The sequence below is a fragment of the Rhizobium metallidurans genome (genome assembly GCF_014196505.1).
GTDB lineage: Bacteria > Pseudomonadota > Alphaproteobacteria > Rhizobiales > Rhizobiaceae > Rhizobium > Rhizobium metallidurans.
Map to the genome: position 1 here is coordinate 1 of NZ_JACIDW010000022.1, position 56,067 is coordinate 56,067.

The 56,067-nt window shown below is 60.2% G+C and carries 46 protein-coding genes and 2 pseudogenes; 37 read left to right on the forward strand and 11 right to left on the reverse strand.

Annotated elements, in window-relative coordinates:
- Positions 1-187: 187 nt before the first annotated feature.
- From GGQ67_RS21765 to GGQ67_RS21790, 6 genes are read right to left on the reverse strand one after another with little or no spacing between them, the layout of a single operon-like run.
- Positions 188-625, reverse strand: coding sequence for an Imm63 family immunity protein (locus GGQ67_RS21765; protein ID WP_246400262.1), 438 nt, complete (start codon positions 623-625; stop codon positions 188-190).
- Positions 606-785 carry a TNT domain-containing protein gene (locus tag GGQ67_RS25665; RefSeq protein WP_183902224.1) on the reverse strand — a complete coding sequence of 60 codons (180 nt, stop codon included), beginning with the start codon at positions 783-785 and terminating at the stop codon, positions 606-608. The genes GGQ67_RS21765 and GGQ67_RS25665 overlap by 20 nt, the downstream gene beginning before the upstream one ends.
- Positions 737-1,051: a hemagglutinin repeat-containing protein gene (locus tag GGQ67_RS25670; RefSeq protein ID WP_183902225.1), complete on the reverse strand. Its 315-nt coding sequence runs from the start codon at positions 1,049-1,051 to the stop codon at positions 737-739. Before GGQ67_RS25670 ends, GGQ67_RS25665 begins: the two co-directional genes overlap by 49 nt.
- Positions 1,048-1,449 (reverse strand): hemagglutinin repeat-containing protein, encoded by a 402-nt coding sequence (locus GGQ67_RS25675; protein WP_425503823.1) that lies wholly within the window; start codon positions 1,447-1,449, stop codon positions 1,048-1,050. Before GGQ67_RS25675 ends, GGQ67_RS25670 begins: the two co-directional genes overlap by 4 nt.
- A gap of 35 nt (positions 1,450-1,484) precedes the next feature.
- The gene (locus GGQ67_RS21785) at positions 1,485-2,267 is read right to left on the reverse strand and encodes a hypothetical protein (protein ID WP_183902227.1); all 783 of its coding nucleotides are present in this window, start codon (positions 2,265-2,267) and stop codon (positions 1,485-1,487) included.
- Between the two features lie 11 nt (positions 2,268-2,278).
- The gene (locus tag GGQ67_RS21790; protein WP_183902228.1) at positions 2,279-10,081 is read right to left on the reverse strand and encodes a two-partner secretion domain-containing protein; all 7,803 of its coding nucleotides are present in this window, start codon (positions 10,079-10,081) and stop codon (positions 2,279-2,281) included.
- Positions 10,082-10,487: 406 nt separating this feature from the next.
- Here GGQ67_RS21790 and GGQ67_RS21795 point away from each other — a divergent pair, with 406 nt between their 5' ends.
- From GGQ67_RS21795 to GGQ67_RS21820, 6 genes are all read left to right on the forward strand, one after another.
- Positions 10,488-12,224 carry a ShlB/FhaC/HecB family hemolysin secretion/activation protein gene (locus GGQ67_RS21795; protein WP_183902229.1) on the forward strand — a complete coding sequence of 579 codons (1,737 nt, stop codon included), beginning with the start codon at positions 10,488-10,490 and terminating at the stop codon, positions 12,222-12,224.
- 387 nt (positions 12,225-12,611) lie between these two features.
- Positions 12,612-13,988: a sensor histidine kinase gene (locus GGQ67_RS21800; protein ID WP_183902230.1), complete on the forward strand. Its 1,377-nt coding sequence runs from the start codon at positions 12,612-12,614 to the stop codon at positions 13,986-13,988.
- The gene (locus GGQ67_RS21805) at positions 13,985-14,680 is read left to right on the forward strand and encodes a response regulator (RefSeq protein WP_183902231.1); all 696 of its coding nucleotides are present in this window, start codon (positions 13,985-13,987) and stop codon (positions 14,678-14,680) included. The genes GGQ67_RS21800 and GGQ67_RS21805 overlap by 4 nt, the downstream gene beginning before the upstream one ends.
- Positions 14,681-14,851: 171 nt before the next feature.
- Positions 14,852-15,874, forward strand: a complete 1,023-nt coding sequence (locus tag GGQ67_RS21810; RefSeq protein WP_183902232.1) for an extracellular solute-binding protein — start codon at positions 14,852-14,854, stop codon at positions 15,872-15,874.
- A gap of 46 nt (positions 15,875-15,920) precedes the next feature.
- Positions 15,921-17,615 (forward strand): ABC transporter permease, encoded by a 1,695-nt coding sequence (locus GGQ67_RS21815; protein ID WP_183902233.1) that lies wholly within the window; start codon positions 15,921-15,923, stop codon positions 17,613-17,615.
- 9 nt (positions 17,616-17,624) lie between these two features.
- Entirely contained in the window at positions 17,625-18,668 is a 1,044-nt protein-coding gene (locus GGQ67_RS21820) for an ABC transporter ATP-binding protein (RefSeq protein WP_183902234.1), read from the forward strand.
- Positions 18,669-19,264: 596 nt separating this feature from the next.
- Here the strand turns inward: GGQ67_RS21820 and GGQ67_RS21825 are convergent.
- On the reverse strand, positions 19,265-19,999 hold the full coding sequence (locus GGQ67_RS21825) for a FadR/GntR family transcriptional regulator (protein ID WP_246400263.1): 735 nt from the start codon (positions 19,997-19,999) through the stop codon (positions 19,265-19,267).
- Positions 20,000-20,287: 288 nt separating this feature from the next.
- Here GGQ67_RS21825 and GGQ67_RS21830 point away from each other — a divergent pair, with 288 nt between their 5' ends.
- From GGQ67_RS21830 to GGQ67_RS21860, 7 genes are all read left to right on the forward strand, one after another.
- Positions 20,288-21,268 carry a substrate-binding domain-containing protein gene (locus tag GGQ67_RS21830; RefSeq protein WP_183902236.1) on the forward strand — a complete coding sequence of 327 codons (981 nt, stop codon included), beginning with the start codon at positions 20,288-20,290 and terminating at the stop codon, positions 21,266-21,268.
- A 74-nt stretch (positions 21,269-21,342) separates the two neighbouring features.
- Positions 21,343-22,869: a sugar ABC transporter ATP-binding protein gene (locus GGQ67_RS21835; RefSeq protein ID WP_183902237.1), complete on the forward strand. Its 1,527-nt coding sequence runs from the start codon at positions 21,343-21,345 to the stop codon at positions 22,867-22,869.
- Positions 22,870-22,880: 11 nt separating this feature from the next.
- Positions 22,881-23,882, forward strand: coding sequence for an ABC transporter permease (locus tag GGQ67_RS21840; RefSeq protein WP_183902238.1), 1,002 nt, complete (start codon positions 22,881-22,883; stop codon positions 23,880-23,882).
- A gap of 4 nt (positions 23,883-23,886) precedes the next feature.
- On the forward strand, positions 23,887-24,777 hold the full coding sequence (locus tag GGQ67_RS21845; protein ID WP_183902239.1) for an aldose 1-epimerase: 891 nt from the start codon (positions 23,887-23,889) through the stop codon (positions 24,775-24,777).
- Positions 24,778-24,801: 24 nt separating this feature from the next.
- Positions 24,802-26,427, forward strand: a complete 1,626-nt coding sequence (locus GGQ67_RS21850) for a GMC family oxidoreductase (protein ID WP_183902240.1) — start codon at positions 24,802-24,804, stop codon at positions 26,425-26,427.
- A 13-nt stretch (positions 26,428-26,440) separates the two neighbouring features.
- A complete protein-coding gene (gene dgoD / locus GGQ67_RS21855; RefSeq protein WP_183902241.1) occupies positions 26,441-27,589 on the forward strand; it encodes a galactonate dehydratase in 1,149 nt (382 codons plus the stop codon).
- Between the two features lie 10 nt (positions 27,590-27,599).
- Positions 27,600-28,379, forward strand: coding sequence for an SDR family oxidoreductase (locus tag GGQ67_RS21860; protein ID WP_183902242.1), 780 nt, complete (start codon positions 27,600-27,602; stop codon positions 28,377-28,379).
- A gap of 480 nt (positions 28,380-28,859) precedes the next feature.
- On the opposite strand, the gene GGQ67_RS21865 is transcribed toward GGQ67_RS21860, so the two are convergent.
- Entirely contained in the window at positions 28,860-29,183 is a 324-nt protein-coding gene (locus GGQ67_RS21865) for a hypothetical protein (RefSeq protein ID WP_183902243.1), read from the reverse strand.
- Between the two features lie 153 nt (positions 29,184-29,336).
- Positions 29,337-31,484 carry a M48 family metallopeptidase gene (locus GGQ67_RS21870; protein ID WP_246400264.1) on the reverse strand — a complete coding sequence of 716 codons (2,148 nt, stop codon included), beginning with the start codon at positions 31,482-31,484 and terminating at the stop codon, positions 29,337-29,339.
- A gap of 412 nt (positions 31,485-31,896) precedes the next feature.
- Here GGQ67_RS21870 and GGQ67_RS21875 point away from each other — a divergent pair.
- From GGQ67_RS21875 to GGQ67_RS21910, 8 genes and pseudogenes are all read left to right on the forward strand, one after another.
- Positions 31,897-32,337 (forward strand): annotated as a pseudogene (locus tag GGQ67_RS21875) (DUF1419 domain-containing protein); the annotation flags it as partial.
- A gap of 1 nt (position 32,338) precedes the next feature.
- A pseudogene (locus tag GGQ67_RS21880) lies at positions 32,339-32,476 on the forward strand (ABC transporter permease); the annotation flags it as partial.
- A gap of 4 nt (positions 32,477-32,480) precedes the next feature.
- Positions 32,481-34,286, forward strand: coding sequence for an ABC transporter ATP-binding protein (locus GGQ67_RS21885; RefSeq protein WP_183902245.1), 1,806 nt, complete (start codon positions 32,481-32,483; stop codon positions 34,284-34,286).
- 775 nt (positions 34,287-35,061) lie between these two features.
- A complete protein-coding gene (locus GGQ67_RS21890) occupies positions 35,062-36,663 on the forward strand; it encodes an FAD-binding protein (RefSeq protein ID WP_183902246.1) in 1,602 nt (533 codons plus the stop codon).
- Positions 36,664-36,703: 40 nt separating this feature from the next.
- The gene (locus GGQ67_RS21895) at positions 36,704-37,237 is read left to right on the forward strand and encodes a cupin domain-containing protein (RefSeq protein WP_183902247.1); all 534 of its coding nucleotides are present in this window, start codon (positions 36,704-36,706) and stop codon (positions 37,235-37,237) included.
- Positions 37,238-37,242: 5 nt separating this feature from the next.
- On the forward strand, positions 37,243-38,034 hold the full coding sequence (locus GGQ67_RS21900; RefSeq protein WP_183902248.1) for an aspartate dehydrogenase domain-containing protein: 792 nt from the start codon (positions 37,243-37,245) through the stop codon (positions 38,032-38,034).
- Positions 38,034-38,831, forward strand: coding sequence for an alpha/beta fold hydrolase (locus GGQ67_RS21905; protein WP_183902249.1), 798 nt, complete (start codon positions 38,034-38,036; stop codon positions 38,829-38,831). Before GGQ67_RS21900 ends, GGQ67_RS21905 begins: the two co-directional genes overlap by 1 nt.
- A complete protein-coding gene (locus GGQ67_RS21910) occupies positions 38,828-40,567 on the forward strand; it encodes a cobalamin-dependent protein (RefSeq protein ID WP_183902250.1) in 1,740 nt (579 codons plus the stop codon). The genes GGQ67_RS21905 and GGQ67_RS21910 overlap by 4 nt, the downstream gene beginning before the upstream one ends.
- A 19-nt stretch (positions 40,568-40,586) precedes the next feature.
- On the opposite strand, the gene GGQ67_RS21915 is transcribed toward GGQ67_RS21910, so the two are convergent.
- The gene (locus GGQ67_RS21915) at positions 40,587-41,327 is read right to left on the reverse strand and encodes an SDR family oxidoreductase (protein WP_183902251.1); all 741 of its coding nucleotides are present in this window, start codon (positions 41,325-41,327) and stop codon (positions 40,587-40,589) included.
- Between the two features lie 102 nt (positions 41,328-41,429).
- Here GGQ67_RS21915 and GGQ67_RS21920 point away from each other — a divergent pair, with 102 nt between their 5' ends.
- From GGQ67_RS21920 to GGQ67_RS21950, 7 genes are read left to right on the forward strand one after another with little or no spacing between them, the layout of a single operon-like run.
- On the forward strand, positions 41,430-42,401 hold the full coding sequence (locus GGQ67_RS21920) for a thiamine pyrophosphate-dependent enzyme (protein WP_183902252.1): 972 nt from the start codon (positions 41,430-41,432) through the stop codon (positions 42,399-42,401).
- Between the two features lies 1 nt (position 42,402).
- Positions 42,403-43,377, forward strand: coding sequence for an alpha-ketoacid dehydrogenase subunit beta (locus GGQ67_RS21925; protein ID WP_183902253.1), 975 nt, complete (start codon positions 42,403-42,405; stop codon positions 43,375-43,377).
- A 10-nt stretch (positions 43,378-43,387) separates the two neighbouring features.
- On the forward strand, positions 43,388-44,677 hold the full coding sequence (locus GGQ67_RS21930) for an alpha/beta fold hydrolase (RefSeq protein WP_183902254.1): 1,290 nt from the start codon (positions 43,388-43,390) through the stop codon (positions 44,675-44,677).
- Positions 44,678-44,737: 60 nt separating this feature from the next.
- Entirely contained in the window at positions 44,738-45,061 is a 324-nt protein-coding gene (locus GGQ67_RS21935; protein WP_183902255.1) for an NIPSNAP family protein, read from the forward strand.
- Between the two features lies 1 nt (position 45,062).
- Positions 45,063-45,917, forward strand: coding sequence for a hypothetical protein (locus tag GGQ67_RS21940; RefSeq protein WP_183902256.1), 855 nt, complete (start codon positions 45,063-45,065; stop codon positions 45,915-45,917).
- A complete protein-coding gene (locus GGQ67_RS21945) occupies positions 45,875-46,855 on the forward strand; it encodes a 3-hydroxyacyl-CoA dehydrogenase NAD-binding domain-containing protein (protein ID WP_343056539.1) in 981 nt (326 codons plus the stop codon). Before GGQ67_RS21940 ends, GGQ67_RS21945 begins: the two co-directional genes overlap by 43 nt.
- A gap of 15 nt (positions 46,856-46,870) precedes the next feature.
- Positions 46,871-47,629 (forward strand): SDR family oxidoreductase, encoded by a 759-nt coding sequence (locus tag GGQ67_RS21950; protein ID WP_183902258.1) that lies wholly within the window; start codon positions 46,871-46,873, stop codon positions 47,627-47,629.
- Between the two features lie 10 nt (positions 47,630-47,639).
- On the opposite strand, the gene GGQ67_RS21955 is transcribed toward GGQ67_RS21950, so the two are convergent.
- Entirely contained in the window at positions 47,640-48,392 is a 753-nt protein-coding gene (locus GGQ67_RS21955) for an NAD(P)-binding domain-containing protein (protein WP_281393631.1), read from the reverse strand.
- A gap of 108 nt (positions 48,393-48,500) precedes the next feature.
- On the opposite strand from GGQ67_RS21955, the gene GGQ67_RS21960 reads away from it, so the two are divergent.
- The 9 genes from GGQ67_RS21960 to tnpB form a co-directional block, all read left to right on the forward strand.
- On the forward strand, positions 48,501-49,277 hold the full coding sequence (locus tag GGQ67_RS21960; protein WP_183902260.1) for a GntR family transcriptional regulator: 777 nt from the start codon (positions 48,501-48,503) through the stop codon (positions 49,275-49,277).
- A 136-nt stretch (positions 49,278-49,413) separates the two neighbouring features.
- Positions 49,414-50,523 carry a branched-chain amino acid ABC transporter substrate-binding protein gene (locus GGQ67_RS21965; RefSeq protein ID WP_183902261.1) on the forward strand — a complete coding sequence of 370 codons (1,110 nt, stop codon included), beginning with the start codon at positions 49,414-49,416 and terminating at the stop codon, positions 50,521-50,523.
- 125 nt (positions 50,524-50,648) lie between these two features.
- On the forward strand, positions 50,649-51,599 hold the full coding sequence (locus tag GGQ67_RS21970) for a branched-chain amino acid ABC transporter permease (RefSeq protein ID WP_183902262.1): 951 nt from the start codon (positions 50,649-50,651) through the stop codon (positions 51,597-51,599).
- Positions 51,600-51,658: 59 nt separating this feature from the next.
- Positions 51,659-52,594: an ABC transporter permease subunit gene (locus GGQ67_RS21975; protein WP_343056540.1), complete on the forward strand. Its 936-nt coding sequence runs from the start codon at positions 51,659-51,661 to the stop codon at positions 52,592-52,594.
- Positions 52,477-53,421, forward strand: coding sequence for an ABC transporter ATP-binding protein (locus tag GGQ67_RS21980; protein WP_246400266.1), 945 nt, complete (start codon positions 52,477-52,479; stop codon positions 53,419-53,421). The genes GGQ67_RS21975 and GGQ67_RS21980 overlap by 118 nt, the downstream gene beginning before the upstream one ends.
- Positions 53,345-54,094: an ABC transporter ATP-binding protein gene (locus GGQ67_RS21985; protein WP_183902264.1), complete on the forward strand. Its 750-nt coding sequence runs from the start codon at positions 53,345-53,347 to the stop codon at positions 54,092-54,094. Before GGQ67_RS21980 ends, GGQ67_RS21985 begins: the two co-directional genes overlap by 77 nt.
- Positions 54,087-55,391: an NAD(P)/FAD-dependent oxidoreductase gene (locus tag GGQ67_RS21990; RefSeq protein ID WP_183902265.1), complete on the forward strand. Its 1,305-nt coding sequence runs from the start codon at positions 54,087-54,089 to the stop codon at positions 55,389-55,391. Before GGQ67_RS21985 ends, GGQ67_RS21990 begins: the two co-directional genes overlap by 8 nt.
- A gap of 118 nt (positions 55,392-55,509) precedes the next feature.
- On the forward strand, positions 55,510-55,956 hold the full coding sequence (gene tnpA, locus GGQ67_RS21995; RefSeq protein ID WP_183902266.1) for an IS66-like element accessory protein TnpA: 447 nt from the start codon (positions 55,510-55,512) through the stop codon (positions 55,954-55,956).
- A partial coding sequence (gene tnpB / locus GGQ67_RS25680) for an IS66 family insertion sequence element accessory protein TnpB (RefSeq protein ID WP_183902267.1) occupies positions 55,937-56,067 on the forward strand: 131 nt, incomplete at its 3' end. The genes tnpA and tnpB, both read left to right, overlap by 20 nt.

The following is a 56,067-nucleotide window of genomic DNA, read 5'->3' on the forward strand; positions in this document are numbered from 1 at the left end:
CCGAAGCTGAAGAACGCTACTACGCCATGCTGGACGAACCAGCCATGGCCGCATAACTCAAACCAAATGGCCTCCGGCAAACCCGGTGCGGTTCAGGCCGCTGTCGCCCGTCGAGTTCGAGAAGCGGCGAAAAATCTAACCCGAGGGTGTCTATGAAACTCGGGGCTATTCAATCTCCGTACAATGATCAAGACTGTTGATCATTGTACGGAGCTTCGCGCAATATCCTCGCGATTTCCGCTTCACGACGTATCCGCCAATCATCAGAAACGCGTCCTAAGAGCTTGAGCTGCTCCTCAAACAAACCCCGTCGAGAATCCATTGCTACTTTTCTATGGGCTGCGGAGTATTTGGAAGCTAGATCGTGAGTGATCCATGAAAATATATGATAGAGCGCATCGTCGGCCGAGGCGCACTTTTTTCTCGACGATTCAACTCCGCGCTCTCTGATGACATAAAATATTTCGCCGCTGCACTTTAAGTCAATGTAAGGTGTTCCCATTCCATCGTCTTGAAATTGCAAAATGGCCTCTACATCCAACAAACCGATTCTCTCGGCAGTATATAGAAAATTATTTTCGATTTCGTTTTTCACGGTCAAAGGTTTACCTATTGTATATTTCAATAAAGTTTTCGTCTATCAGCTCTTGAACGCTCAGTTTTGTCTTGAACTGCATCCCTCCGTCTGGCTGATTAAACCATGAAGCACTTGGCCCCGACAGCACAGGAAGTGGTTTTAGGACGATAAGGAATGTGTAAGGTCCGTACGCCGACGAGGCTGGCAATGCGCGTTGTTCAAACGGGGTGCCGAGTGGTGCAAAAACGTACCAATGGTACTACCATATCGGTCAATCAATGTCCCCTTTTCAAGGGCAGAATTTTTCGGAACTCCGGAGAAGCCGCTGCCAACGACGTGTGTGTTGATCTGCGTGACCCCGTCTGTCTGCTCTGTACCCTTGCCATAGCTAGCGTTGCCAGTGAGGCCGCCGCTAGCAAGATCTACACCGATGGCGGCACTCGTCGATTGACTGCTCGCTGATGAACTGTTCATGGTGCTCCTGCACTTCTAAGATCGATGTTGCCACCGGCCGACAAAAGAACGTCACCGCCTTGCGCAAATTCTGGCGAGCCCGCCGCCATCTGTACGCCACGACCGGTTATGTCACCCGATTGCGCAGCCACGGCAACCGAACGACCAGCCTCGATGCTGGTGACAACTGGAATACCGGTGGAGGCGCTCCGTTCGGTCTTCGAGGCGTTGAAGCCAACTATCAAGGAGGCCGAGCCGAGGCCCGACTTCTTAATGCCGGCCCAGTCGGTTGCGCCTTGTATTTGTTCAGGGCGACGATCTTGAGGCCGGCGATAGCATTGTAGGTCTGGTAAGCGGCAAGAGCCGTGGGTGCCAGCGCGTAGTTGCCGCTGGCACCCCGCGCGGTGGTCGCAGGGCACAAATCGGAACGAGAAGGCTTGCTTCAATCCAGCCGCTACAAAAAGTCCGGACGCGGGACGTTCGGCATGTTGTCATAGGCCTTGAGAACAACGTCAAGCGGGCTCAGTTGCGCCGGCTGTTGCTCATAGACGATCTTCAGCCAGGTGGCAGCCCGTGTATACTGACCGCCTCCCAGCCATGTCGCTTCAAGATTGGCCTGCAGCATCCGGCGGCCGGCCTCGAACAATTCCGCATCATCGAACGTTCCTCGGGCATAGTGCAGGCAGAGCGCGTAGCCGTATTCCCGAGGCTTGAGCACTTTCTTCAGCGACAGCGGCTTATCCCCCAGCCAATGCTCGTACATATCGATCCCAGCCTCGAACCCGTCGGCATGCTCTCCGCTTTGGTAGGTAAATGCCAGATAGTCGTCGAGACCATGTTGGATGATTTCATGTCGCGGCCAAGGACGGCCGGGAAACCGCCATCTGGCTTCTTCGCGGATGCGGGCACCGTACCAGTTGCCCTCATCGCCCAAGCCATCCTCCAGCCAGGTCCCCATGGCTCTCGCCCAATGAAGCGTCGTCAGATGAGCATTGGGATCGGGCCCGAACTTCTCTCCACCCACTTCCAGCACCTGATCAAGCCATCTGTTCGCATGGTGAAGCGCCGGCTCCATTTCCTTGTCGTGGCGCACCAACCACATGTTTACGATGCGTCCAATTTGACTTGCGGCAACATTTCCCATGGGACGACCAGGTTCCCATTCGGTGTCGTGGACAAACTTCAACAAAAATTCAGCCGCAACCTCACGATCTCTTACGGGATCAAACTTTGACACTTTTGTCTCCTTCAGCAGGGATTGAAGTCGCAGAATTTCAGTGGAACCAAATTTTTGACGCTGGCCGTGCCGACGGTATTGGCGACAAATTGGCCATCGGTTAGATTTTTCATCGCCGTCTGCCTCACTTGACTCGACAAGTTTGAACTCGAAATCGTGCGTTCAGCTTGTGCAAGCGCTTTACTTAAAGCAGTCGAACCCGGCTTAAATGTCGGCGACGACTTGTTCGGTCTGAAAGCGTTTCTGAACTTGCTGTCCCACAGGAAAACTTCTCCAGTATTGACGTCTACGGAGATGACATCCGCACCATGTGTTCCAATGGCATCGCCATAGCGGATAACCTGCTGTCCGGGCAAGTCGGCTATCTGATTGGCCAAATCAATTTCGGCATTGAAGCCATTGACATGCGAGTTGGCAATGTTCGGATTTGGCGAGGAAATCGTCTTGGGAACATAGTCGTAGCCTGCAGCTGGATCCGGTAGTTTCGGATTGAGCGACTTGCCGTTGACGGTACGCAACGGGGGAATCTTGTCCAGCGCCTGCAATACGGCCTGGCGCTCGGCCACGGATGCGATTGCGCCGAGATTGGCCGCCGTGAAGCGAACGGCAACCTCACCGCCAACGATGCCGACAGAAAGCACAACGGCGCCGATATCCATATAGCGTTGGTAGCGTTCGGCCTCTTCCTTCGAGTACCCAGCTTTCTCGAGTGAATATACAAGAGCGGTTCTTGCCTCTTCGCCGGTGAAGGATTGCTGCGCGCTGGCGACCAGCTGGTTGGCGCTGACAGCGGCGCCGATGAGGCCAAGCACACAGGCGGCTCCGGCCGTGCCGGCACAGGCGGCTGCGCCACCAACGATACCTGCGCTATCCAACAGAGCCTTGATACCGCCTTGGATCTGACTGATTTGTGTGAGCGCCTGCTTAATGGCGACATCGGTCGGAAGCCCATTCTTGTCGGCTTCAGCCAGCTGCCGTGCTAAAATAACGTCAAGGCTGATCGCGCCCCTTGTCGCACTGAATTGCTCAAGCGTGTCGGCGTCGAACGTAAGGTCTATTGGGTTGCCTCCGGGACCTATATCAAGAAACACATCGATTCCCGCCCGATCCAGCCGGGTGGCGAATTTCAGGAGATCCTGTTTCATCTGCTGGCAGGCGCTGGATGCGGGTGCTGCCGTACACGTGGCGATCAACACGGCGTCGTTGCGCTCCGACAGCTGTTTAAAGTCGTTGACCTTCGCCCACAAAGCAGCGCAATCGGACTGGCACTTTTCGGCTTCCGCCAAGGCATCGGCAGCCTTGAACAAATCTTCATCGGCGAGATAGTTGTATTGATAGCTCGCCGCACCATAGGCGGCACCTTCGCCACCACCAATGGCGCCACCAATTGCCGCCATGATCGTGGCCCCGAACACGGCGCCGAGCTTCGCTCTGTCCTCCTCGCTGCCCAGTTTGGCGTCATTCATCATGCCAGCGACGAGTTCCTTGACAGCCTTGGCGAACAGTGTCGATGCGGCCCCGCCGAGAGCCCCTTTGACGGCGCCCCCGACGCCGTTGACGCCGCCGAGAAGTCCACCACCAAGTGCATGCAGGGCGGCGCGCCCCGGACCACCTTCAGCCCAGAACGCCTTTTCCTCTTCGGGGGCATTCAGCCACAGCTTGTTGGCGATATCCGCCACCAGCCCGGCCATGGTTACCTGGGCCGCCTGCAGATCGGCCTGGGTCTTGTATTGATTCCTGAGGAGGCTCTCGAGATCAGGCAAGCCGGGCAGCGAGGTATTGGTATTGGCGGTATCGCGGCGGATCGTGCCGATATCCTGTGCCTGTTGGGCTGGATCGGTGATGGTGATGCCGATATTGCCGCCAATAGCCGCATAGGCTTTGCCGGTTTCGTTTTCGCCGGCCTTGACCGGCGGTGCGATGGACAAGCCGCCCGTGCCGAACGACCCACCATAGGTGTCGGCCTTCCAACTCGAGTTGGTGTCGATATCAGTGGCTTCGAGCGTGCCGGTGGAGAGGTGATTTCTGTCGGCAGACGCATCGCTGGAGATCACCCCGCCGACGAGGCTGGTCTTTCCATCGATGTTGATGTCGAGACCGCCAACGCCGGCACGGATGCCCGATTGTTCGGAGACAACGGCCGCATCGCCTTTAGCATTCTGCGTCACACTGGATACGCTCGCGGCGGCGCCAACCGATGCGGAGACGTTGAGTTGCTCGGCCTTGGCCTTGACCGTATCCACCGGGCTTTCGATCGTCAGCGAATTAGCAGCTACGGTGACGGAATTGCCCGAGACGGTGCCGCCGCGGATTGCAATGCCGTCAGCACCTATCGCCACGTCGCCGGTGCCGCTGACAAGGCTGTTGTATTGGGTCACCGCGCTGCTGCCAGCGCCGCCTTTGCCGTAGGAGCCATCGACGAAGGTGCCTATTGTTTTGCAGCGGGTCTTGACGCTGCAATCGAAGCCGATACCGACGCCTGCGCTATAGGACGAGTTCCTGCTGTCAGTTGCGGACGTGCCGGTTGCTGCGTTCAGGTTGATTGCGCCGTTCGCGGCGCTCAGAATGATATCGCCGACCAACGGATCGGCTGACAGTACCGGTATGCCAAGCTCATCGTAGCCGGCTGCGATCTTGGCGCCGTCGCTGGTGATCGAGCCCCTATCGGCCTCCATCGATATCGAACGGCCAGCACGGATATCTGTCACGACAGGTGCGTATGCCGTCGAGGACGAGCTGCTTTGCTGGCGGTTGACGCCGAGGCTTACAGTGAGCGCAAAGCCGATATCGCCGGATTTCCGATATTCGTCATAGACGCTTTCGAGATTGCGCAGACCCTGATAGATGCCAAGCCCGACTATCGTGGTGTTGGTCACAGGATTCACGCCACCGCTTTCCGTCAGGCGCCCGGCTGAATTGATGATGCTTTGCGCAGCGCTGCCCACCTGGCTGCTGACCGCCATCGTCACGCCGGCAAAGGTTTTTTCATGCGCTTCCTGATAGTTGGTAGCGTCGTCGACGGCCAGAAGGTTGATGTCGCCGCCGGCAAAGAGGTTGACATCGCGCTCGGCGGAGGCTTGAGCCGCCTGCAGATTGATGTTGTTGCCTGCCGAGATGTTGACATCGCGGCCGGCGGTGAGGATCGAAGTGGCGTTTGTGTCGGATCCTTGTGCCTTCTTGTCGGTGGTGTTTTGTACCCCGATGCCAACCGAGAAGCCGCCATTGCCTGCAGAGAAGGCGATGCCGAAGCCCGAACGCTTATCCTGTTCGGAGGCTGACGCGCTTTCCATACCCGGCGTGATGTTAACGTCCCGGTTTGCCGACAGATTGATGTCCTGCCCAGCCGTGATGCTGGAGCCGATCACATTGAGATCCGTGTCGCGCGCCTTAATCGTCGCGCTCGTCCCGGCGGAGAGCGCAGAGGCGACGTTGAATTCCGAGGACTGAATCGTGTCTTTCTGCGATTTGCCCCAGAGCGAGATGAAGCCACCTCCGGAGCCGGCGAAGAGGCCGGACTTCGTGCTGCTGCTCTCGACCTGACGCTGTTCGGTTGCGCCGATGATGGAGACGTTGTCGCCCTCAACGGTGATCGCCTCGCCGGCGGTTACTGTCGAGCCGGCGATGGCGGCGCTACCGGCCGCGTTCAGCTTGACGTTGCCCGATGCGGAGAGCTCGGAAGCGACGGTTGTTTCGTCGTAGCTGCGAAGCTGCGAGCTCTTCTTGGACAGGAAGCCCTTGCTTGAGGACGACTGCTCGAACGCCGCGCTGTCACGGCCGGATGCGATCAGCAGATCACCGCCCGTCGTGACATCGATATCGGCCTTTTTGTCGCCGTCGCCGGCCGTCAACTTCGAGGCGGAGACGATGGTATCGCCGCCGGATGCGATCGTCACACCCGCGCCGCCGCTGACCGAGGACCCGACCGACGTCTGTGTCTCGGCATGGCTCGTCGTCTGCTTTCCACCGCCGAACAGGCCACCCTTTTTCTTGTAGCTGTAGTCGGTAGTCGTGGTCTCCACGGCTTCGGCGATCGTCACATCGCCGGCCGCCTTGAGACCGAGCGTTCCGTCAGCGGCAAGCGCGCTGCCAATGACATTGAGATTGCCGCCAGCCGCGGCTGCGATCGAGCCGCCTGCCGAAATTTGAGAGCCAGTCACCGTCGTTTCGACCCTGGTGGTCGAGCTCAACCGGTCGCGCATGGTCGAGGTTGTCGTCTTCTCGGTCACGGAGACATTGATATCGCCATTCGAGGTCAGAGCGAGATTGCCACCGGCCGCCACTTTCGAGCCGGCGATAAGGATACCGTCAGTGCCCTTGATCGACATGTTGCCGCCCGACGTGACCGAGCTGCTGACGAGCGAGACCCTGCCTGCATCGAGGTTCGTCGTGCCACCTGACCTGATGTCGCCACCCGTGGCGGCAATCGACGAGCCGGAGATGGCAACGTCACCGCTTGCCGCAATCATCCCGGATGTCGCAAGCGTACCGACATCGATGGTGACGTCCTTGCCAGCGATCACCGCGCCGGAGGATGCCAGTTGCTCCTTGTCACCGGAGGCGAGATACAGGACGGGTGCCAGCACGCGCTCGCCGTTCACGACCTGCCATTCGTAGACGACGATGGATTGGGTGAGGCCGGCGATCTCGTCCGCTGTCAGTGACTCGCCAAGCGCGAGTTGACGCGTTCCAAGATAGTCCGCGCCATTGTCGAGCAGACGCTTTATCTGGGCAGTCGGATCCTCGCCGGTGAAGCCTGCGCCTGTCGCCTGTCTGAGTTGCTGCTCGACATACCGGTTCTCGAAATAGGCGTCGCCGAGAAATTGGATCTCCCGATCCGGCTGGTAGCCGATCCTGCCGAGGAAATAGCTTGAGCCGTAGAATTTCGAGACATCCAGAAAGGCCGCGCGGGTCTCGAACAGGAACGTCTGGCCAGGAACGGTGCCCCCGAACCCACCGGATTGAGGAGAGGCAACAGAGCCAAGCGTGAATAGGGCGCCGCCGGCTGTCACGCCCGCCAACAGTGTCGTCGGGTTGTTCGACGGCGTTGATGCGCCGACGGCGACACGGTCGGCGATCGTCCCGGCAAGCGCGCTGTTGTTGACGGCGGCAAAGCCGTTGATGCTGAGCGCTCCACCAGACAGGATCGTCGCGGGCACACCGCCGATCGCTTCGACGCTCTCGACCGTCGTGCCGGCATAGAGATCCTTCGACGCGTCGCGTGTGCCGAAGGGGTTATCCACCAATGTGCGAACGAATTCACGCACATTGGTGCTATCTCCGCCACGAGAATATTCCACCCATCGCGCGTAAACGAAGTCCGGATAGTATCGACAACCGGCCGGGTTGGTGCACGACAGTGACGTCGTGCGCTGCAACTGAATACCAGAATTAGTCAGCGTGCCGGTGCCAGAAAGCGTTATCTGCTTGCCGGCTTCGATCGTGCTATAGGAATTGGTGAGATCAACGGTATCTATTGCCAGTATGTTGCCGGCCTTGATCAGTGCCGCTTGGCTTCCATACGAGGCAACCTGGTCCACAAGGAAATTGCGATAGACGCGGTTCTCTACCCCTTGCACGACATAGAATTTGCCATTGTATTCGACAGCATTGTCGTTCGGCGAACAAGGCGTGCAGATCTCCCCCTCTAGGCCATCATAAGCGGTGATCGGCGTGTTGGAGACCAACTGGGTTATGACGGTAGGGGCGACGGTCTTCTCGTTGCGCAGGTTCGCCGTGGTGATCGTCATGTTCCGGTTCGAATTGATCAGCCCGGATCGGTTGACGGTGGCGGCATTGCGCGCGCCGTCAGCGCTGCCGGCGATCACCAGATCGCGACCGGCGACGATCGCCCCCTGATCGTTCGCAAGTACGCCGCCGACGAAGAGCGCCGCATCATTGCCGGCATAGACCAGCCCGCTTGCGGCATTGGTCAGATTGCCAACGTTGATGATGAGATCGTTGCCGGCGGCGACCTGGCCGGCATTGGTCAATTGAGGCAACGAGAGCGTCAGGTCGTGAGCGGCAAGAAGATTGGTGGCGGCGGTGGTGCTGAGGCTGCCAGCGGCAATTGCGATATCGCCAGCACCGTTTGCTGCGTTGAGCGCATTGCTGGAGGACACGGCGTTGAGACCTGTTCCCCTGAGATCAACGTTCCCGGATGAAACCAGATCAATGCCACCGAATGTCATTTGACTGCCGGAGAGGTTGGCGCTCTCGGTGTTGATACGAAGCGTGCCCGACGTGGCAAGTCCGCTACGATTGCCGGATAGATCCACTTGGCGTTCATTGATCGCGATATCGCCGCCAGCCGCGGTACGCCTTTCCAGGTCAATGGCACCGGATATGGAGGTCAACGAAACAGTCCCGTTCGCCTCCAGGATCCCGTAGCGGATATCGCCGCGAGCGACTGCCCGCAGATTTCCGCCGGCGAGCACGCCGCCCGAGATCCCGAGCTCGAGACCGGAAAGCAACGCCACGTCCCCTTGCGACAAAAGTGAACCGGCCGCGATCGAGCCGGCGGCGGCCGTAAGCGAAAGAGACGCATCGGACTGCACCGTGCCGGCTACCGTCACTGTTCCAGCCAGCGACGCCAGCGACACTGGACCCGCCGCTGTCGCTGCGCTCAGTGACAGGTTGCCGTCGGCCGCAACGCTTAGCGCGCCATTGCCGGCCAGCGATCCGCTAACATCGACCAGCCCCGAGCCGCCATTGATCAGTATGTCGCCCACGGCGCCGACAGACGCGAGAGCGACATCCTTTCCTGCCTTGACCGACACGGCTTTTTTCGAGGTTAGCCGACCCGCCGAGACATTTCGCTTGGAGGTGAGGCTGACGCCTTGGTTGCCGGATGCATTACCGATCGAGATCTTGCCGTCTGAAGATAACGACAGCTCTCCGACGTTGGCCGCCATATCGGCGCGCATGCGAACGCCTGCGCCCTTTTCCGTCACGACCATCTTGATGCGGTCGGCTTGCATGGCGCCCAAGGCAGAGCCGTCGATTGCGTATTCCGGTGTTCCAGATGTGGCGCCGAGGTCGCCCGCCTCGCCGGTGCGGTAGTTGAATTTGCTCTGACCGGCTGTCAGACGCAGCTCCTTGCCATAGATCGGCCCGTCGATCGTCACCGTGCGAGATACGATATCGAAAAGGTCGACCGCGCCGTCTGCGAATGCAGTGTTGGCGCCCCTTGGGCCGAACGTGATGTCGCCCCCCTGAACGGTGAAGCCGTTAAGACGTCCATCGCTGTCGACATCCGGGGTCCCCGTCGTCAACGTGGCACGCGGCGTATTGATGAAACCGCAGCCGTTGCATGTGATGCCGTTCGGGTTTGCGATAATGACATCGGCCCGGCCGCCGAATAGTTCGATCGGCCCTTCCAGCGCACTTCGCCTGCTATTGGTGACTTCGTTCAAAATGACGGAAGCCGGGCCGCTGTTGCGTAGATTTGCATTGCCCGGAGTGACGCCGCCAAGCTTGGATATGCCAACCTCGGCGTTGCTGTTGTTCAGGATCAGGCCGGGCGTCGCGACGTTGAAATCGCTGTATTTGTTATGGGACAGCCCTGCGCTGTTGGGTGTCACGATGTCGACGAGCGGAATGCCGTTTGGCGTCGAGCCGATGCCGGGGCGGTTCGCCGCGGGCGCCCCCGCATCCGGCGTCACCTGTTGGGCTTGTAGCAGAGCCGGTTGAAACACGAGGAGCGCGCTGAGGAATGTCGCAAGCGCCCGACGCGCGAGATGAAACGATGCAACTCGCCATGCGTTCCCGGCGGAAATCCGCTCAGGGACGTAAAAGTGAAATCCCGCCTTGCGCATATCGACACGACCTCTGCCACTGATCTACCGGTTGCCGTGCGGCAAACGAGAACAACGCAATGCGACAACCCAGTGGCGATCGTCAATGCACGTCTGAATATACGCAATCTAAGGGTGATTATTCTATTAAGGCGATCGAGAGGATTCCAGCGAAAGCAACGGGTTCTTTTGCGAGAAAATCCAGAAAATGTATTTTAAACAATTATTTGAATGAATTTTTGATGGGCGCCATAAGTGTCCATCAGTTAAATTAGCACAACCTATTGGTTGGTGATGGTAAGCTACACGATAGATTCAATTGTTATGAACTGCGATAGTGACGTGTCACTTCGCGCTAAACGGGCGTCAGCCGCTGTGGTGTACGGTGCTCGATCATCCCAGGATCCTCTAGGATGTTGTAAGTGCAATGCGAGACAAATTTCTGTGGCTGTGTTTCTCGCCAGTGGTCGTGGCGAATATTGCGGCTTCAAACGCTCTGGCGCAGTCGAGCGACCCTCAACCATCACCGGCGGATCAGTTCATGCGAAGGCAGTCCGATCTGAAGCAAGCCCAGCGGCTTGATGCACTTGGCAAGGCAACACCCAGTGATATCCAGGCCAAGGCGGCGTCGGGGGGCGATCCCCGTCAGGGCGCTTGCTTTGACATCACGCATGTCGAGGTGGAGGGCGTAACGCTGATCGCGCAATCGGCCTTGGCAACTATTCTTGCAGGCTACGAGAACCGTTGCGTCGATCTTGTTGCCGTCAATTCCCTGCTGAAGACCCTTACTCTCGCCTATGTGGACAATGGCTATGTGACTTCGCGCTTCTATATTCCAGAACAAGACATCGCCGCGACGAAGACATTGCGTCTCGTTGCCGAAGAGGGCACGCTTTCAGATGTCTACCTCAACGGGAAGGCGGCATCCTCGAACGGCACTCTTGCCACAGCATTTCCCGGGATGCGCGGCAAGCCGGTCAACATCCGCGATATCGAGCAAGGCGTGGACCAGATCAACCGGCTTCCCTCAAGCAATGCGAAGACAACGATCCTGCCGGGTCGCCAGGCAGGGGAGTCGATCCTGAACGTCGAGAACAAGACCAGCGAGCCATGGAATTTCTCGATCGCGAACAATAATCTCGGCCAGGCTTCGACAGGCTACGCCCAAAGCACGCTGACGTTCGGCGTGGACAACCTGTTCGAGCTGAACGATCTTATCTCGCTCTCCTATCAACGCACGGGACCGGACTACCCTTGGCCGGACGACGGAGCGGGTCGCAGCAATAGCCTTTCCGGTTCCTTTAGCGTGCCTTACGGTTATTGGACGCTCGGCCTGAATGGTTCCTGGTATAGCTACAGCAGCAAAGTCCCCGGCAACTTGGCCGACATCGATACGTCAGGCAATTCGGGCCAATTCGGCGCGAGCCTCGATCGCGTGCTCTTGCGCGACAAGAATTCCATCACGACGCTGAATGCCGGATTGAATTTCAAAACGACCGACAATTTCCTGATGGGAAGTCGCATCGAGGTTGGCAGCCGTCAGTATACCGTCGGCAGTCTCGGAATCACGCATTCGCGCCGGATGCTCGGTGGCGTCTGGCTCTTCGATCTTGGATACAGCCAGGGCTTGGAGATGTTCGACGCGGTCCGCCGCGGTGAGCCGGGCGCCGGCGAGGCTAACCCGGAGTTCTCCAAGCTGTCAGCGACGGCCAATGTCACGATGCCCTTCGAGATTTCCGGTCAACAACTGCAATTCGGCACCATGGTCAACGGCCAATACTCGCCGGACAATCTCCTCGGGGCCGAACAGCTCTCGCTTGGAGGCTATAGCAATGTTCGAGGCACGCGCGACAGCCTCCTGTTCGGCAATAACGGCATCTTTACCCGCAACGAGATCATCTGGCGCACGCAGCCCTGGGCAGGCAACGAGATGCTTGTCGAGAGACTAGGTGAGTTGCGACCTTACGTCGGGATTGATTATGGCCGCATTTTCGGACAAGCGGACTTCGGTATTGAGGCCGGCGACATCGCCGGCTGGACTGTCGGTAACCGCCTTTCCGGCGGCACGGTGAACGCTGAGTTCGGCTATTCCCGCATCGTCAGGAGCAGCATCGACAGTAAGATGCCGAATCTGTTTTTCATGAGCGCGTCGTTGCAGTTTTAGCGACGCTGTGTGTTCACCGGCGCAAGATGATGCCATCACTGTACGTTCCTCGGCGGCTGGTCAGCGCTAAGGAGACCATTCGCTTCGTCACTCCCGTATTAACGCCATTGCCGTCCTGATTTCGGAAAAGTTCCATAAATCAGCCTTATGCCACAGTGACGTCTTTTCAAAGATTTGGCCGACTGGTCAGTAGGGTCGCCGGTCCATATCCCCTCAAGAACCTAAAATTTTTTGGATCGACACGAGCCCACGCTCTTCGTTACATCTCGATCTTGCTTCAGCTGAAGCTTTAACGGTTGGAGGTCGTGTGAACACTGATCGGTGATGTGTTTCGGAGCCCTTCGTGTAAAGCAATGCGCGAAATTAGAATAGGACCGGTCCCTATCGATGCAACATTCCCTGATTCCGTCAAAACGTTGGAGATTGAGTCTTGGAAAAGGACTAACGCTGGCTTGGCAGTTCGCGTTGGTCGGCTTGCTGGTGTTGCTCGCAGGCATGCTCTCCATTGGTGCCTGGGTCACTTCAAATCTTGAACAAGGCTTCATGCAGAACCGAGCCGACAGTACGGCGCTATTCGTCGACAGCATCGTTTCGCCGCTGGCTCAGGGTTTGGGTACCGCGCCAAAACTCCCGAGCAAAGACGAGCAGGCTTTGGCCCAGGCAATTCAGGACGGACCACTCGCGCACAGGATCTATTCTTTCAAGATCTGGACACGCGACGCGACGGTTGCCTACAGCAGCGATTCGGCACTCATCGGTCAAACGTTCGAACTTCGGAAGGCGCTACGGGCGGCCTTGGATGGGAGCGTCTATGCCGAATTCGACAGGCTCGACGGCAAGGAGCACCTTGTCGAGAAGCGCAGCGGTCTTGAGTTTCTCGAGGTCTATAGCCCCATTCGCGATGCACAGACTGGCGATGTCATCGGCGCCGCGGAGTTTTACGAGCCGACGAGCGGCTTTACCTCGGAGCTTCATAGGGTGCGGATGCATAGCTGGTTGGTGGTGGCAGCTGTCACGGCGGCGATGCTTGCCCTGCTATTTGCCATCGTCGCCCGTGGCAGTGTCAGAATCGAAAGACAGCGAAAGCGGCTCGACAGCCAGGTCATTGAATTGTCCCGGCTACTGGCAAGCAATACCGTCTTGCGCAAGCGAGCCGATGAGGCAACCCAAAGGACCATCGCGCTCAACGAACGATATTTGCGGCGCATCTCGTCAGACCTGCATGACGGTCCGACCCAGCTTCTTGGTTTCGTCATCATGAGACTGGAGGCGATCAGAAAAGGAAAAGGCCGTGATGACGATGACGACTTGATCAAGCAGTCGATAACGGCAGCGATCGACGAGATCCGAGATCTTTGCCGAGGTCTTCAGCTTCCAGAATTGGAAGCCCTTTCCGGTCGGGAAGTCGCTCTGCGTGCCATCAGGGCCCATCAGTTGTTTACGGGCAACGAGATCGTTGCGGATCTTAGCGACCTGGACGTCCGTAGCCATGGTATGAAAATCTGCCTCTATCGCTTCTTGCAGGAGGTCTTGAGCAACGCGTCCAGACATGCCATGGCCAATCGAATTGTCGCGTCAGCCTACATGAAGGAGGGCGCGCTCATTGTGCGCGTCGAGGACGACGGTGTAGGATTTCAACGCGGATACGAAGGTGAGGGGCTTGGGCTGGCCGGCCTTCAGGAACGCGCAGCAAGCCTAGGTGGAGTGGTGGACATCGTCACTGGCGGAAATCGAGGAACAACCGTTCAAATGGTGCTGCCATGACTGACCTTCGTGAAGACATCCTGCGGGTCTCGATTATCGACGACCACCCCATGTTTCGGATGGGGGTCGTTCGAGGGCTGGAAGACGAAGCCGGTGTCGAGGTCGTCTCGCAAGGTTCTACTGCCTCAGATGCCGTAGCCATCTTCAATCAATTTCGGCCCATGGTCAGCATTCTCGATCTGTCCATGCCAGGTGGAGGGCATACCGCAATACAGGCGATCCGGCAGATTGACGACGATGCCTTGATCGTCGTGCTGACTGCTTCGGAGCAAGAGGCTGATGTCTTCAACGCGATGAAGGCAGGTGCCCGAGGATATGTTCTAAAAGGGGTCGAGGCAGGTGATCTTGTCGCAGTGCTGCGCGCTGTTGTCGATGGACAGACCTTCGTGTCTCCGGGTATCGCTACCCGTGTCCTCGCCGAGATGCGCGCAAGGCCAATCTTAGTTGGTAGTGCTGGTGCCGACGATCGCGCGGTCATCGCGATGCCCGATCTCACCGCGCGCGAAGAACAAATCCTGTCCCTCGTTGCGGAAGGTCATAGCAACAAGGAAATTGGCTTTTTGCTCTCGCTGAAGGAGAAATCCATCAAGCATGTCATGACCCGGGTTTTGAAAAAGCTACAGGTACGAAACAGGACGGAGGCGGCACTTCAGATGCGGGAATGGCAAAGCGAAGACGCTGCGCGTCGGTAATCGACGCATCGTCATCTCGCGTACGGACCATGGTCCGCATGGTCAGATTGTCGACTTGGATATAAGTGGAGTGGCGTTGACAAGAATTGGCCTGGGGGCTCGATCGTCATCGCACTGGAGGCAGGAACACGTAGCGATCGTGCCTGCTCAAACGCTTATTGGGGGCATTTCATGACCACACGCGCTTACCTCACATCCGCAATTTTCGCGGCGTACGCATTGACGGCTCCGTCACTTGCATCCGCGGCCGAGATCAATGTCTATACGACCCGCGAGCCCGCGCTGATGGCACCGCTTCTGGAGGCCTATACGAAGGCGACCGGCACGAAGGTCAACACCGTGTTCTTGAAGGATGGGCTCGCTGAACGCGTCGCTTCTGAAGGCACGAGCTCGCCGGCCGACATTCTGATGGCCGTGGATGCCGGTAATCTCGTCGATCTCGCTGAAAAGGGCTTGACGCAGCCGATCGAATCCTCCGTGTTGAACGACGCTATTCCCGCGCAGCTGCGCGACGGAAAAGGTAACTGGTTCAGTCTGTCGATGCGTGGTCGCGTGCTCTACGCCGCCAAGGACCTCGATCTCGCCTCCTTCAATTACGAGGATCTTGCTGATCCCAAGTACAAGGGCAAGGTCTGCATCCGCGCAGGTCAACACCCCTACAACACCGCGCTGTTTGCCGACTACATCGCGCACTATGGCGCTGAAGATACCGAAAAGTGGTTGACAGGCGTCAAGGCGAACCTCGCGCGCAAGGCCGCCGGCGGCGACCGTGACGTTGCCAAGGATATCCTTGGTGGCATTTGCGATATCGGCATTGCCAACACCTACTATGTCGGTCTGATGAAGGCTGGTAAGGGCGGCGAGGAGCAGGTCAAGTGGGCAGAGGCTATCAAGGTCGTCCTTCCCACCTTCAAGGACGGCGGCACGCAGGTCAATATCACCGGTGCCGCGGTTGCAAAGCACTCGCCGAACAAAGCCGAGGCCGTGAAGTTTCTTGAGTATCTCGTCTCAGACGATGCTCAGAAAATCTATGCCGAAGCCAATTATGAGTATCCGGTCAAGGCCGGTGTCGGTGTCGATCCCATCATCGCCTCCTTCGGTGAACTGAAGATCGATAAAACGCCGCTGTCGGAGATCGTCGGCCAAAGCAAGCAGGCAAGCGAGCTCGTCGATAAGGTTGGATTCGACAATTAAGGGACAGGGGGCGCCCTTCAGTCGGGCGCCTTCCACTTCATCTTCGATGGATTCTTCCGTGCCCGCAATCCCCTCGGCCGCTCCCAGTTCCAGCCGTGCCGGTAAAACGTGGGCGGCACTCGCCGCCATCGCTGCGCTGATCGTTGTTCTACCTGTTGCAGGTTTGGCTCTGCAGGCCGTCAAAGGCTCCAGCGGTCTCTGGGCGAATTTGCTTTCCAGTACCCTGCCGGTGGCTTTGGTTGACACCGTTATTCTGCTCGCCGGAGTAGGGCTCGTTGTTGCGGTGCTCGGCACGACCACAGCCTGGTTGGTGACCGCCTATGAGTTTCCAGGGCGAAGGGTGCTCGAATGGGCGCTGCTCCTGCCACTTGCTGTGCCGACCTATATCATCGCCTACGCCTATCTCGATATCCTGCACCCGATCGGTTCGGTTCAAGGAGCGATCCGCTGGATTTTGGGTTATGAGACGCCGCGCCAGTTCCGCTTGCCGGATATCCGCTCGATGTTCGGCTGTATCCTGCTTCTCGGTTTCGTGCTCTATCCTTACGTCTACATTCCCACGAGAGCGATGTTTCTCACCCAGTCGGGCAATCTCATTGATGCGGCCCGTACTCTCGGTATCTCCCGTCGCGCCGTGTTCTGGCGCGTGGCATTGCCCCTCGCGCGGCCCGCAGTGGCAGTTGGCGTCGCTCTCGCGTTGATGGAGACGTTGAACGATGTCGGTGCAGCCGAGTTCCTTGGTGTGAAAACCATGACAGTGTCGATCTATACGACATGGATCACACGCACTGATCTGCCCGGTGCTTCGCAGATCGCGCTCGCCTTGATGCTGATTGTCGTTGCTTTGGTGGCGATCGAGCGCTGGGCGCGGCGAAAGCAGCGCTATGCGACGGATGCCCGGCGCAGCCGTGGCCTGACGCCACAAAAGGTGGCGCCGTTGAAGGGCATGCTGTTTCTCGCCGCCGGTTCGGTTCCGATCTTGCTTGGCTTCATCGCGCCTAGCTTCTATCTGGCCTCCGAGGCGTGGAAACGTTACCAGTTCGCGGGCTTATCGTCGCGTCTTCTCGACGAGGCGATCAACACGATGACGATTGCGACGCTGACAACTGTTGTGACGATCGGGCTTGGCCTTACTGTCGCCTACGCCGCTCGTATTGGGCAAGGCAGAACGTCGGGCGCTTTACTTCGTCTCTCCACTATCGGCTACGCGGCGCCCGGAACCGTTGTCGCGATCGGCGTTCTGATCGTTCTTGCCGGCCTAGACCAGTTCATTGATCGAACCGCGATCGACTGGCTCGGTGTTTCGACAGGACTCCTGTTCATGGGGTCAGGCGCGGCTGTCGTCTACGCGCTGACGGTTCGTTTCCTGGCGATTTCAGCCGGGGGGATCGAAGCGGGGCTGTCGCGGATTCCAGCGTCGTTCGATCACGCATCACGCACGCTTGGACAAACAATCGGGGGCACGCTCCGCCATGTGCACCTGCCTCTGTCCAAGGCCGCTATCTCGGCTGCTGCGTTGCTGGTTTTCGTTGACTGCGTCAAGGAGCTACCGGCGACGCTTCTACTGCGACCCCTCAATGTCGAAACCTTTGCCACCCACCTCTACGGTGAAGCAGCACGCGGCACCTACGAGGAAGGATCGATCGCGGCGCTAGCCATCGTCGCAATCAGTATCTTGCCCGTCATTCTGCTGTCCCGCGTTGGTCGACAGCCAGTTTGGCATTCTTCGAACCCTGGATAAGCGCCCGCGATGAACACCAACTCGAACGAGATCTCGGTCCGTCTAACAAACATTAAATGCAGCTTCGGCCCGACAATCGTCATCGGCGATCTATCACTTGAAATTCCAAAGGGTGAGATCGTCACGCTGGTCGGGCCATCCGGATGTGGAAAATCAACGCTTTTGCGTATCATCGCCGGCGTACAGGGGGTTGATGGCGGATCTGTCGAACTGGGCGGACAGGTGGTGGATGGTCCGAGGTTTGTTGAACCGGAGTCTCGAAGTGTCGGCCTCATGTTCCAGGACTACGCGTTGTTTCCTCATTTGAATGTGCGCGACAATGTTCTTTTCGGCCTGAAGAAGCGATCGCGGCGCGATAGGATAGAGATCGCCACGACGATCTTGCGACGCGTCGGCATCGAACACTTGGCCGAGCGGTTTCCGCATTCCCTGTCGGGTGGCGAACAACAACGCACGGCGCTCGCCCGCGCGCTGGCACCCGAGCCTGCCGTCCTGCTGATGGACGAACCATTCTCCAACCTCGATCAAGGGCTGAGGGAGCGCGTTCGCACCGACACTCTGTCGCTTTTGCGTGGTCTGGGCGCGACGGTGATCATGGTAACGCATGATCCGCACGAAGCGTTGTCCTCAGGGGACCGCGTTGTTCTGATGCGATCAGGCGAGATCGTGCAATCCGCAGATCCGCGTCAACTTTATCACAGGCCTGACAACGCTTACGCGGCAGACTTCTTTTGCTCATCGGCGAAAATCCAAGGTCAGGCAAAAGACGGACACATCGAAACGGCCTTGGGCCGGTTCGATCCTCCGGGTTGTGAGGTCGAGGATGGACCTTGCACTGTCTTCGTTCGACCTCACGCCCTCCGTGTCTGCGACGACGTTGATTGTGTGCCGGCCCGCATAACCGACCGGGTCTTCCTTGGTGACCGCGAACGGCTTTTCTTGCGTTTCGAGGGGCTCGAGGAAGCCTTGGCCGTCGATGTGACGGAACCGATGGCAGTCGACTTGTGTCATATCCGGGCGAAGATCGTGCCCGAACGTCTGCTTGTGTTCTGATCCTCCGCTTCCGCCACTTGGCGGATAGGAACGCCGGGCAACTTTGAGCCTGGCTCAGAAGATCGAAGCGCGCGTCCGGACCGATGAAACTGCGCGCGAGATTATCGCTGAAGGATGTCGGCGCCGGGACGCCAAGACCGAGCGGCTGAGGGCCGCGCGGGTGTAGGCAGAAGAACAACAGAGACAACTGTAATCATATGTGATCCGGCTCTGTGCTTTAAGACGCCGAAGGTGGCGGCAGGGCTTAAAACTCAGGCTTTGGCCACCGGGCTTTCACATCCGCGTTCCGTCTGTACGCTTCCCAATGGTGACATTCTCGCGGTAGAATCCACGGCGCCGAAAGGCGAGCCGATCACGTGGCCGCGCACTGTGGTGGCAATAATTCATCGCTTGGCGTCAATTCGCGCCGTTCAAGGTTGGCTTGGTGTGCCGTTGTTTCGAGAACCTGCGGTGCGGGTAGCCATGGTCTGCGCCGAGTTCACCGGCGGCGCGGCAGACCAGCTGTGCAATTCCATGGCGACCTTCAAGTTTGCCGGTGGTGCGTCCCGTTTCGAGGATGAGCTAGAGTCCGACAAGGTGGAGAATAGGAACATCTCTCAGCGGCTCCGCTTCAGCGCATCAGTGATCTCGGCGCGCGCAACGCCGATAAGGGTTTCCATCGCGCGGCGCGCATCCTCCGGATTGCGCATACGGATTGCCTCCAGCACGTCCTGGTGCTTCTGGATGGCTTGCTCATGTGACTGGCTTGCTCGGTTCGTCAGACGGAAACTTGCAAGCAATGCTGCGCGGATGGCGCTGGCGAATTGCCGATAGACCCAGTTGCCGCTGGCGTTGATGATCGCCGTATGGAATTCGAGGTCGGCACGGCTCCATTCCTCGTTGTCGCGCGCGTTCGCATCGACCATGTCCTCGAAGGCTTGGGCGATCCGGGCGAGTTGCTTGGCGGTGGCCTTGGTTGCCGCATGGGCGGCGGCGGCAGGTTCGAGCAGTTGCCGGGCGTCGATCAGCGAGGTGTAGAATGCCTCGTCCCCGCCGATCTCAAGCATGACGTCGAGCACCAGCGGGTCGAGATAGTTCCAGTTCTCTCGATGAAGCACGATTGTGCCTGCCCGGGTGCGCGAGCGCACCATGCCGAGCGCGCCCAGATACTGCATGGATTCGCGGAGACTTGTGCGGCTGACAGCGAATTGCTCGGTCAGTTCCGCCTCATTCGGCAGCGTCGAACCCTCGGCGAATTCGCCGGCCACGATCATGTGCACGAGACGCGACAGCAGGGACTCGCGAACGGTCCTCTTGCCGCGGGAAGCGATCTCGACGCCACCTTCTGTCAACTTCCTGTCTGTTTGCGGTATCGCCACAGATTTGTCTCCAATTTCATCGGTCTCAGCTTGCTGCCGGCCAAAGACCAGTCAAGCGTGGGTGTCGAAAAATACGATTTATAGGCGCAACTGTCCCCCGCTGAGAAACCGTTAGCATAGGATAGGCATATAAAAATACATCTTATAAAAAATAAATCCTATTTATATTGACATTGGTAATACCAAGAATATGGTTGGCGTGGCTGGAGGAGCCGGGCGGGTCCGCGTTCCTGACACCATCAGATCTCAAGGGAGGGAGCGATGAAGCTCGTCACGCGCGCCACGATGCTGGCACTTGGAATAATCGCCGCTGCGGGGCTGTCACCCGCTTTCGCGCAGGATAAAGACCTGAAGGTCGGCGCGATCTACATGGACGCGCAGGGTTTCTATGCCGGCGTACGCAAAGGTATCCAAACGGGCGCTGCCGATGCTGGCCGCAAGCTCAATATCATCGAGACAAACGCGCAGGGCGACGCCAGCAAGGAATCATCCTTCATCGATTCGCTTATCTCCTCCGGCGTGCAAGCGATCATCGTGTCCCCAGTCTCCGCCGATGGCTCGTCGCGTGCCATCCGTCGCGCTTATGATGCCGGCATCCCCGTTGTTTGCTACAACACGTGCCTGAACGATGCCGACATGAAGGAGTATATCTCCGCTTACGCCGTCGGCGATCCCTATGATTTCGGCAGCAAGCTCGGTAACGCCGCCGCCGATTACTTCATCGCCGAGAAGAAGGACGCGCCAAAGATCGCGGTTCTGAACTGCGAATTCGTCGAGGTCTGCGTGACGCGCCGCAAGGGCTTCGAGGACGCGCTGAAGGCCAAGGTCCCGGGCGCCCAGATCGTCGCCAACCAGGAAGGCGCCGTCCTCGACAAAGCGGTCTCGGTCGCCAGCACCATGCTGTCGTCGAACCCTGATATCGACGCGTTCTTCGGCGAAGCCGGCGGTGCGACCCTTGGTGCGGCGCGCGCCGTCAAGAGCCAGGGTAAGACAGGTCAGGTCGTGGTCTTCGGTGGCGACATGACGACCGAAATCGCCCAGGAGCTTTCCGACTTCACGGTCATCAAGGCCGTCGTCGACATCTCGGGCCAGGGCCTCGGCAAGCTGGCACTCGCCCAGGCGATCAAGTCCGTCGACGGTCAGGCGCCTGCCGACATCAAGGTTCCCTACGATATCGACGTTTACAAGTCTTCCGAAGACGGCAAGGCTTGGCTCAAGGCGCACGCCGACGGCATTCCGTAAGGTCGCGGGCCTGAGTTTCACGGCAATCGAGGCCGCCAGGCGACTGGCGGCATCTTTCATCGGTGGAAAGTTTCATGACACAGACATCACGTTCGCCCGAGTTTGCTCACAGACCGATCGCCTCCATCAAGGGATGCACGCGCCGCTATCCCGGTGTGCTCGCGCTCGACAACGCGACATTCCAGGTGGCCGGCGGAGAGGTGAGGGCGCTGCTCGGCAAGAACGGCGCTGGAAAGTCGACGCTGATCCGGATGTTGACCGGCGCGGAAATTCCCGACAGCGGCACCGTCGAAGTCGACGGCGAGGAGCTGCGCCACAGCGGCTCCAGCCGCGCCCAGGACGCGTTCGACAAGGGCGTGCGCGTCGTCTACCAGGAACTGAGCCTTGTTCCCGGCATGACACTCGCCGAAAATCTGTTTCTCGGACGTTGGCCGCGAAAGGGTGGCGTCATTCAGTATGCCGAGATGGAGGCGGAGGCGTCCGAGGCGATGAGCCGCCTTGGTCTCGACCGTGCCCCCAATACGCTGGTCGCAAGCCTAAGCCCGGCTGAGCGGCAGCTGCTGGAGATCGCGCGCGTTCTGCTCGGAAAGCCGAAGCTCGTCATTCTCGACGAGCCGACAAGTTCGCTCGCCGCGGCCGAGGCCGAAAAAGTCATGGCAGCCGTGACGCGCATCGCGTCCGAGGGCATCGCCGTCATCTATGTCAGCCACCGCATGAACGAAATCCGACAGATCGCACATTCCGCAACTGTCATGCGTGACGGGCGAATCATCGACACGGTTGACGTCAAGGGCGCCGATACGCGCGAGATCGTGCGGCTCATGCTGGGTTCGGAAGGATCACAGGCGGCGGCGCTGGTAAACAGAAGCCAGGAAAACACCGTGCTTGAGGTCCGCAACCTCGCACTGGCGCCGAAGCTGAGTTCGGTTTCCTTTCATCTGAAGGCGGGCGAGGTACTCGGTATCGCCGGGTTGCTTGGGGCAGGTCGTACCGAGCTTCTGCAGGCGATCATGGGCGTGCGGCGTCAGGACCAAGGCGAGGTGCTCGTCGATGGCGCCGCCGTCAGGCCCGGCCACTACAAGCGCATGCTGTCGCGCGGTTTTGGCTACACCCCGGAAAGCCGCAAGGAAGAGGGCATCGTTCCGCTTCTCGGCGTTGATGAAAATACGCTCGCGACGAACTTTTCCGGTGTCAGCAAGCGCGGCGTTCTCTCGGCGAGGATGATGGCGGAAGCGACGCGCAGGGTCATCGAACGGCTGCACGTCAAGACGGCGCGGACGGATACGCCGATCGGCACGCTATCTGGCGGAAACCAGCAGAAGGTCGTCATCGGCCGCTGGGTCTATGCCGACAGTCGCGTTCTACTGCTCGATGAACCGACTAGGGGCGTCGATGTGGAAGCCAAGGCGCAGATATACGCCATCATCCGCCAGTTGGCGGCCGAAGGGCGCAGCGTCATCTTCGTCTCCAGCGAAATCGAAGAGTTGCCGCTCGTCTGCGACCGCGTGCTGGTGCTGCGGGACGGAACGCTCTGCGAAGAATTCAAATCACCAAACATCGATCAGGATGGCTTGATGGCCGCCTGTATCGCAGGACATTGAGGAGAGACGCGATGTCACTCGACCAGGCTGCAACGTCAGCATCATCACGCAAGAAGTCGGGCTCCAGCTTTTCGCAGCACATGAACGAGCTGAGCCTCTTCGTCGCCATCGTCGTTCTCTATGTGGTCTTCACATCTACGGCAAACGGCTTCCTGTCCTTCAACAACCAGATCAACATCCTGCGCGACGCGGCTACGATCGGCATCGCTGCCTGGGCGGCGACCTTGATCATCATCGCCGGCGAGATCGACGTCAGCGTCGGTCCGATGGTGGCCTTCATCTCGGTGGTTCTGGCCTTTTTGCTGCAATGGGGTGTGCCGACGCCGGTCGCCTTCGCGCTTGCGATCGTCATCGGCGCACTGCTCGGCTCGATCGCCGGCGCGTTGCGCGCATACTTCGACGTTCCCTCCTTCGTCGCGACGCTCGGCCTCTGGAGTGCTCTTCGAGGGACCGCCCTTTTCGTGACCGACGCGCTTCCCGTCTCGATCGGCCGCAACGAAACGCTCGACGCGCTCGATCGCTCGGTGCTCGGCATCCCGCCGGCAGCCATCATCATGCTGGTCTTCTTCGCGATCTTCGCCTTTGTCAGCCGCAAGACAGCCTTCGGACGCTCCGTCTTCGCGATCGGCGGCAATGCGCACGCCGCGTTCTTGAGTGGCATCAGCGTTTCGAAAATCCGCGTGGCGCTGTTTGCAATCGCCGGCGCCATGGCGGCGATCTCCGGCATCCTGCTCGTGTCGCGTCTCGGTTCGGGCAATGCGACGGCGGCGAACGGGCTTGAGTTCGACGTCATCGCGGCCGTTGTCGTCGGCGGTACGTCGCTCTCCGGCGGGCGCGGCTCGATGCTCGGCACCCTGCTTGGTGTTCTCGTCATCACGCTCATCGGCAACGGTCTGGTCCTGCTCGGCATCAATCCGTTCTTCCAGCAGGTCGTGCGTGGCCTCATCATCGTCATCGCCGTGCTCGCCAATATCCAGGCGATCAAGCGCAGCATGTCGCGCAACAAGGGCTGATGCGATGACCGTGCTCGATCTGCAATCCGGATCGCTTTCGCTTCGCGTCTCTTCCGAGGGAGGCCTGGTCCTGGGCTTCTGGAAAGAGATGCAGGGCGAAAGCGTGCCCCTGCTGCGTCCGGCGCCGCCGACCGAGGCGGACGCGCTTTCGTCCGCCTGCTACCCGCTCGTTCCCTTCGGCAACCGCGTCCGCAACAACCGCTTCGTCTTCGAAGGCGCGGACTATCGGTTCGAGCCGAATACCCAATGGGACAAGCATTATCTCCACGGCGAAGGCTGGCAGGCCGACTGGACGATCGACCAGAGGACCGATGACATGGTCGAGATGAGCTTCGCCCATCGCGGTGGCAACACGCCTTATGTCTACCATGCAAGCCAGCGCTTCGCGCTCGATGCATCCGGTTTGACGATGACGCTGACCGTCGAAAATCGCGGCGAACGTGCCATGCCCTTCGGCCTCGGCTGGCATCCCTATTTCCCGATGACACCGCAGACGACGTTGCAGGCCCGTTCGCAGAAATTCTGGACCGAGGTCGAGGGCTGGCTGCCGGGCGAGCGGACGGATATCCCCGGTGATCTCGACTTCAGCGAACCGGCTGAACTGCCGCATCGCTGGGTCAACAACGGCTTCGAAGGCTGGGGCGGCGAGGCGACGATCGCCTGGCCCGAGCGGAGCACCGCGTTGAAGCTGACAGCTGACCCCACCTTCAAGCACGCCTTCGTCTTCGTGTCCGACACGGTCTTCGATCCGAGCTTCAAGCGCGATTACTTCTGCTTCGAGCCGATGACGCATCTGGCCGATGGCCATCACCTGGCCGATCTCGGCGATCTGAAGGTGCTGGCTCCGCATGAAAGCCTCTCGGGCAGCGTTCGTCTGCGCCCCGAGGCCATTTGAGAATACTAAGACCGGAGTTGGTAAATGTCCGCGAAAGACCGTTACGACTACATCATCATCGGCGGCGGAAGCTCCGCCTGCGTGGTCGCGGCCAAATTGGTGCGTGAGGGGAAGGCGAAGGTTCTCATGCTTGAACGGGGGCCGGCGAAGGCGAACCCGATCATGCATTTCCCCGCCGGCTATATGAAGTTCCTCGCCAAGGACACGTACCTTGCGATGCACCAGACGAAGCCGCAGTCGCAGCTCGACGGGCGTGGCCCGATCGTGCCGCAGGGCAAGGTTCTGGGCGGCGGCAGCACGGTCAATGCCATGGTCTACATGCGCGGCCAGGCGGCGGACTTCGATCTGTGGAACGAGCTTTCGACGCCGGAAGGATCGAATGACGACGCGTGGTCCTACCGGGACCTTTTGCCCTACTTCAAGGCGCAGGAGGACAACGATCATCTCGCCGGCGAGTTTCACGGAGTCGGCGGTCCGCTGAAGATCTCCCATCTCGGCCATACCAGCCCGATGACGCGGACCTATGTGAAGACGCTGCAGGGCATGGGCATCCCCTACAATCCGGATTTCAACGGCGCCCAGCAGTTCGGCGTCGGCTTCATGCAGCACACGATCGACTGGACGACGCGCAAGCGTTCGAGCGCCGTGGATGCCTTCCTGGCGCCCGTGATGAACGATCCGCTGCTGACGATCGAGACCGGAGCCACCGTCACTTCGCTCGATATGGACGGCGACCGTGTCACCGGCGTGCGCTACATGCAGAACGGCACGCCAAAGCGCGCCGAGGCCGGCAGCGAGGTCATCCTGGCGGCTGGCGCCTACCAGACGCCCAAGCTGATGATGCTCTCGGGCATCGGCCCCGAAGACGAGCTGAAGCGCCATGGTTTGAAGACGACGGTCGCGCTGTCAGGCGTCGGTAAGAACCTGCAGGATCATTATGAGTGCCCGGTCGTCGCGACCACCAAGGGATCCTTCGGCTATTACGGGCAGGATCGCGGCTGGCCGATGATCAAGGCCGGGTTGCAATATCTGATGTTCAAGTCGGGCCCCGTGTCGACCACAGGTGTCGAGACCTGTGCCTTCTACGACCCTGACGGCAACAACGGGCGGCCGACCATCCAGATGTTCTGCGTGCCGACAGTCTATCTCGATCGCGATGTGATGGGCACCGACCCGGGCGACGGGGTGACGATCAACTCGCTGCTGCTTCGTCCCAAGGCGCGCGGTTCCGTCACGCTGTCGTCGAGCGACCCGTTCGCCAACCCAATCGTCGATACGCAGATTTTCGCGCATCCGGACGATTTGCGTTTGACGATGGCAAGCTTCCGCTTTGCCCGCACGGTGCTCGATGCCTCGCCGATGAAGGAACTGATCGACAAGGAAATCTTTCCCGGCCCCGACGTCACCAGCGACGAAGCCATCGCCGCGCATTGCAAACGCACCGTCAAGACCGGTTACCACCCGGTTGGAACCTGCAAGATGGGTGCCGACGGCGACCCAGAAGCCGTGCTCGACACGCATCTGCGAGTCCGTGGAACGCGCGGCCTGCGCGTCGTCGATGCTTCCCTGATGCCTGCTATCGTTAGTGGAAACACCAACGCGGCCGTTCTCGCCGCTGCAGGTAAAGCCGTTGACCTCATTCTCAGCTAACGCGAGTAAGACCATGAAGATCACCAAGCTCACGACCTATATCGTCCCGCCGCGCTGGCTGTTTTTGAAGATCGAGACCGATGAGGGCATCGTCGGCTGGGGCGAGCCCGTCGTCGAAGGCCGGGCGCTCACCGTCCAGGCGGCGGTCCACGAGCTCGAGGACTATTTGATCGGCAAGGACCCGTTCCTGATCGAGGATCACTGGACGGTCATGTATCGCGGCGGCTTCTATCGCGGCGGCGCCGTCCACATGAGCGCGATCTCGGGCATCGACCAGGCGCTTTGGGACATCAAGGGCAAGGCGCTCGGCCAGCCCATCCATTCGTTGCTGGGTGGGCAGGTGCGCGACAAGATCAAGGTCTACAGCTGGATAGGCGGCGACCGGCCAGCCGACGTCGCCCGCAATGCGAAGGACGTCGTCGCGCGCGGCTTCAAGGCGATCAAGCTCAACGGCTGCGAGGAAATGCAGATCGTCGATAGCAATGAGAAGATCGACAAGGCCGTCGCAACGATCGCGACGATCCGCGAGGCGATTGGGCCGAATGTCGGCATCGGCGTCGATTTCCATGGCCGCGTGCACAAGCCGATGGCCAAGGTGCTGGCCAAGGAGCTGGAGCCTTACAAGCTGATGTTCATCGAGGAGCCGGTCTTGTCCGAACACCGCGAAACGCTGAAGGAGATCGCAAATCACTGCTCGACGCCGATCGCGCTGGGCGAGCGCCTCTATTCGCGTTGGGACTTCAAGTCCGTGTTGTCCGATGGCTACGTGGATATCATCCAGCCGGATCTGAGCCACGCCGGCGGCATCACCGAATGCCGCAAGATCGCGGCGATGGCGGAAGCCTATGACGTCGCCGTCGCGCCGCATTGCCCGCTCGGCCCCATCGCGCTCGCCGCCTGCCTGCAATTGGACGCCGTCAGCTACAATGCTTTCATCCAGGAGCAGAGCCTTGGCATCCATTACAACAAGAGCAATGACATTCTCGACTACATCTCCAACAAGGAGGTGTTCCACTATGCCGATGGCTTCGTCTCGATCCCGCAGGGGCCCGGCCTCGGCGTCGAGGTGGACGAGGCCTATGTGATAGAGCGTGCGAAAGAGGGCCATCGCTGGCGCAACCCGATCTGGCGTCACGAGGACGGCAGTTTCGCCGAGTGGTGAGGTATCAGTCATGTCCAATCGTCTGCTCGACAAGCGTATCCTGATCACCGGCGCTGCCCAGGGCATCGGTCTGGCGATCGCAAAGGCCTTCGCGCGCGAAGGCGCCAGCCTGTTTCTCATCGATCGCGACGAGGCGTTGCTTCAGGAGGAAGCCGCGAAGCTGAAGGGCGAGGGCTATCGCGTCGGCGCCCGCTCAGCCGACATCACCGATGCCAAGGCGATCGTCGCGGTCGTGGCCGAGGCGGAAACCGAGATCGGGCGCATCAACGCGCTGGTCAACAATGCCGGCGTCAACGTGTTTTCCGAGCCGCTGGAGACCAGCGACGAGGAATGGAACCGCTGCTTCGACATCAATCTCAAGGGCGCATGGAACTGCTCGAAGGCCGTTCTGCCCGGCCTGATCGATCAGGGTGGAGGCGTCATTCTCAACATCGCCTCGACCCACGCCTTCACGATTATCCCGCATACCTTCCCATATCCGCTCGCCAAGCACGCGCTGCTTGGCATGACCAAGTCGCTGGGGCTCGAATACGCGCCGAAGAACGTCCGCGTGAACGCGCTCGCCCCCGGCTATGTCGCGACGCAGAAGGTGATCGATTACTGGAACGGCTTTCCTGATCCTGAGGCGGCGAAGGCCGAGACGATGAAACTCCATCCCGGTGGACGCATCGCGACGCCGGAGGAGATCGCCATGGCGGCGGTGTTCATGATTTCGGACGAATGCCCGTTCATGAACGCGACATGCCTGACGGTGGATGGCGGTTTGAGTGTCCAGCAGCATCCGGCCTGATGAAAACGCGTGACGCCGTGAATGGAGTCGGCGCACAGATTGTCGGGAACTCGACAGGCCTGGCCTAAGGGCGAGGCCGTCTCGACAAACACTCTGCCACCCATCGGCTCGCCGCCGGAACGATGGTCGATCTGGTAGTCGACAACCCGGCCAGAAGGCTCCGGCAACTGCTGGGCCACGCGACCCTTGCCGCCCTGCAGCCTGCCGTTAGCGAGGCTCGCATGCGGGCTTTAGGTCGAGCTTGGCGTTCATTTCAACGCGAATAGGACTGCTTTCCATAAAAAGTATTTTGCCAGAATAGCAAGTTTTAGTTGTTTTTACTGAACGATGATCGCCTTGGTGTGCCCCTTACTGTAGGTAGCCAAACCCGGATCGCCCATCGCCTTATTTTCCTTCTCACGCTACGTCCCGGTGCTTGATTCACGGCACAGCTCGAGCCTTGCGGCTATTCCAAGAAGGCAATCACCACAGGCTGGCTCGCTATCTGGGCGGACTGTTCATTTCGATGTTGGGATCGTAGACCTCGAGAGCGTCGCGGACGGCTTTGTTCTTGGCATAAAGCCGGAGCAGTCGCGCGAGTTCGGCGTCACTTCCGGCGCAGAGCTTTTGCAATTCGCGGTCTATTTCGGCCTGCCGTTCGGTGTCAGGAGATGCCTCCCCACGAAAATAATCGCAATCATTGCGCCGGTCGATATATGCGCTGACTTCCTTGGGTAGAGATGCAGCAATTGCCAGGGACGGCACGACGAACAAGAGCATGGTCAGGAGCGATGCCGCAGTTCGTACTCTATCTCGGGTTTTCATTCGATCAGTTCCCAGGCCCATTCGACTACCACGAGCGCAAGCGGGTCATAGTGTCCCGATATCGGCTCGGCTGCGGAAGCTGTCGCCGTGCACGACAGCGCGAGAAGCAGACATGGTGGAATACCATTCGCGGGTTTCTCAACAGCCTGTATATCATGCGGCAATCCCGGAAAGCGCATTGCGCGCATGCGCGGCATTGACGTAACGGCCAATCAGATCGGAAAACTCGGCAGCTTTCATCCCACGAATACCGAGCGCGTCGAGTTCGACAATTCGCTGCTTCCGCTTGATCTTGTTGTAGAAGGAAAACCGAGTGCGCTGCGGCAGGGGCAATCCATCACCAATCCACATCTGAAGGGCAAGCCGGTTCGCCGCATGGACCTGATAACCAACCACGGTTTCCCAACGCACCGGCTCCCTCAGCCACGGCGACTGAAGCGTGTCCGGTGTAAGCACCATGAGAGGTTTGCGAGCGCGGCGTCGGAACGAGATGAAGAATGCGGCACATAGCAGAATGCCGGCTCCAATACCGGCAGTGAGAATGGCCCTGTGGCTTTCCTGATTGGCAAACCCCGTTTCGACGGGGAAAAGGTAAGTGGAGGCCAAGAATGCACCGAACAGCATCGCGATGACAACCATTGCCCAGGCCATGCCATTTGTGTTCTCGTAAAGCACAAGCTCCGTCTCGGTGACGCCAGCGGCTGTCGTCTCAAGTTCGCCGCGATGCTCGGCGCGGACGTTTTCGGCATTAACCTGGAACTCGGCTGAAAGATCACGGCAAAAACCGCTCCAGTCGGGTAGCGCGCGTTGACCGAACGACGCCGTGATACCGTCGGGCCGGCGGGTAGCATGGCTGATGAGCGCATCATTGACCTCGACACCCAAAGCCCTGATACGCTGGATGGTCGGAGGATGGCTGTCGGTTGGATGCGGTTGACGCTCTTCGAGATGTTCGGTCGGATCAACAAAGCCTTGAGCGACGACCAGCTCGGAAGCAGCGTTGACGAGATCGGGCCCGAACTCGCCATCTCCCCTAAATGCCTGCTCCAGTATGAAGCCGACGGCAGCGTCCGCGATCTGACTTCGCACGAGCGCGGATGCCGCGGCATCCGGCCCGCTGACCATGCTGCCGATACGATCCGCTTCGAATTCTCGCAGACGGCTCCAATGCGCCACCGCCGTGTCGAAGCTGGACAGGGCGTGATGACCAAGGCGCAGGGCGGCATTCACGCCGAAATCACCGTTGATGTCGGCTTGATAAAGCGCACCCAGCGATCGCTGCATGCTGGAATAGATTGGCACGAAGCGTTGGGAGTAGCGCGTATCCTCTCCGGCGAAGTGGGCCAGTTCGTGACCGACAATTGCACTGATCTCCGCCGTGTCGAGAAGCTCCAGGAGCGGGGCCGGCATATGCAGCGTCCGGCCCTTGATCAGACGGTCGTCGGGGATCAGCCGGACCGGGCTTTCGGTCACGTAGAAACCACTGGTCATGCCCAGGATGATCGTGTCGGGAGGCGAGGTGTTCATGCGTGCCGCAATCTTGCCTACAAAACTCCACAGCGCCGGTGCCTGCTGTTCCGTCATCTCCCGAGCGCGCTCGACGATCGGCTCAGGCTCGACGAGCGCGAAGACGCGGCGCAGGCCCTGAACGGCCGTGACTGCGCAGTAGAGCGCAACGCCGGCAAGAATGATCCCTGCGACGGCAAGCTTGATTGCATTGCTCGATATGTCGCCCCAGAACGGCAGGGTCATGGTCTCGAAGATCGTGGCGCCGACGCCGGAAAAGCCCAAGCCCAGCATCAGGGCAGCCATCATGAAAGGCAAAGCACGTCGCAGCCGCGCAAAGCTGCGAACCAGCTGATCGCGTGATTTACGTGCTCTCCGGCCTGCGATAACCGGAGCCAGCAGACCGAAAAAGCCACCGGCCAGGGCCAGAGCCCCGCCCGCTATCGTCAGATAGCCGAACGGCTGCCGGACTGCGGAGACCCACAAAAGCAGGTCGTTTTCGCCAGCAGCCTTTTCGAGCTCGGCGAGCGCCATCGATGCCGGATAGGATCGACCATTGTCGAAGCGAAGAAGTCGGTTCGGGGTCGCCGCGGCGATTGAGCGAACCTCGCCGAGCGATGTCGCCATGTCACGCGAGGCCGTCTCGATCTCGAGCTGTGTTCTGCCTGCGCGGTCAAGCTGCCATAGGCCAAGCCCGATCAGGGCCAGCGGCAACACGATCAGCCAAAAGATCAATATGACAGAGGCCGGAATTCTCGGTTTCGCCGCACCATTGGTCTTTTTAGAAGCAGCCATCTTCCCCCCACGCATGCAGCCGACGTCACGACATGATGATAACTATGCGCATGGCGCCATCAGGCAAGGATGCAAATTATCCTGCTTGCGTGACGGGCTGCACACCGGATGATCTGCATTGCACAAAAATTTAGGAGCGCTGCGGTAAAAAGTGCATCATGCCGCACACAGCTGATGCACATGGCGGCTTCCTCGCAGCAGTTGTTCCCCTCGAAAGGAGAAATTGAAGAGTGAAGGAGGAGAGAGGCGTGCCGCATCGCCACCGACCGCATCAAGGGAGGCTTCGCCCGGCTGAAGCCGGCCCTTGACACGGCCGGTCGGGATGCCGGCGGCCCGGAAGGTGTCATGAGGGACTGAATAGACGGTGATGGAGTGGCCACGCCCAAGTCCCCAAACCCTGAAGGAGCCAAAGATGAACACGCCTGCCCTTATCCGAAAGATCTTCGAAGGAGTCGCAACGCGCTCGCAAATGTTCCGGCTGTTTGATCGGCATAACCAGCGCCCCAACCGATGGGAGACTGATGCTGCTCCTCTCTACAGCGGAGAATGGTTCGAGATTGACGAGGCGCACTACGATTATATGCTCGATATCCTGCCGCCATTGTGGATGCGCGGACCGATCTTCGCGCTGCGCGAATTTCTGACCGGCTCGGTCACAAGCATCTTCTTCGCGCTGCGGATCGACGGGAAAGTCAGGTTCTTCCACGGCTATTGTGACCTCTCCAATCACAATTCAGTCGAGGAAATGCGAGCGGTGATCTTCAAGCGCGAAACACAGCCGGTGCGCGCCATGACCCGGGACGAGCGCCTCGAGCATATCTGGAGCAGCACCGCCGACGCCTATCGCGGCTATGAACAGTTTCGAATATCTGCTTTCCGGTGATTACTGGATCAGCTTCTTCCCGGGCATCGCCCTTCTGTTGCTCATCGTTGCGATAAACCTGATCGGCGACAGCCTGCGCGACATCCTCAATCCGCGTCGTGAGGGCTAAGATCTTGACAAATCCCATTCTTTCGATCTCCAACCTCAACACGGCTTTCCGCGTCGGCGGTGAGTGGCGCAATGTCGTCAACGATGTCAGCTTTGATATCGCCCCGAAGGAAACCGTCGCCGTCGTCGGCGAGAGCGGTTCGGGCAAAAGCGTCAGCGCCATGTCGATCATGCGGCTTCTGTCGCCCGGCAATTCGCGGGTGACGGGAAAGATCGAGTTCGAGGGCAAGGACCTCCTGTCCATTCCGCTCGACGGCATGCAGAAAATCCGCGGAAACCGGATCGGCATGATCTTTCAGGAGCCAATGACCTCGCTCAACCCGGTCCTGAAGATCGGCGAGCAGATCACCGAAGTGCTGCGCCAGCATCGCGGCATGTCGGAAGCGCAGGCACAGGCGGAAGCCGTGCGGCTTCTCGAAAAGGTCCGTATTCCATCGGCAAAATCGCGCCTCAACGAATATCCGATGAATTTTTCGGGCGGCATGCGCCAGCGCGTCGTCATCGCCATCGCGTTGGCTTGCGATCCAAAGCTGCTGATCGCCGATGAGCCGACCACCGCGCTCGATGTCACCATCCAGGCGCAGATTCTGGAACTGATCAAGACGCTGCAGGAAGAGGAGGGCATGTCGGTCCTCTTCATCACCCACGACATGGGCGTGGTCGCGGAAATCTCCGATCGCACGATCGTCATGTATCGTGGCGAGCAGGTCGAGACCGGCACGACGCATGATCTCTTCGCCGGCGCCAAACATCCTTACACGTGCGCACTTCTCTCGGCTGTGCCGCAGCTTGGGTCGATGACCGGCAAGGATCGCCCGCTGCGTTTCCCGCATGTCGATATGGCAACGGGCGAAATCCAGCCGGTCAAGCCGACCGAGGATACCGTCAAGCGCGATGCGCCGCCGATCCTCAAGGTCGATAACCTGATCACCCGCTTCCCCGTAAAGCAGGGTTTTCTGCGCAAGACGATCGGCCGCATCCATGCCGTTGAAGGCGTGTCGCTCGAGCTTCGTCAGGGCGAAACCCTGTCGCTGGTCGGCGAAAGCGGTTGTGGCAAGTCGACGACTGGTCGCTCGATCATCCGCCTCACCGATCCGGTGTCCGGCGAAGTTCAGATCGACGGCAAGAACGTGCTGAAGGCCGGCAAGTCGGAACTGACGGATATCCGCCGCGAAGCGCAGATGATCTTTCAGGATCCGTTCGAAAGCCTGAACCCGCGTATCCGCGTCGGTCAGGCGATCGCCGAACCGATCATCACCCACGGTCTGGTCAAGGCATCGGATGCCCGTCAGCGTGTTGGCGAGTTGCTGGAACGCGTCGGCCTGTCCGCATCGATGGCGGATCGGTTCCCGCACGAGTTTTCTGGTGGTCAGCGCCAGCGTGTCTGCATCGCCCGCGCACTGGCGCTGGAACCAAAACTGCTGATCGCCGACGAATCCGTCTCGGCGCTCGATGTGTCGGTGAAGGCGCAGGTCATCAACCTGATGCTCGACCTGCAGGAAAAATACGGCCTCGGTTACCTGTTCATCAGCCATGACATGGCCGTTGTCGAACGGATCAGCCACCGTGTCGCGGTCATGTATCTCGGCGAAATCGTCGAGATCGGCCCGCGTCAGGCCGTTTTCGAAAACCCGCAGCACGCTTATACCAAACGCCTGATGGCGGCGGTTCCGATCGCCGATCCATCGCGCCGGCAGACGCGCCGTATTTCGAACGATGAGATCAAGAGCCCCTTCCGTGCCGCTGATTATGTGCCGCCAAAGCGGACCTATGAGGAAGCGGGCGAAGGCCATTTCGTTCAGGTGGCATAGGGACCTACGCGATGACCGTCACATTCGGGTCTATCAACGTCGACTTCCTTTACGAGGTCGAGCAAATGTCCAAGCGGGCCGAGCGCCATTTTCCAGGGGATTTGTACCGAAGCTGCGGGAAAGGGCGCCAATCTGGCACTGGCAGCCGCCCGCGATGGTGCTGGCGTGATCATGGTCGATGCCGTCTTCAACGATAGCCTCTCAGCTAAAGTGTGTTGCCGCAGGTTCGATCCCGCTCAAGACCTAACGTACACATAGAACCTACCGCAGTTCCTCCCAAAGATAATCGACAAGGGCTGCCACGCGCCGGCTGCCTCGGGTATGCGCGGCGTAAAGGTCCACTTGGCCAGCCATGAAATCATCGAGTACGGTTTCAAGGATGCCGGACCTTGACGTTGATCGCTTTGTCCCGATGCTTGAAAGGCCAGACGGCCAATGGTGCCCCGGCCGGTCCAGGATAAGGCAGTTGTGCTCCAAGAGCTCATCGGGATGTTTCGGTCGGCCCATGCGATCCCAGTGTGCCGGAGCGGCGCAGATGCGCCTTCGCCCACCGTAAGGTGCAATTTGATCCTTCGGCCCGCACACGGCAGATCGGTGATAATCCAAGCATAGCGACTATGAATACGATGGGAGGTTCATTGATAGCATCTCCAGCAAAAACATCCACGCCACGGATAGACCCGGCATTCACACACCTTCGCAAAAGTGTCGACACATTAGTAGACAGATCGCTTTTTGCTGATCTATAGTGCCTCATCGCATAAGGGGAACAAGAATGGACGCATACGACGTCATCGTGATCGGGACCGGATCAGCCGCATGTTCGGCGGCGCTTCGCGCGGCTAAGGGCGGGCTTCGTGTCCTCGCGATCGAGAAGAGCGCCAAGCTTGGTGGGACGTCCGCCATGTCCGGATCCGGGGTCTGGATACCAGCAAACCATATTGCGGCGGCGCAAGGTGTATCCGATAGCAAGAAGGAAGCACTCGACTATCTGCTCGCCGTCGCACCGCCGGGCTGGGCGGACAAGGAGGTGGACCGATATCGCGCCTTCGTCGAAAACGCTCCCTCGACGTTGAAATTTATCTCCGACAATACGCCGATCGAGTTTCGGCTGATCGACGAGCCGGATCCTTATGTCGAGGCTTCCGGCGGCAAGAAATACGGACGCATGCTGTCACCGATGCCCCTAAGCCGAAGGCTGGTCGGCAAATATGCCGGCAAGATGCGACGCTCCACCTTGCCGCATGTGTTCACCTACCAGGAAAACGTCAATCTCGATCTCTACCATCGCCCTTTCCAAGCGATTTTCAAGATGTGGCCGAAGCTGGTCTGGCGCTGGCTGAACAATGCCGGCGCGCAGGGGACCGCGTTGATGACCGGCCTGGTCAAGGGCTGTCTTGACGCTGGCGTCACATTTCGGCTGGCGACGCGGGCGCTCAGTCTCGTTCAGGACGACAGCGGACGCATCGTCGGCGTCGAGGTAGAAAGTGCCGGAGGGCGCGAAACCCTTACGGCAAATCGTGGTGTCGTGATTGCCTCCGGCGGCTTCGAATGGAACAAGGAAATGCGCGAGCGCCATTTCCCGGGTCCGCTCGACCGTATCGGAACGCCGATGAGCAACGAGGGCGATGGGCAGCGAATGGCGCAAGCCGCCGGCGCGCAGCTCGACAACATGGACCAGGCGAATGTTTACGTCTGCCTGCCGACGCGCTACGAAGGCAAGCGCTACGGCCTGCCAATCAACTTCCTCTACGAACCGCATTCGATCGTCGTCAATCGTCACGGCAAGCGTTTCGTCAGCGAGGCGCATTTCAACATCGGCGAGGCTCTCGACAAGCGCGATGCGGACGGCAATCCGATAAACCTGCCGTGCTACCTCGTGGGCGATCATCGCTTTCTCCAGTCCTCCTTCACCTTCCGCTGGTATGCCTCCTACGAGCGGGGTTGGGTGAAGAAGGCCGATACGATCGAGGAACTCGCAGTCAAGCTTGGCCTGCCCGCCGAGGACTTGAAGGCTTCGATCGCTCGCTGGAATTCTTTCTGCGCCAAAGGAATCGACGAGGATTTCCATCGCGGTGAACCGGCATGGGAACGCAAGAAAGATGGCGGCAAGGTTCGCCTTTATCCAATCGATAAGGGCCCTTATGTCGGCCTGTCGGTCAACCGGTCGATCATCGGCACGAAGGGCGGCGCTCGCACGAACGAATTCGGCCAGGTCTTACGCGAAGACGGCTCGATCATCCCCGGCCTCTATGCCGCGGGCCTGGCAATGTCCAATCCGATCGGCACGCGGGCGGTCGGAGCCGGTACGACACTCGGCCCCAACCTGACGTGGGGCTTTATTTCGGCCGAAACGATCCTCAGGCAGAACCAGTAGCCTGCGAGCTGCCTGCCGCATCATAAAGGAAAGGAACAACATGGAAGACGCAACGAAATCGGATCTGCCCGCGGGGGTCCATGTCTCGGGTCCGGATCAGCGGGAAAGCTACTGGCAGCCGGTGCCCGCCAACGGTCATGTCGATGTGGCGCTTGCGCCGCATATCATCCCGATGGAGTCTCCCTTCGGCATGGGAACGCAGTCGGTAGCACCTGGCGGCTACGTGCGGGAGCACACCCATGACCGAAATGAAGAGGCCGTTTACATCATCGAGGGCCACGGCCGGGCGGTGATCGACGGGAAGGAATTTCCGCTCGTGCCGGACACCGCGATCTTTCTTCCCAGGAATGTCCGCCACATGTTCATCAATGATGGCGATACCCGCCTGCGCTGGGTCTGGCTCATCGTGCCGAATGGTCTTGAGGATTTCTTTCGCCAGATCGGCAAGCCGCGCACACTCGGCGATCGTGTGCCGTCGAATTTCCCCCGCCCGGAAAACGTGCTCGAGATCGAGCGGCAGACGGTGTTCGGCGCCGATCTGAAGGATAAGTTCGATCCGTTGAAGCGGGGCTGACCGTCATGGCATCGATCGAGCCAGTCACCGTCGGATTGATCGGCTTCGGCGCTTTGGCCAAACAGGTGATGGCCGCCTTTGAGACAAGCGCGGTCCGGTGGGTGGTGCTGCTTCGCGAAGGTTCGTCCGCCAGCCCACCTGCGCCGACGGCGATCGTGAAAAGCGTTGGCGAGATGCTTGCGGCGCACCCTCGCGTCGTCATCGAGGCGGCCGGCCAGCGTAGTGTCGCGGCCTATGTGCCGCAGTTGCTACGGGCAGGTGTTCCTGTTGTCATCGCCTCCATCGGGGCGCTTGCCGAGCCCGAGACCGCGCAGGCGGTCGGAGAGGCGCGTGCAGCCTCCGGCGCGCGGCTGGTCATCCCCTCGGGCGCGATCGGTGGCCTCGATTATCTCGCCGCGGTCTCGATCCTTCCCGACACGACGATAAACTACCGGCTGAAGAAGCCTGTGGCAGCCTGGCGTGCGGAACTCGACGCGCTTGGTCTGACGGATGTTGTCGGCCCCGTTACCCTGTTCGAAGGCAGCCCGTCCGAGGCGGCGAAGCTCTATCCAAAAAACACCAATGCGGCGTTCACGGCGGCCCTTATCGCCCATCCTACCGCGATTTCCGTGGCCGTCGTCGCTGATCCGGGCCTAACAAGCAATATCCACGAGATCGAGGTCAGGAGCAGCGCCGGCGAAGCGCTGTTCCGCTTCGCCAATGCGCCCGCGCCCGATAATCCAAAGACGTCCGTCGTCACCGGCCTCAGTTTGGCGGCGGCCGCGCGAGACCTGCTGGAAAGCAAAGGGAGACCGTAATGCCCTTCTTCGTCGCGCCCGACGGTTGCCGTATCCATTACGAGACCTTCGGTGACCATGGCCCGCCGGTCATGCTGATCCCCGGCCTTGGCGGCGACGGCCGCTTCTGGAACGGGGTGGTCGAGGAATTGCAACGCCACTTCCGGCTGACGGTGGTGGATCACCGCGGAGCGGGGCGCAGCGACCGGCCAGAAGGCAGCTATTCGATCGGTCGGATATCGGCGGATTTCGCCGCCATCGCCGCCGCACAGGGCGAGCCGGTTCACATCGTCGGCCACTCGACCGGTGGGGCGATCGCCCAGACGTTGGCGCTCGACCATCCGGGCGTCGGACTGAGTTTTACGATCAGCAGCTCATGGGCGCGGGCAGACGAACGCTTCCGTATGCTATTCATTGCGCGCGCGGAGCTTCTGGAGGCGGGGCTTGCGGAAAGCTACCAGCGTATGACGCACGTGTTCGGCCACGAGGCTGAGTATCTAGACGCTCATGCCGAACGCTTCGAAACTGCCGTGAAGGCGGCGCCGGCAACGCTTTCGCCGCTCGACGTCACCGCCGGACGGGTGCGGATGTTGCTCGACCATGACCGGTTGGTTGATCTGCCGCGGATAGACCGCCCCGTCCACGTCATCGCTGCTGATGCCGATATCCTGACGCCGCCATATCTGTCGCAGGCGGTTTCGGAAGCAATCCCCGGTTCGCAGTTCACGATGCTGACCGGAGCGCATTTCCATCCGAAGGACCGGCCCCGGCAGTTCGCCGAAACGATCCGCCACTTCATCGAAAAAGTCCGGACATGACGGAAACAATCGCCCCCAAACTTACCGATCCCCAGCTGCGGGCCGGCCGGGAACTCCTGAACGCAGGCCGTGATATGGCGCGCATCTGGCGGCTGGGGACGTGCATGTTCCTCGCCGAAACCGGCGTCGGTTCCGAAGCTGCGTGGAAGACGCGCTGCGCCGCCGAAGGGCGCGTGATGCAGCACGCCCATATCGGCTTTCGCGACGTGAACCGCACGATCGAGGCTATCCGCACGGTTCATGAGACCTGTGCGAGGTCGGGCGTCACGGTAGATCGTTTCGGCATCACGCTGGACTGGTCGATGGGCTATCCGGAAGCCATGCGCGCCAAGGCATCTCGCGGGACAGGTATCGTGCTCAGCGGACCGGAGGACTTCGCCCGCATTACAAACGCCGCGCCTGCGGCCGCCCACTTTGGCGACTTCATGCTTGGCCTGCCGGGCGCGGTCGAGAATACCCGCGCCGCGATTGCTGCGGGAGCGACTGCGATCGGAAATCTCGGCCAGTATTTCACCTTCCGCCTTCCTTACTGGGACGACGATGTCGCAACCACAGAGGCGACCGTCACGGCGCTCGGGCTAATTGCTGCGCAGGACGAGACGATCCTTGTCCATTCGAACCTCGACGACGGCTTTGCCGGCCTCTTCATCGACATGGCTTGCGCACTCGGCATGGTCGTCATCGAGAAATATATCGTCGAAGACCTCATCGGCGCCCGGGTTTCGCATTGCTATGGGCATCACTTCAGCGATCCGCTGTCGCGCGCGGCATTCCATGCCGCCCTCGCTCGGGTCAATGATGCACCCGGCACGATGATCTTCGGCAATACCGTCGCATATCAGTCGACGCCGGCGGGGAACTACGCCAGCCTCTCCAGCTATCTCATGGCCGATATATTGGCACTGGGGCGCTGGCCTTCGGGCCATGCCATCAATCCCGTCCCTGTTACCGAAAACCAGCGCATTCCCGATGTCGACGAGATCATCGACGCGCAGACCTTCGCCAGCCGCCTTGCATACCACGCCCCGTTCTATGTGCCCATTCTCGACTGGTCGACAATCGAGGCCATGGCGGACACGCTGGTCGATGGCGGTCGCCGTTTCGCGGCAACGGTGCTGGCCGGTCTCGCCGACCGCGGCGTCGATACCAGAGACCCGGCCGCGTTGATGCTCGCCATCCGCCGCATGGGGCCGAAGACAATGGAACTGCTGTTCGGGCCCGGTGCGGAGACGTCGCGCGGGCGGCAACCACTCATCCATGCGGAGTGGGCGCGCGAGCTCAATCACAAGGCTGCGGAATGGGTGGCCGCGCAGCCACCGCTCAATGTCCCTGTCGCGCCGCTCGTCTGCATCGGGACGACTGACGTGCATGAGCACGGAAAGTATCTGGTGGAACAGGCGCTTGAGGGACTAGGGGTTGGCATCGTCGATGCCGGAGTGGCCGTTGATCCCGAAACCCTTGTCAAGCACGCGAAGGAGACTGGTGCCGGCGTCATCGCCATCAGCACCTACAACGGCGTCGCGCTGTCTTACGCGACGGCGGTCAAGACGGTCATGGCGTCCCATGGCATGGACCTGCCGGTTCTGGTCGGCGGACGGCTGAACGAGATACCGAAGGACTCGAATTCCGGTCTTCCGGTAGATGTGCGATCCGATCTCGCAGGCGCGGGCTTCCTGCCCTGCGGGGACCTGGACGAGATGCTGGCCGCGCTGCGCACCACCATCCCGTCCGCCTGAAAGCCTGTCTGGCCGATATCTACCAAGCCGTCATCCCGCCATCGACGGTTAGGATGGAACCGGTCGCGTAGGAGGCTTCGTCGCTAGCAAGCCACAGGATCGCCTGAGCGATTTCGTCTGGTTTTGCAACGCGGTTCATCGGAGCCCGGGCGTTCAGCGCCGCGACGAAGCCATCCGGATCGGTATGCGTCTCGAGTATCCTGTCGAAATAGCTGGACCATGTCGTGCCTGGCGCCACGGCGTTGACGCGAACTTTCTGCGCCACGTGATCAAGAGCCATCGACCGCGTCAGCGCGGCGACCGCCCCCTTCGATGCCACGTAGGCCGCCCGGTCGGCCAGCCCGACATTCGCGACGTTCGAGGCAGTGTTGACGACTGCGCCACCGGCCGTCATCAGCGGGATGATGTGCTTCGAGCATAGGAACACGCCCTTGACGTTGACCGCCATCAGCGCGTCCCAGTCCGCGGCCTCGATCGTCAGGACAGTGCCGCGAATTCCGTAGCCGGCATTGTTGACGAGGATATCGACGCTGCCGAAAAGCTCGGCGACACGGCTTGCCATTGCTTTGACGGAGGCCTCATCGGAGACATCGGTTTCGACCGCCGCGCCGCCGATCCGCGCCGCGACGCGATTGGCGGCCGCGGCATCCCGATCGACGATCATTACCCTCGCGCCTTCGCGCGCGAACAGTTCTGCCGTCGCCTCGCCGATGCCGGCACCCGCGCCCGTAACGACAGCCGTCTTCCCCTTCAGTCGCATTGTCCTTCTTCCTTTCCACAGTGGCTGAAATCTATTTTGCAGAAAGGCTTGCAAAGTGTCGACACTTTTGTATTAAATTTCTCAACGCACTTGGAGGCTCTTGTGAAGAACACACCCTCGACGGAAGACCATCTCGAAATCTATCGGAAGATGCTGATGGTACGGCATCTCGAAGAAGGGCTCGGCGCCCTTCACAAGGAGGGCCGCACCAGAGGCCCGATCCATCGTTGTGACGGCCAGGAAGCGGTCGGCATCGCCGCGACCGCCGTTCTGGAAGCCGACGACAAGGTCGCAACGACGCATCGCGGACACGCCGTCTATATTGGCAAGGGCATGGCGATGCGGCCGGTGATCGCGGAGATCTTTGGTCGCGAAACCGGCGCTTGCGGTGGTCGCGCCGGCCACATGCTGGTCGCGGATGCCTCCAAGGGTGTCGTTGGTGGCAACGCGATCGTCGGCGCCGGCATACCGGCCGCGACGGGCATGGCGCTGTCGATGCAGATGATGGGTCAGAAGAACGTCGCCATGTGCGTATTCGGCGACGGCGCGGCGCAGACCGGCATCTGCCACGAAGCGATGAACATGGCGGCTCTGTGGAAGCTGCCGGTCGTCTTCCTCCTGGAGCATAACCAGTTCGGACTGACGGTTCCGTCTTCCGTCCAGTCCTCGGTCGAGGATATTTCGATACGCGCCGCGGGTTATGGCATGCCGTCCGAGATCGTCGACGGTAACGACGCGGTGGCCGTCTATCGCGCCGTTTCGGCGATGGTGGACCGGGCCCGCCGTGGAGAAGGTCCGGGTATGGTCGAGTGCAAGACCTACCGTCTGGAAGGGTTCTCGACCTCGGACATGGGCGGCTACCAGACGGCCGAGGACATCGAGCGCTGGAAGGCCCGCGATCCTCTGACGGTCTCGCGCAACGCGCTTCTTGCCGAAGTCGGCGAGGTGAGGCTGACCGAGATCGAGGCCGAGGCGAAGGCGGAGGTCGATGCCGCGTTCGAGGCCGCCCTCTCTGACCCGATGCCGCAATTTGCGATCGACGAAGCATGCAACCCCTACAGCGAGGCGCACTGACATGGCCCTGATGCGATATGCCGAAGCCTTGAACGCGGCGCTGCGCGAGGAGATGGCGGCCGATCCCTCCGTCTTCCTCTTCGGTGAGGATATCGGCCGCTATGGCGGCGTCTTCAAGGTGACCAAGGGATTGATGGACGAATTCGGCGAAAGCCGGGTGCGCGATACGCCGATTTCCGAGCAGGCAATGACGGCGATGGCGGTAACGGCCGCGATGACCGGCACGCGCCCTGTGCTCGAAATCATGTATGCGGACTTTATTCCGCTGTCGCTCGATGCGCTGGTCAATCAGGCCTCGATCTACAACTATATCTGGGACGGCCAGGTGAAGATGCCGTTTGTCCTCAGAACCCAGGGCGGCGGCGGCGCCGGCGCGGGTGCGCAGCATTCCAAGGCACTGGATTCCATGCTGGCGCATATTCCGGGGATCAAGGTCGTGGCACCTTCCACTCCGGCGGACGCCAAGGGTATGTTGAAGGCGGCGATCCGCGACGATCAGCCGGTCGTCTTCCTCGAGCACAAGCTGCTTTACAACATTCGTGGCGAGGTGCCTGACGGCGACGTCATCGTTCCGCTCGGCAAGGCGGCGACGATGCGCGAGGGAACGGATGTTTCCATCTTCGCAACGTCGAAGTTGGTCGTCGAAGCGGTGAAAGCCGCCGATCTACTGGCAGCGGACGGGGTCTCTGCCGAGGTAATCGATCTGCGTTCGCTGCGCCCGCTCGACATCAATGCCATCGTCGGCTCCATCGCGAAGACCCATCACGCTGTCGTCGTTAACGAGGGCTGGCGCTTCTGCGGCTACGCGGCCGAGCTTTCCGCCTCGATCATGGATCACGCCTTCGACGAACTCGATGCGCCCGTTGCCCGTGTCACCCTGCCGGATATGCCGATCCCTTACTCCGAGCCTCTGGAAACGGCGATGCTACCCAATGCCGAGAAGATCCGTGCCGCAGCGCTTGCAACGCTGAAGTGAGGGGTTGCAGATGACGATCCATCCCATAAGCATCGAGAGCGCCGGCGGCGAGTATATGGAATCCGTCCTGGTTATTTCCTGGTCCGTCAAGGCGGGTGAGAAGGTGAGGGCCGGTGACCTGCTTGTTACGGTCGAAACGGCCAAGGCCGCCACCGAGGTTGAGGCTGACCGCGACGGATGGCTGGCGGAAATCCATTATCAGGAAGGCCAGGAAGCACCTGTGGGTGCCGTGCTGGGAACCATTTCCGATAGCGAGCCTCAGGCCGCGGCCGGCGCGGTCACGGCTGTTGCTTCGGCCGCGACCGAGGCCGGGGCGCCCACACCTGCAACCGCTCCCGCGACCTCCCGGCAGGGTGGTGCGCGCCTGGTCGCCAGTCCGCTGGCCCGCCGCCTCGCATCGCAAGCTGGCATCGACCTGTCGTCCGTGAGCGGCTCCGGCCCCAATGGCCGTATCAAGCAGCGCGACATCCAAACATTTCTCGACTTGCAGAAGGCCAGATCGTTTGAAGCGTCAGCTCAGGCTCCTGCTGCGATCACCCCCGCAGCGCCTGCCATCGCTGTAAGGCAGGCACGGCCGCCGATCGTCCTGTTGCATGGATTTGGAGCAGACAAGTCTGCCTGGCGGCAGGTGCTGCCGCTTCTCGACGCCGACGCGCGCACGATCACCATCGATCTCCCGGCGCACGGATCGAGCACCGGCGCGCGCGCCGAAAGTGTCGAGGACCTCGCTTCGTTCGTTTCCGATCAGCTTGAAGGGCACGGCATCGAGCAGGCGCATATTGTCGGACATTCGCTTGGCGGCGCGACGGCGCTGGCGTTGACCTCTGTCGGCCGTATTGCCGCGCGGTCGCTGACCCTGCTTGCGCCGGGTGGCCTCGGACCCGAGATTTCCGGCGGCTTCATTTCGGGCCTTACCGGGTCCGGTAGCGCCGCCGCGCTGGAACGCTGGCTTGCCTTCATGCTCGCCGAGGCTGCGACCCTGCCGCAGGGATATGCAACGGGCGTGCTGCGGCAGATGGAGAAGGTTGGCAACCGTACGGCGCTCGACGCCTTGGCCGGCCGTCTGTTTTGTGGAGATACGCAGCTCTTCGACGGGTTGCCGGCACTCTCCCGGCTGACTGTCCCGACGCGCATCGTCTGGGGACGAGCCGACCGCGTCATACCCTGCAGCCACGCGCTGCGAGCGCCAGACTTCGCGGCCGTGCATCTTCTCTCGGGCGTCGGACACGTCCCGCAGATGGAAGCGCCTGGCCTGACTGCGAGGCTGATCATGGAAACGGTCAGAAGCACTGGCGCATGAAACCGGCCCGCCGGTCATGCCGGCGGCAGTTGATCACCAGAAGACATCAAGGAGCACAGAATGATTTTCGACCATCGCACCTACACTGCAAAGCCCAACATGCTGCCAAGCTTCCTGAAGCTCTACGAGGATATAGGCTTGCCGATGCAGCGCCATTATCTTGGCGAACCCTTCGGCTTTTTCCAGACTCATATCGGCGATCTGTCGCGGACCGTGCACCTTTGGAAATATGAAAGCCTGGCCGACCGCGAGGCCCGTCGCGATCAGATGGAAGCAGATCCCGAATGGCAGGCCTATCGCCGCAAGGTGATTGAGACCGACTATCTGGCCGACATGCGCAACCAGATTCTCAAACCCGTATCCTTCTTCATTCCTGGAAAGTAATATGCACCTTCATTTCTCGGCCGAGGGCCAGACCTGGCCGATCCGGCTGACAGGCGACGCCACGAGGACGCGCAACGCCCTGTTGCGCACCCTTCCGATGGCGCTCCAGTTGCACACGCCGAAGATTGCTGGCAGCCATATCTATTGGCATGCTCCCTTCGTCGAGGATGTCGAAGGCGCCACCCATGTTCTGGATGCGCCCGCCGGCGCATTCCTCTACTGGCCGGTGCGCCAGTTCGTCGAGATCACCTTCGCGCCGCTTCAGGCGGAGACGGCGCATGTCACCCTGCTCGGCGTGCTCGATGCGCCGATCGAAGGCATCGCATCGCTTGCCGCAACGCTGAAGCACGACCAAGGCCGACGGATCCTGTCGGCGACGCTGACGTCGGACGGAAGCGAGATGCCGGCGCTGCAGGACGTGTCGCCGTTGCCGCCGGGCATGATCGCGTCCCGCGAGCGGCTATGGGCTGCGATGCCCGCCGACATCGCCCGCGTCACCGCGTCCCGCGCCATCATGCATCCGGCTGGTCCGGTCTTCGCAGCCGAGGGGGAGGCGCGGGTTCTGCACGAACTGCTGTGGTGGATGCGTTCGGAAATAAGCAAACGGGACGAAGCGGCCCTGCGCCAGACTGCGGCGATCGCCCTCAACAAGACGGCGACGAGACTGCGTGACTTCTGTCACATGGACGAGACACCGGCACTTCTCTTTGCGCTCGAAACGGCCATGGGCGGTTCGTTGCCGTTCTCCGCTTTGATCGACGAGGCGATCATCGTGACGGGCCGTATCGGCGCCTGGATCGATCTTCTCATTCCGTGGAACGACCTCAACGAAGCCTTCCGCAAGGCGCTCGACTGAAAAGGGGAAAGAAAGTGAAGAAGACAATCGGGATCGTCGGCTTCGGCGTGATTGGGCAGCGCTGGGCGGCCGCGTTTTCGCATGCCGGTCACAGCGTGCGTGTTTATGATCGGTCCGCGGACCAGGAGGCCGGCTTCCGGCAGTTGCTTCCGAGCCTTTTGGCCGATCTCGATGCCGTTCGCCCGCCGAGAGATACGGAGCCCGGTGAAATCGTGCTGTTTGCCTCCATGGCCGACGCCATGGCCGGTGTGGATTTCGTTCAGGAAAATGGGCCGGAAAACCTGGAGATCAAGCGCACGCTGCTTCCGCAAATCGAGGCCTGTGTCGGCGACGACGTGATTATCGCCTCGTCTTCGTCAGCACTGTTGGTCTCCGAAATGCAGACCGAATGCCGCATTCCCGGGCGTATCGTCCTCGGCCATCCCTTCAATCCGGCTCATCTGATGCCGTTGGTCGAGGTCGTGGGCGGCAAGTTGACGGACTCCGAAGCGGTCGTTGCCGCCAAAGCACTCTATGAAGAGATCGGCAAGAAGCCTGTTGTCATGAACCGGGAGATCACCGGCCATCTGGCGTTGCGCCTGATGGGAGCGATGTGGCGCGAAGCGATTGCGCTCGTCCGCGACGGCGTCGCCTCGGTCGAGGACGTGGATCGCGCTTTCGTCTATGGGCCCGGTCCCAAGTGGACCCTGCAGGGCTCCTTTATCTCCAATCAGTTGAATGCGACCGGCATGGAAGATTTTCTGCGCAAATACGGTCCGACATATCAGGCGATATGGGACACGCTGCTCGACGCCAAGCTCGACGAGGAAACCATCGCAGCCGTAACGAAATCGACCGCGGCAGCCGTCGGCGATCGCAGCCAGGACCAGCTGAAGGCCGAACGCGAAGCCGGCTTGGTCGCGATCCTGAACGATGTCGCCAGACACGGCGCCTTGTAGGCCCTCGAAGGGAGAATGGCGATGACGTATCGATGTGCATTGGTGACGGGTGCCTCCAAGGGTATCGGCGCGGCGATTGCCGCCAGCCTGGTGGAAGAGGGGCTCACCGTCTACGCTCTCGGCCGCAGCGAGAGTTCGCTGGCGGAGCTGGCAACCCGGCTGGGAGAGCGCTTCCGGCCACTTGTTGCCGACGTGAGGGATTTCACCGGCATCGCACGGGCGCTTGGCGGCGTGGAGATAGACGTCCTGGTCAACAACGCTGGGGGAATCTCGACCGTGCGGCCGCTGTATGAACAGACGGCTGAGGAAACGGACGAGGTAATCGCCCTCAACCTTACCGCTCCGCTGCAGCTCATTCGAATGCTGCTGCCGGGCATGATCGAAAGAAAACGCGGCCATATTTTCAACCTGACCAGCACTGCGGCATCAGCTGTCTTTCCCTGCACGACTGGCTATGGCGCTGCCAAGGCAGGATTGTCGCAGGCTGGCCGTATCCTTCGCTACGACCTCGCGGGCACCGGTGTCCGGCTGACCGAGATCGCGCCGGGCAGGGTGGAGACGCAATTCTACCTTCAGGCATTCGATGGCGATGCGGCGGGTCTGCAGGAGCGGATGTATGCGCATCAACGCCCATTGCATCCGGAGGATGTCGCAGCGGTGCTGCTCGGGGCGTTGAAGCTGCCATTCAACGCCGACGTGGCGGAAATCATCGTGTCCCCGACGGATCAGGCGGTCGGAGGCCATGTCTATCCGAGCGCGACCCCATCGACCTGATCGGGCGTCGTCACGTGCCTGTGGCGGTCAGCCGCGCCAGCACGGCTTCGCATGCCGCCTGCCATGCGGCGGGTTGCCCTTCCAGGTCAAGCACCTGCAGGCCGAGTTCCGTGATTCCGCCGGGCGTGACGAGATCGCCCAGAATGGCTTCCATCGGTTGCGCGGTCTCGGCAATCATTCGCCCGGCGGCAACGAAAGTCTGGGCTACGAGCTGACGCATGAGTGTCTCATCCGCACCGCGGCTGCTCCCCCAAACGACGCTTTGCCGCACGATATCCTGCGCCCAGCCATAGATCGCCGCATTGACCGTCGCGATTTCGAACTCCTTCTCGCTCCCGAGCGCGATTGCCGGGCCCAAACGTGCTATCAACGCGCGCGCCTCGCGGACGTCCGGGTAGAAGACCGTCGGGCTGGCGTTGATCTCGGTGGCCGTCAGCGGCATGGCGCGCACGATTCTGGCCGGGATGGCAGGGAATTGCGAGAGCGCGACACCGGCGCAGACGGAGATCACGATTTGGTTTTTTCTCCAGGGCAAGCCTTGGATCGCGCCCACAGCGTCTTCGGGGCGGACGGCGAGGATGATGATGTCGGAGCGTTCGACAAGTTCGTGGTTGTCCGCGCAGATTGCAAGGCCGTGCCGCGCCGCCAGCTGGCTGGATTTGCCGCGTGGCGAGAGAATCACAGTGTCGCGGGTGCCCGATCGGGCGAGACCCTCGACCATCGCTGCAGCAAGATGTCCTACTCCAAGAAAGCCGACTGTCATAATATGCGATCTCCCATGATCTTGAGCTTGTCCCAGCGACCGATTAAACACGAAGAAACTGTATGTAAATCTGTCGACAACTTCGTATCATCCACGGACCGTTCTCTGATGAAAAATCCTGAACAAACCAGCAGCCCCGTTGCTTTCGTAGAGGCGGAGGCGGAAACCCGCAGAGCCGCCGACAGCAGCGAGAGAGCCTACAACGCCATCCGAAAACTGCTGATCGAGTTTCAGCTGAAACCGGAGGAACGCATCAATGAGATGCGCTTGGCCAAAAGCCTTGCGATTTCGCGCACGCCCATCCGGGAGGCGCTCAACCGGCTGGCGTCGGAAGGATTCGTGTCGCTGACCCCCAATCGGGGGTTCTTTGTGCGCAGTCTGAGTACCGAGGGCTTGATCGACCTCTACGAACTGCGGTCGATTATCGAGTGTGCCGCCTTCCGCCTGATGTGCGAGCGCGCCTCCGACGAACATATCGGGCGACTGCAGTCCTACTGGGGAAAGATAGTCGACGGTTACATTGACCAGCCGGCGGACGACATCCTTGCTGAGGACGAAGGCTTCCACCTGCTCATTGCCGAACTCTCCGGCAACCCCGAGCTCGTCAATCAGCTGCAGGCCATCAATGCGCGTATCCGCTTCATTCGCCGGATCCAGATCGAACATCGCAGCCACGACAACAGCCTGATCTCGACGCATTCGGCAATCGTGGAGGCTGCCGTCGCGCGTGCTGCGGACGAAGGCGTCGAATTGTTGAGACAGCATATTGAACTCACGGTTTCCGCGACCCAGCAGGCGCTGAAGGACGCTCTGCTGCGCGTTTATTCCCAACCAAAGCCGCTGCAGCCGCTCCGCTTCGGCCGGTCCACGTCCAGCAACGGATAGATCAATAAAAAATTGAACGCAATAGTGTCGACACTTTCTTGACGTGCCTCTAATTGTCTGCTTCCATGCGATCTATCGGCAAGAAGACCGGAATGGCCTGCCACATGCGACAGACTCATTAACAAGGGGAACGACTATGAAATTGATTGCCGCACTTTCTCTATCGACCGTCATCTTTGCCGGCCCAGTCCTTGCCGAGGACGTTACGATCGGTCTTGCCGGACCGATCTCCGGCCCTCAGGCCTATTTCGGCACGACTTGGCACAACGGTTTCAAGCTCTACATCGATAAGCTTAACGCCGCAGGCGGCGTCAATGGCGTAACCGTCAAGATCAACCAGCAAGACGACCAGGCCGACCCACGACAGGGAACACTTGTTGCACAGAAGTTCTGCGACGATGAAAGCGTTGTCCTCGGCCTCGTGAACTTCAATTCAGGCGTCGCGCAGTCCACGCTGCCAATCTACGAAGATTGCACGATGCCGACGATGACGTTCGGCTCCAATCCGGCGCTGACCCAGCAGGGTTATAAGTTCATGGTGCGCCCGGTTGCCAATGACTTCGCCGGCGCTCTGCTTCCTGCCGAGTACGCACTACAGAAATTAAACGCCAAGTCCGCTCTTATCGTCAATGACAAGCAGGTCTTCGGTCAGGGCATCTCGGAAATCTTCGGCAAGAATTTCATCGCTGGCGGCGGCAAGGTGCTGGACACGCTCTCGATCGCGCCGACGGACGTGGACTTCAGCGCCGTTCTCGCTCAGATCAAGTCCAAGAACCCCGATGTCATCTATCTTGGCGCGGTCATGCCGCAGCTGGCGCTCTTCGCCAAGCAGATGCATGAACAAGGGGTCAAGGCGACCCTGATGGTTCCCGATGGTGGTTATACGCCTGAATTCATATCGCAGGCCGGTCAAGTCAACGTTCAAGGCGCCACGGTTGCCGTCCAGGCGCCACCGCTTGACGCAACGCCGGCGATCGCCGATTTCGCCGCGCAGTACAAGGCAAAGTATGGGCAAGATGCGGGCCCTTACTCGATCTACGGCTATGCCCAGGCGCAGATCCTCGAAGCAGTGCTGAAAAGCGCCAAGGGATATACCCGCGAGGACATGAACGAAGCGCTGCACAACGTGAAGGCCGATACGGCGATCGGTCAGCTCGAATTCGACGACAAGGGTGAACTGAAGGTCGCTCCGTCCTACCTATACAAGGTCGAAGGCGACAAGTTCACCTTGATCGGCACCAAGTGACCGCCAGACAAGGCACGTCGCGCCTCCCTCGCTCGTGACTTTTTGAACGCGCGGCTGCACAATCGCTCGCGAATGCAGCCGCGCATCCTATCCCGCCCAACGCGGCGTCTTTGGACAGGACCCCTATGCTCGGAATCCTCATTCAACAAACAGTCAATGCCCTGACGATTGGTGCGATCTACGCACTTATCGCTCTCGGCTACACCATGGTTTACGGCGTGCTGCGCATGATCAACTTCGCTCACGGCGAGATGTTCATGCTCGGTGCCTATGCCGCGTTCCTAACGCTGACGTTCTTCGTCGGCGATATCGGTGGCGCCGGTGCCCTTGTGCTCAGCCTGGTCTTCGCAGTGGCGCTCATCGCCGTCGGTCTGGCCGGCGTCGGCATCGAACGGCTCGCCTACAAGCCGCTCAGAACCTCCAACCGGCTGGCGCCAATGTTGTCGTCGCTCGGTGTGTCGCTTTCGCTGGTCACAGGCGTTCAGATCATGGCCGGCCCACAGCCGGTCGGGTTCCCCAGCTTCTTTCCGGCGACCCGCATAGACGTTTTCGGCGGTACCGTGACGCTGGTTCAGATCGGTATCCTGATCGCCGCCTTCGTGTTGATGGCCGCGTTGTATCTGCTGGTCAACCGCAGTCGGGCAGGGATCATCGTCCGCGCCGTGTCCGAGAATCGTCCGACCGCGCAACTGCTCGGCATCAACGCCAATCTCGCCATCTCGCTGGTCTTCTTCTTCGGCCCGTTGCTCGGCGCGGCCGGCGGTATCCTTTATGCGAGCTATTACGGCATCATGTCGCCAACGATGGGAGCAGTGGTCGGGTTGAAGGCCTTCACGGCTGCTATCCTTGGAGGCATCGGCTCCATTCCCGGTGCCGTGCTTGGCTCCTTTATCCTCGCCTTCGTTGAAGTCGGTGGAACCGCGCTTCTGCCGATCCTTTCCGGCGGAATTCTCGGCACCGAATATCGCGACGTCCTAGCGTTTGCCATCCTCATCCTCGTGCTTCTGGTGCGGCCCGCCGGCATTCTTGGCGAGCCAGTTTCGGAAGAGAGCATTGTCTACAAGAGGGAGTTCTGATGTCATCCGTCGATACATCTATTCAACCGCGGACCTGGGGCGGCAGGATACTTCCACTTGTGGTTCTGCTAGCCGCAGTCGCGCTGATCGTGGCAACACCATTCCTGTCGAACTACTACGTGCGCGTCGCCAATGGCCTTTTGATTTACATCCTCCTTGGCATCGGCCTCAACATCGTCATCGGATATGCGGGTCTGCTCGATCTGGGTTTTGTCGCTTTCTATGCCGTCGGCGCCTATACCTACGCCTTGCTTGCGAGCCCGCAGCTGGGTCTGCATCTGCCCTTTTTGTTGATCGTCGTGATCGCTGCCTGCGTGGGAGCGATCACCGGCATTCTCCTAGGCCTTCCCGTTCTTAAGTTGAGAGGCGACTATCTTGCGATCGTAACTCTCGGCTTCGGCGAAATCATCCGCATCCTGATGAACAACCTCGATTGGCTGACCGGTGGTCCGAAGGGCATCGCACGGCTGGACAAAGCGTCGATTGTTGGCATCGAACTTGCCAGGCCGACCGAGATCTATTGGCTGCTGATCGTTGTCGTCCTCGCTGTCGCGACCTTCGTCTGGCGCATGGAGAAATCCATTCTCGGCAAGGCGTGGGCTGCAATCCGCGAGGATCAGGACGCAGCGCGCGGCATCGGCATTAATACCACCAACGCCAAGCTCGCGGCCTTCGCGACCTCCGCGACAATCGGGTCGATCGCCGGTGTCATCTTCGCGGCATCGCAGCGCTTCGTGAGCCCGGATAGCTTTGCGCTGCAGGAATCCGTGCTTATCGTACTGATGATCGTGGTCGGCGGCATCGGAAATATCTTAGGCATCGTGGTCGGTGCCGCCATTCTCATCCTGCTTCCGGAGGTCCTGCGCGAGTTCGCCGAATGGCGTATCCTGTTCTTGGGTCTTCTGATGATCGTGCTCATCATCGTGCGCCCCTCAGGCATCGTGCCAAGATCGTTCGGGCCGGAAAAACTCATTCGGGGGCTTTTCGGCAAATGACGCTAACCTTCGAAAAACTCCGCAAGCAATATGGTCAACACGTCACGATCGACGATGTCTCGACACGGTTCGAACCAGGCTTGATCCATGGGGTCATCGGGCCGAATGGCGCCGGCAAGTCCACGCTGATCAACATGACGGCCGGCTCTTATGTGGTGTCGGGCGGCAAGATCAGCCTAGACGACAAGACGCTGAGCGGCATGAAGAAATACCAGATCGCGAATTCCGGCGTCGCGCGTACCTACCAGAATATCCGCCTCTTTGATCAGATGACGGTGCTGGAAAACCTCGAGGTCTGTTTCTATCCGGCGCATGTCGGACAGGTCTGGCGGGAAATTCTCTGGCCACCCTTCGCCGCGAAACGGCGAAGGGAACGCCGCGACGTCTGCATGGAGTTGCTGGCCTTTTTCAACCTGCAACATTATGCCGATGCCGAAGCGGGAAGCCTTCCTTATGGCCGCCAGCGCATGCTGGAAATCGCGCGCGCGCTCGTCATGAACCCGCGTGTGCTCCTGCTCGACGAGCCGGCCGCCGGCCTCAACCATCACGAAACTGCCGAGTTGACCGCAAGACTTGCGGAGTTGAAGACGCCCGACCGCATCATGATTGTAGTCGAACACGACATGGATCTTGTCATGACCGTCTGCGACAGGATTGTCGTGATGCATCACGGCAAGCTCCTCTTTCAAGGCACGCCTGCGGAAGTTCAGGCAAGCGCCGACGTCCAACTGGCCTATCTGGGAACTGCAAATGACCTCGACGACATCAAGACCGCTGCTAAAGATCGCCGGACTCAGCTCGGGATACGGGCGCGTCGGCGTTCTTAATGCGATCGACCTGGAAGTCGACGAACGCGAGATCGTTGTCATCCTCGGTCCCAATGGCGCCGGCAAGACGACGCTCCTGAATTCGATCTCCGGCGTCGCTCGGGCCACCGCCGGTTCGATCGAGTTCGAAGGCCGGGACATTGTCGGCTCGCGGCCGGAACAGGTGGTGCGGATGGGGCTCGCACACTGCCCCGAAGGCCGGCAGATCTTCCAGCGCCTGACGGTCGAAGAAAATCTCGTGGCTGCCCATATCGGCCGTGGCGGGAAAAGCTTCGAAGTCCTGCGCAACGACGTGTTCGAGCTCTTTCCCATCCTCAAGGAACGCCGCAACGGCATGGCGAGCCGCATGTCCGGTGGCCAGCAGCAGATGCTTGCCATCGGCCGCGCGCTGATGGCCGAGCCGAAGCTCCTGATGCTCGACGAGCCTTCGCTCGGCCTTGCGCCGAAGATCATTCAGCAGATATTCCGCATTATTCTCGACCTCTCGACCTCCGGCATCTCCATCCTCCTCGTCGAGCAGAATGTGCAGCTCGCCCTGGAATGCGGCGACTACGCCTATCTCCTCAACACAGGTCGCGTTCGCCTCCACGGGCCAGCGCAGGAGCTTGCCGAGCATTCTGCAATCAGCGACCATTATCTCGGAGGTGCGACCGAGGAGACGATCCATGTTTGACGTCGACTGGAAAACGCCGCATCTGTGGCGGAAGACCGCGCGCAAGCGAGCGTCGGCCCCTCGCCTAGCGGGCGACGTTCACACTGATGTACTGGTCGTTGGCGGCGGCTTCACCGGCATGGCAGCGGCACTCGGTGCCCGTGATGCCGGCATGAGCGTGGTCATGCTCGAAGGCAACGAGATCGGCTCCGCCGCATCGGGCCGCAACAACGGCCTGGTGATCTCACACCATTCCAAGGCATCGCCGTCCGAATTTGAAGCCGCTTATGGCGGCCGGATCGGCGAGCGCTACAACCGTTTGGTTGCGGATGCGGCAGGTATCGCCTTCGGGCTGATGCAGCGCTTCAACATCGACGCCCATCAGGTTCAGGAGGGCTGGATTCAGCCGGCGCATACGGATAAGACGCTGGCGCGCGCCCGGCAATTCCACGACGAGTGGAAGGCATTCGGTGCAAGCGTTTCCTGGCTCGATCGGGCCGAAGCGACGGAGCGCATCGGCAGTCCCTATCTCGGCGGCTGGATGGTGCATAATTCCGGTCATATCAATCCTTTCGCGATGACGATCGGCCTAGCTTCGGCGATCGAGGGCGAGGGTGTGACGATATTCGAAAATTCGCGGGCGACACGGCTTGAGCGGGTCGAGGACGGCTGGCGGGTCTTTACCGCATCGGGAAGCGTGACAGCGCCGGAGGTCATTCTCGCAACGAACGCGCTGACCGGCGACATCTGGCCGGGATTGAAGCGCACGCTGATTCCGTTCAAGGTTTTCCAGGCGGCGACCCCGCCACTTTCCCAGGAGCTGCGCGCTCAGATACTGGTCGGTAATCCGGCCGTGTCCGACATGCGCAACGACCTTCGCTATTTCCACTATGACTGCGACAACCGCCTTGTCAGCGGCGCGACGCATACTTTCTGGTTCAACGAAGCACAGCGTGGGCGCGACAAGGTCGCTCAAGTCCTCGGCAAGGCATTCAAGGCCTTCGGTGGGCCGCCCGAGGTACAGGAATACTGGCATGGTACGTTTGCGGTCGTTCCGGACCGCCAGCCGCGCCTCTACCGGCTTGCGCCGGGCCTCGTATTCGGCGGGGTCTATTCGGGGCGTGGTGTCGCGTTGTCCATGTCGCTCGGTCAGGAGATGGGGCGCTGGGCGGCAGGCAAGCGGACCGACGGCGAGATGCCACTTCCGGTGACATCCATGCGCAAGATCCCCGCCCACGCCGCCGCCGTCCAGACGGCGAACAGGATGCATGCTTGGCACAGGCTGAAGGACCGCGTGGCTAAGTCCGATCGGCAATGAAAAAGTGTGGGGCACGAAGATTACGCAGCTTGAAGGTAAGCGCGAATTTCTCCGCACCTTCTGCAATTGAGTGAGCTTTGGCATGTGGTGTCCACTTAAAAGAGGTGGACACCAAGTTATGGATGTAGGTCAAAAACTTGCGGTACGGCTGGTTGGTCGGAATGGAAGACGCCGCTTCGATCAAGGGTCGAAGGATCGCCTTGTTGCTGCCTGCCTTGAGCCCGGCGCATCGGTATCGAAACTAGCGCGAGAACATGGGGTCAATGCGAACCTCGTTTGGAAATGGATTAGGAAGCACACCCAGGCCCATCCATTATCGCCGTCTTCAACATCTGCGTTTATCCCCGTTCAGGTCGCGGCCCCGAGCAGGGAGTTCGACATTGAGATGCCTGCCGCGGATCGCGAAGAGCGACTGCCGAGAACGGACAGGAACGGCCCACTTTCCTCTCCAGCAAAGGTGAGCGCGTCGCTGCCCAATGGTGTGAGACTAACGCTGGAGTGCAATGATCTCAGCGGATTGACGGCGATAATCGGAGCGTTGGGTCATGTTCAGACTGGGCGCTGATCTGAAGGTCTACCTGCATCGGGAGCCGATCGACTTCCGGGCCGGCATCAACAGCCTCGCGGTCCTGGTGCAGGAGACGATGGCGCTGGACCCGTTTGCCCCTGCGGTGTT

Coding starts and splice junctions, on each gene's coding strand:
- GGQ67_RS25670 (WP_183902225.1), bottom strand. CDS start 1,051: ATGAACAGTTCATCAGCGAGCAGTCAATCGACGAGTGCCGCCATCGGT.
- GGQ67_RS21790 (WP_183902228.1), bottom strand. CDS start 10,081: ATGCGCAAGGCGGGATTTCACTTTTACGTCCCTGAGCGGATTTCCGCC.
- GGQ67_RS21795 (WP_183902229.1), top strand. CDS start 10,488: ATGCGAGACAAATTTCTGTGGCTGTGTTTCTCGCCAGTGGTCGTGGCG.
- GGQ67_RS21800 (WP_183902230.1), top strand. CDS start 12,612: ATGCAACATTCCCTGATTCCGTCAAAACGTTGGAGATTGAGTCTTGGA.
- GGQ67_RS21805 (WP_183902231.1), top strand. CDS start 13,985: ATGACTGACCTTCGTGAAGACATCCTGCGGGTCTCGATTATCGACGAC.
- GGQ67_RS21810 (WP_183902232.1), top strand. CDS start 14,852: ATGACCACACGCGCTTACCTCACATCCGCAATTTTCGCGGCGTACGCA.
- GGQ67_RS21815 (WP_183902233.1), top strand. CDS start 15,921: ATGGATTCTTCCGTGCCCGCAATCCCCTCGGCCGCTCCCAGTTCCAGC.
- GGQ67_RS21820 (WP_183902234.1), top strand. CDS start 17,625: ATGAACACCAACTCGAACGAGATCTCGGTCCGTCTAACAAACATTAAA.
- GGQ67_RS21830 (WP_183902236.1), top strand. CDS start 20,288: ATGAAGCTCGTCACGCGCGCCACGATGCTGGCACTTGGAATAATCGCC.
- GGQ67_RS21835 (WP_183902237.1), top strand. CDS start 21,343: ATGACACAGACATCACGTTCGCCCGAGTTTGCTCACAGACCGATCGCC.
- GGQ67_RS21840 (WP_183902238.1), top strand. CDS start 22,881: ATGTCACTCGACCAGGCTGCAACGTCAGCATCATCACGCAAGAAGTCG.
- GGQ67_RS21845 (WP_183902239.1), top strand. CDS start 23,887: ATGACCGTGCTCGATCTGCAATCCGGATCGCTTTCGCTTCGCGTCTCT.
- GGQ67_RS21850 (WP_183902240.1), top strand. CDS start 24,802: ATGTCCGCGAAAGACCGTTACGACTACATCATCATCGGCGGCGGAAGC.
- dgoD (WP_183902241.1), top strand. CDS start 26,441: ATGAAGATCACCAAGCTCACGACCTATATCGTCCCGCCGCGCTGGCTG.
- GGQ67_RS21860 (WP_183902242.1), top strand. CDS start 27,600: ATGTCCAATCGTCTGCTCGACAAGCGTATCCTGATCACCGGCGCTGCC.
- GGQ67_RS21865 (WP_183902243.1), bottom strand. CDS start 29,183: ATGAAAACCCGAGATAGAGTACGAACTGCGGCATCGCTCCTGACCATG.
- GGQ67_RS21870 (WP_246400264.1), bottom strand. CDS start 31,484: ATGGCTGCTTCTAAAAAGACCAATGGTGCGGCGAAACCGAGAATTCCG.
- GGQ67_RS21890 (WP_183902246.1), top strand. CDS start 35,062: ATGGACGCATACGACGTCATCGTGATCGGGACCGGATCAGCCGCATGT.
- GGQ67_RS21895 (WP_183902247.1), top strand. CDS start 36,704: ATGGAAGACGCAACGAAATCGGATCTGCCCGCGGGGGTCCATGTCTCG.
- GGQ67_RS21900 (WP_183902248.1), top strand. CDS start 37,243: ATGGCATCGATCGAGCCAGTCACCGTCGGATTGATCGGCTTCGGCGCT.
- GGQ67_RS21905 (WP_183902249.1), top strand. CDS start 38,034: ATGCCCTTCTTCGTCGCGCCCGACGGTTGCCGTATCCATTACGAGACC.
- GGQ67_RS21910 (WP_183902250.1), top strand. CDS start 38,828: ATGACGGAAACAATCGCCCCCAAACTTACCGATCCCCAGCTGCGGGCC.
- GGQ67_RS21915 (WP_183902251.1), bottom strand. CDS start 41,327: ATGCGACTGAAGGGGAAGACGGCTGTCGTTACGGGCGCGGGTGCCGGC.
- GGQ67_RS21925 (WP_183902253.1), top strand. CDS start 42,403: ATGGCCCTGATGCGATATGCCGAAGCCTTGAACGCGGCGCTGCGCGAG.
- GGQ67_RS21930 (WP_183902254.1), top strand. CDS start 43,388: ATGACGATCCATCCCATAAGCATCGAGAGCGCCGGCGGCGAGTATATG.
- GGQ67_RS21935 (WP_183902255.1), top strand. CDS start 44,738: ATGATTTTCGACCATCGCACCTACACTGCAAAGCCCAACATGCTGCCA.
- GGQ67_RS21940 (WP_183902256.1), top strand. CDS start 45,063: ATGCACCTTCATTTCTCGGCCGAGGGCCAGACCTGGCCGATCCGGCTG.
- GGQ67_RS21950 (WP_183902258.1), top strand. CDS start 46,871: ATGGCGATGACGTATCGATGTGCATTGGTGACGGGTGCCTCCAAGGGT.
- GGQ67_RS21955 (WP_281393631.1), bottom strand. CDS start 48,392: ATGACAGTCGGCTTTCTTGGAGTAGGACATCTTGCTGCAGCGATGGTC.
- GGQ67_RS21960 (WP_183902260.1), top strand. CDS start 48,501: ATGAAAAATCCTGAACAAACCAGCAGCCCCGTTGCTTTCGTAGAGGCG.
- GGQ67_RS21965 (WP_183902261.1), top strand. CDS start 49,414: ATGAAATTGATTGCCGCACTTTCTCTATCGACCGTCATCTTTGCCGGC.
- GGQ67_RS21970 (WP_183902262.1), top strand. CDS start 50,649: ATGCTCGGAATCCTCATTCAACAAACAGTCAATGCCCTGACGATTGGT.
- GGQ67_RS21980 (WP_246400266.1), top strand. CDS start 52,477: ATGGCGTATCCTGTTCTTGGGTCTTCTGATGATCGTGCTCATCATCGT.
- GGQ67_RS21985 (WP_183902264.1), top strand. CDS start 53,345: ATGACCTCGACGACATCAAGACCGCTGCTAAAGATCGCCGGACTCAGC.
- GGQ67_RS21990 (WP_183902265.1), top strand. CDS start 54,087: ATGTTTGACGTCGACTGGAAAACGCCGCATCTGTGGCGGAAGACCGCG.
- tnpA (WP_183902266.1), top strand. CDS start 55,510: ATGGATGTAGGTCAAAAACTTGCGGTACGGCTGGTTGGTCGGAATGGA.